This is a genomic window from Stenotrophomonas sp. FSL W7-1447, assembly GCF_037966425.1.
In the GTDB taxonomy this organism is placed as follows: Bacteria; Pseudomonadota; Gammaproteobacteria; order Xanthomonadales; family Xanthomonadaceae; genus Stenotrophomonas; species Stenotrophomonas pavanii.
The window spans coordinates 1,091,227-1,145,227 of sequence record NZ_CP150199.1; the positions used below are offsets into that span (position 1 = coordinate 1,091,227).

Consider the following 54,001-nt stretch of genomic DNA (forward strand, 5'->3'; position numbering starts at 1 on the left):
CCGTGCTGGCCTTCGGCTACTACCTGATGGCGTCCACGCCGGCGCTGCGCGAGCAGATGGCGGGCAGCAAGTACTACCCGCGCAACTTCGCCGGCTGGCAACCGCTGGCCGTGGCGGTGCGCGACGAGCTGCGCCAGATGCCGCCCGGCACGCGTGTCCTGGCGGGCAACTTCAAGGTCGGTGCCGAACTGGGCTTCCAGCTGGGCGACGGTGATATCCAGGTGTTGCCGCATCCGCTCAATGACAAGCATGGGCGAACCGCGCAGCTGGCGCAGTGGAACCTGCTGCACGAAGGCCCGCGCAATACGCCGATGTTGCTGGTGCTGTCACCCAGCGACCAGCGCTACCGCGATCTGCTGGCGCGCTATCACACCATCTGCGAGCAGGTCGGGCCGTTGCCCGCGCCGCGCGTGGTCAGCAGCGACCATGGTTTCCAGCGGTTCCTGTTGTTCCGGTTGCCGGCGCAGCGTGCACCGGGGCCGTGCGTGACGCCGGCGATGGCGTGGCTGGATGCGCCGTCCAATGGTCAGACGGTTTCCGGAACGCTGGCGATCAAGGGCTGGGCCTTCAAGGATGGCGTCGGCCTGGCACGCGTCGAAGTGCTGGTTGACGGCCGCCCGATCGGTGATGCGCGCTACGGGCGCGTGTTCGACGTCCGCCCCGCCTGGCCGGGCAGTACCGACCCGCAGCATCCGTCGGTGGGCTTTGATGCCTCGCTGGATACCGCCACGCTGGCACCGGGGCGGCATTGGCTCGGCCTGCGCCTGTACGGGCGCGATGGCAGCGTGGAGGCGTGGCAGGAGCAGCCGTTCGAGGTGCGCTGAGGTCCTCTGGTCCTGTCGAGCCGAGCCGATGCTCGGCGGCTTCTGCTTCAGATGGCAGGTAGCCTCGAAAAAACAGCCGAGCCTGGGCTCGGCTCTACCGTTCACGGCACCGCGAATCCGGCCCTGCGCAGCAGCCTGCACAGCGCGATCAGCGGCAGGCCGACCAGCGCGGTCGGGTCGCGGTTGTCGATCGCCTCGAACAGGCTGATGCCCAGGCCCTCGCACTTGAAGCTGCCGGCGCAGTCCAGTGGTTGCTCGGCGGCGACATAGCGGGCGATCTCCAGCGGGTCCAGCGCGCGGAAGCGTACTTCGGTCAGATCCACCGCGGCGAAGGATTCTCCATCGCGCCTGAGACTGATTGCCGTGTGAAAGCGCACGGTTTGCCCGGACATCGCTGCCAGCTGCGCACAGGCGGCCTCGGCCGTGCCCGGCTTGCCCAGCGGCTGGCCGTTCAGGTCGGCCACCTGGTCCGAGCCGATCACCCAGGCGCCCGGATGGCGGGCGGCCACGTCGGCGGCCTTGGCGGCCGCCAGGCGCGTGGCCAGCGCCAGCGGAGCTTCGCCGTTCAACGGGGTTTCATCCACCTGCGGGCGTGCGCAGTCGAAGGGCAGGCCCAGCCGTTGCAGCAGTTCGCGGCGGTAGCGGGAGGTGGAGGCCAGGACCAGTGGCATGTGACAATACCGGGGCAGGGCGCGGCAGTCTGGCCCGCCTGCGCCGCCAGCGGCAAGTCCTGCAGGGCAGGCATTTGACAGCAGACACCGCGATCCTTAGTATTCAGCGGCTTATGTCCGCGAACGTGCCCGAAACGCTGGATGCCTGGCGGATGGTTGTAGCGCGAAGGCGCTTCGACGGTCAGGTGCCCCTGGCTGAATTGACCCGCCTGCAAGGGTTGGTCGCAGATGCCGACGGCGAGTGTGTCTACTCGCTTGAATTCGGTCGCGACGACGTCTTGCGGGTATCCTATGTGGAACTGACCATCGACACCGCGTTGCCGCTGACCTGTCAGCGCAGCATGCAGCGATTCCTGTTGCCGGTGAAGGTGACCCAGAGGCTTGGCCTGATCCGCGACGAGGACGAGGAATCGTCCCTGCCGGAGGAATACGAGGCGTTGCTGGTGCCGGAAGACGGCCAGCTGCGTCCGCTGGACCTGGTCGAGGACGAGCTGGTGCTGGCGGTGCCTGTGGTGCCGCTGTCGCCCGACGGTGAAGCAGTCGACAAGGACTGGGCACCGAGCGAAGACGAAACGAAGAAGGCCAACCCGTTTGCGGCGTTGGCGGCACTGAAGAAACAATAGCAGCCGGATTGTCGTCGGCGGCTGCGGCGAAAGCGAAAGTGTGCTGGGCGCTGGCGTCCTGCGCGACGATACGACGAAGCAAAACGAACCGAGTTTGGAGCAATCCCATGGCTGTGCAGAAATCCCGTGTTACCCCGTCCCGCCGCGGCCAGCGCCGTTCGCATGACGCCCTGAGCGCCAAGCAGCTGTCGACCGACCCGACCACCGGCGAAGTGCATCTGCGTCACCACATCACTGCCGATGGTTTCTACCGCGGCAAGAAGGTCATCCAGACCAAGACCTCGGCCGTCGAAGAAGATTGATGTGCCGGGAAGGCCGCTGCCTCCGGGCAGCGGCCTTTGCCTTCTTTCCCGGGCGTGCCGGTGATCGGCGGCCCGCGCAACAGGAAACATGATGAGCAAGCGGATCTACTCGAGGATCGCGGGCACCGGCAGCTATTTGCCGGAAAAAGTCCTGACCAACGCCGACCTGGAAAAAATGGTCGAAACCTCGGACGAGTGGATCCAGTCGCGCACCGGCATTCGTGAACGGCACATCGCGGCCGAAGGCGAAACCACCAGCGACCTCGGCTACAACGCCGCCCTGCGCGCGCTGGAAGCCGCAGGCATCGATGCCTCGCAGCTCGACATGATCGTGGTCGGTACGACCACGCCTGACCTCATTTTTCCGTCCACCGCGTGCCTGATCCAGGCCAAGCTCGGTGTGGCGGGGTGCCCTGCCTTCGACGTCAATGCGGCCTGTTCCGGCTTCGTGTTCGCGCTGGGCGTGGCCGACAAGTTCATCCGCTCCGGCGACTGCAAGCACGTGCTGGTGATCGGCACCGAAACGCTGACCCGCATGGTCGACTGGAACGATCGCACCACCTGCGTGCTGTTCGGTGATGGCGCCGGCGCTGTCGTGCTGAAGGCCGACGAAGAGACCGGCATCCTCAGCACCCACCTGCATGCCGATGGCAGCAAGAAGGAACTGCTGTGGAACCCGGTCGGTGTTTCGACCGGCTTCAAGGACGGCGCCAACGGCGGTGGCACCATCAACATGAAGGGCAACGACGTGTTCAAGTACGCCGTCAAGGCGCTGGACTCGGTCGTGGACGAGACCCTGGCTGCCAACGGCCTGGACAAGTCCGACCTGGACTGGCTGATCCCGCACCAGGCCAACCTGCGCATCATCGAAGCCACCGCCAAGCGCCTGGAGATGTCGATGGACCAGGTCGTGGTGACCGTCGACAAGCACGGCAACACCTCCTCCGGCTCGGTGCCGCTGGCGCTGGACGCCGCGGTGCGTTCGGGCAAGGTCGAGCGTGGCCAACTGCTGCTGCTGGAGGCCTTCGGTGGCGGCTTCACGTGGGGTTCGGCCCTGCTGCGCTATTGATAGTGCAAGTTACGACAATGTGAAGTCTTGTCGTTACGGCCCCTCCGGGGCCGTAACGCGTTTAAGGAGGACCTGTCATGGTTGAGCCCATCGTCATCGAAGGGCAACGTGCCTGGCTGAAGCAGTACGGCAAGGGAAGCCGGGCAATGGCCCTGGGCCTGCTCAATTTTGTTGCGCGCCGTTTCCATCTGGATGCGCTGCGCCCGCCGCCGCATCGCGGCGGCGATGCGGCACGCGAAACCGAAGCCCGGCGCCTGGGGGAACTGCAGGCACAGGGCGTGAACGTGCCCGACGTGCTGGGCACCGGCCACGCTGCACTGGTGATCGGCGACAACGGCAGCTCGTTCAATACCTGCCTGCGTGAAGCCGATGAGGCCGGCCGCGATCGGCTGGTGATGGCGGCGATGCAGTCCATCGCCCAGGCGCATGCGCGCGGGGCCTATTTCGGCCAGCCCTTGCCGCGCAACCTCACCTGGGATGGCGAGAAGGTCGGCTTCATCGACTTCGAGGAAGATCCGCTGGAAGTGATGGACCTGTCCGAAGCGCAGGCCCGCGACTGGCTGATGTTCGGCTATGGCGTGGCCAAGTACTACGCCGACCGCCCCGAGCACCTGCAGGCGATGATGGCCGAAGCGATGGGCGACGTTCAGGCGCCGGTGCGCGAGCACGTGCATGCGGTCAGTGGCCGCCTGCGCAGCCTGGCCCGGGTCTGCATGAAGCTGGGGCGTTCAGCGCGCGCGCTGGCCCATTCGATCTTCATCACCCACGGCGCCAGTACGGCCGGGGTGCTGATGCTGGTGGGGCTGTGCGTGGATTTCCTCGCCGACGGCGATCTGGACGTGCTGCAGCTGTTCTGCTGATGTCTGACAGGGGTCAGATCCCTTTTCCTGCGGAAAAGGGATCTGACCCCGTTGCGCTTGCCCGGCCGCGCTCCATACGCCTGCATACGCGCACGTACAGACGACACAGCGGATTCGCCCTTATCATGGCCCGCTTCGATTGCAACAAGCGGATGACCGCGTGACCGTATCCACCCTCGCTTTTGTCTTCCCCGGCCAGGGCTCGCAGTCTGTGGGCATGGTGGCCGAGCTGGCCGAACTGCACCCGCAGGTGCGTGAAGCCTTCACCGAGGCATCCGATGGTGCCGGCGTCGACCTGTGGGCGCTGTCCCAGGGTGGCCCGGAGGAAATGCTCAACCGTACCGAATACACCCAGCCGGCCCTGCTGGCGGCAAGCATCGGCGTGTGGCGCGCCTGGAACGCCGTGGGCGGTCCGCGCCCGTCGGTGCTGGCCGGCCACAGCCTGGGCGAGTACACCGCCCTGGTTGCCGCAGGCGCGCTGAGCCTGCATGACGGTGCGCACCTGGTGCGCCTGCGCGGCCAGCTGATGCAGGAAGCCGCCCCGGCCGGCGTCGGCGCCATGGCCGCCGTGCTCGGCGCCGAAGACCAGCTGGTGCTGGACGTCTGCGCCGAAGCGGCGGGCAGCCAGGTGGTGGTGCCGGCCAACTTCAATTCGCCGGGCCAGATCGTGATCGGTGGCGACGCCGACGCGGTCGACCGTGCGCTGGCGCTGCTGGCCGAGAAGGGCGTGCGCAAGGCAGTCAAGCTGGCCGTCAGCGTGCCCTCGCACACCCCGCTGATGCGCGAAGCCGCCAACCGCCTGGCCGAGGTGATGGCCGGCCTGTCCTGGCAGGCGCCGCAGCTGCCGGTGATCCAGAACGTCGATGCCCAGGTGCACGACGGCGTGGACGCCCTCCGCACCGCGCTGGTCCAGCAGCTGTACCAGCCGGTACAGTGGACCGGGTGCGTGCAGGCCCTGGCTGCCCGTGGCGTCACCCGGATCGCCGAGTGCGGCCCGGGCAAGGTGCTGACCGGCCTGGTCAAGCGCATCGACAAGGCCATCGACGGCCGTCCGCTGGCCACTCCGGGCGACTTCGAAGCCGCCCGCGAGGCGTGGTCGGCCTGATTCCCCTGTTCCTGCCGACCGTGCCGGTCGCCGCTGCAAGCGGCACGGGTGCGGCGGTCGCCCCAGCCTGAGGAAAACATCATGAGCAAGCCCCTGCAGGGTGAAATCGCACTGGTCACCGGCGCCAGCCGTGGCATCGGTGCCGCCATCGCCGATCTGCTGGCCGCCCAGGGCGCCACCGTCATCGGTACCGCTACCACCGAATCCGGCGCTGCCGCGATCGGCGAACGCCTGGCCGCCCACGGTGGTCACGGCCGCGCGCTGAACGTCACCGATGCCGCCGCGCTGGACAGCGTGCTCGATGGCATCGCCAAGGAATTCGGCCCGATCTCGATCCTGGTCAACAATGCCGGCATCACCCGCGACAACCTGCTGATGCGCATGAAGGACGAGGACTGGGCGTCGATCATCGACACCAACCTGACCAGCGTGTTCCGCACCAGCAAGGCGGTGATGCGCGGCATGATGAAGGCGCGCAAGGGCCGCATCATCAACATCGCATCGGTGGTGGGCGTGACCGGCAATGCCGGCCAGGCCAACTACGCCGCGGCCAAGGCCGGCATCATCGGCTTCAGCAAGTCGCTGGCCAAGGAAATCGGTTCGCGCGGTGTCACCGTCAATGTTGTCGCACCTGGCTTCATCGACACCGACATGACCAAGGCGTTGCCGGAAGAAGCGCGCACCGCGCTGATCAACGACATCGCCCTCGAACGCCTGGGATCGCCGGAAGACATCGCCCATGCGGTGGCCTTCCTGGCCAGCCCGGCTGCCGGTTACATCACCGGCGAAACCCTCCATGTGAACGGCGGCATGTACATGCCGTAAGCAAGGGGCGCAGGGATTGCGCCGCAAGTGGTTGATCTGCGGAGGTTTTTGCTGCAATGCAAGGCCGCGCCGGTTTCCACTACACTATCCCACGGCCATCGCCCTTGATGGCGACCACTTTTGAACCACAACTCCATCTGGAGCGAGATCCCATGAGCACCATCGAAGAACGCGTCAAGAAAATCGTCGTCGAACAGCTTGGCGTCAAGGAAGAAGAAGTCACCAACAGCGCATCGTTCGTCGATGACCTGGGCGCTGACTCGCTGGACACCGTCGAGCTGGTGATGGCCCTGGAAGAAGAATTCGAGTGCGAGATCCCGGACGAAGAAGCCGAGAAGATCAGCACCGTGCAGGCCGCCATCGACTACATCAAGGCCCACGTCAAGGCCTGATGTCAGACGGCAGTGCGCGCGCGGGCCACGCTCGCCGCGCACCGCACCCCATGGGGCCGCTGTTGCGGCCCCGTGTGTTTGGGCATCACACCGAAGCAAACCGCGTTGCCCGTTGAAATCAGCCGGGCCAGGAGAATCAGCAATGAAGCGTCGCGTCGTCGTAACCGGCCTGGGTATCGTCTCGCCGTTGGGCAATGATCTGGCCAGCAGCTGGGAAGGCATCACCCACGGTCGTTCGGGCATCGGTCCGCTGACCAACGTTTCTGATGCCTATCTGGATCGGTTCACCACCAAGATTGCCGGTGAGGTCAAGGGATTCGACATCACCGCCGACAATGAACTGTTCGGCAAGTTCCGGGTCAGCGGCAAGGATGCCAAGAAGATGGACCCGTTCATCCATTACGGCCTCGGTGCCTCGTTCATGGCCCTGCACGACTCGGGCCTGGAGATCACCGACGCCAATGCCGAGCGCATCGGCGCCATCGTCGGCGCCGGCATCGGCGGCCTGCTCGGCATCGAAGAGCAGACCATCGAGTTCCATGAGGGCAAGAAGATCTCGCCCTTCTACGTGCCCAAGACCATCATCAACATGCTGCCGGGCCAGCTGAGCATCATCACCGGCCTGAAGGGCCCGTCGTTCTCGGCGGTGTCGGCGTGCGCGACCTCGAACCACTCGATCGGCACCGCGATGCGCATGATCCAGTACGGCGACGCCGACGTGATGGTGGTCGGTGGTGCCGAACGTGGCTCGTCGCCGACCGCCGTGGGCGGCTTCTGCGCGATGAAGGCCATGAGTACCCGCAATGACGCCCCGGAACAGGCCTCGCGTCCGTGGGACAAGGACCGTGACGGCTTCGTGCTGGGCGACGGCGCCGGCATCCTGATCCTGGAAGAGTACGAGCACGCCAAGGCACGTGGCGCGAAGATCTACTGCGAACTGGCCGGCTTCGGCGCCAGCTCCGACGCGTACCACATGACCGCACCGAGCGAGAACGGCGAAGGCGCCGCGCGCTGCATGGCCATGGCCATGAAGGACGCGGGCGTGACCCCGGAACAGGTGGGTTACCTCAACGCGCACGGCACCTCCACGCCGCTGGGCGACCTGGGCGAGACGATGGCGATGAAGACCGCCTTCGGCGACCACGCCTACAAGATGATGGTCAGCTCCACCAAGTCGATGACCGGCCACCTGCTGGGTGCTGCCGGCGGCGTGGAAGCGATCTTCTCGGTGATGGCACTGCAGGACAACGTCATCCCGCCGACCATCAACCTGCAGCAGCCGGGCGAAGGCTGCGACCTGGACTATGTGCCCAACGAAGCACGCCAGGCCAAGGTCGACGTGGTGATGTCCAATGGTTTCGGCTTCGGCGGCACCAACGGCACGCTGGTCTTCAAGCGCGTCTGACCGAGGTGTAGCGTCGGGCCATGCTCGACGCCGCGTTCTACGGAGCCGCCGCAAGGCGGCTTCCGTGCATCTGAACCCCAGAACTGGCTGCCATGACCCACGCACCGCTGATCCACCCGCTGCCGCACCCGATCGATCTGCTGGCCCTGCAGCAGCATGACCCGGCGCGCTTCCCGCTGCTGATGGAATCCACTGCCTCGGGCACCGCGCAGGGCCGCTGGAGCCTGCTGCTGGCCGCGCAGGGCGATGGCCTGCGACTGGATGCGGATGGCCAGGTGCGCGACCAGCACGACGCGGTGCACGCCGGCAGCTTCCTGCAGGTGCTGGACCGTGCCTGGCAGCGCGACCGCCTGCCGCATGACGGCAGCCACAGCCTGCCGTTCCGCGGCGGCTGGGCGTTGATGCTCGATTACGAAGTGGCCAGCCAGATCGAACCGGTGCTGCCGGCGCGCGCACGCGAGGATGGCCGCCCGACCGCGCTGGCGCTGCGCTGCCCGGCCGCGGTGCTGCACGACCACCACAACGACGCCAGCTTCGTCATCGCAGAAGGCGGCGAGCAGACGTTGCTGGATGCGCTGGTGGCACTGGCCACGGCCGCGCTGCCCGAAGCCGGGCAGGGCTGGCAGCCGCCGCAGGCGGTAGGCGAGGATGCGCCGCAACGTTTCACCGACGGTGTGCGCCGGGTAATCGAGTACCTGCGTGCCGGCGATGTGTTCCAGGTGAACCTGTCGCGGCGCTGGAGCGCGCAGTTTGCCGCGCCGGTCAGCCCGCAGGCGCTGTACGCGCAGCTGCGCCGCGCCAATCCGGCACCGTTCGCCGGCCTGTTCAGCGCGCACGGCCGCCATGTGGTCAGTTCCTCGCCGGAGCGGCTGGTGTCGGTGCATGCCGGCCACGCGCAGACCCGTCCGATTGCCGGCACGCGTCCGCGCTTCGAGGGGGACGATGATGCCGCGCGCATCCAGGAGCTGGTCGGCCACCCGAAGGAGCGTGCCGAACACGTGATGCTGATCGACCTGGAGCGCAACGACCTGGGCCGCATCTGCATGCCCGGTACCGTGGTGGTCGACGAGCTGATGACCGTGGAGAGCTACGCGCACGTGCACCACATCGTCAGCAACGTCAGCGGCCACCTGCGCCCGGAGGTCACCCCCGGCGAGGTGATCGCCGCCACGTTCCCCGGTGGCACCATCACCGGCTGCCCCAAGGTGCGCTGCATGCAGATCATCAGCGAGCTGGAGCAGGTGCCGCGCGGTGCCTACACCGGCGCGTTCGGCTGGCTGAACCGCGACGGCGACCTGGACCTGAACATCCTGATCCGCACCGCCGAAGTGGATGGCCACCAGGTCAGCTTCCGCACCGGCGCCGGCATCGTGGTCGATTCGGACCCGGACAAGGAACTGGACGAGACCCGCGCCAAGGCCCGCGGCCTGCTGCGCGCGCTGGGCCAGCAGGGGTAGGCGTGTTCCGGTAGTGCCGGCCGCTGGCCGGCAACCTCATGCACCCATGATCCACGCGCTTGCCGGCCAGCGGCCGGCACTACCGTACCGGTGGGTGCCAGTGTTGTGGTGGGTGCCGACCGTTGGTCGGCACGGGTGTGTGGCCCCGGTCATGACCCCAATCCACCGGCACGGTATCCTGCACGACGGAATCGAGTTCAGAGGTAGTCCATGGCGGGAGCCAAGCGCGGGTGTCTGTTCGTGGTAACGCTGGTGGTGGTGCTGGGCGCCGTCGTGGCCGGCGTGGGCGCGCGGTTCTTCTACCAGCAGACCCGGTTCGCCGATGCCCCGATCACCCCGACCGCCGAGAGCGTGGTCATCGCCAGCGGCGATGGCATGAACAGCGTGCTGCGCAAGCTGCGCGAGGCCGGCGTGGACGAGGGCCAGAATACCCAGTGGCAGTTGCTGGCGCGGCAGCTCGATGCGGCCGGCAAACTGAAGGTGGGCGAGTATGCGCTCAGTGGCGATCTGACCCCGCGCGAGCTGCTGCTGCGCATGCGTGCCGGCAAGGTGCTGCAGCACCGGGTCACGATTGTCGAGGGCTGGAACATCCGCCAGTTGCGTGCTGCGCTCAAGCGCGCCGAGCCGCTGCTGCACACCACCGACAACCTGGATGACGCCGCGTTGATGCAGCGCCTCGGCTTCGGTGGCCAGCATCCGGAAGGCCGCTTCCTGCCGGAGACCTACGTTTACCAGCGCGGCGACAGTGATCTGGACGTGCTCAAGCGCGCCCACGCCGCAATGGAAAAGGCGCTGGACGAAGCCTGGGAAAGCCGCGCGCCGGACCTGCCGATCAACACGCCCTACGAACTGCTGACGCTGGCCTCGATCATCGAGAAGGAAACCGCGCTGTCCAGCGAACGACCGCAGATCGCCGGCGTGTTCATGCGCCGCCTGAAGATCGGCATGCGCCTGCAGACCGACCCGACCGTGATCTACGGCCTCGGTGCCGCGTATGACGGCAACATCCGCCGTCGCGACCTGACTACCGATACGCCGTACAACACCTATACCCGCGCTGGCCTGACCCCGACCCCGATCGCCATGCCCAGCCGCGACGCGCTGATGGCCGCCGCGCAGCCCGCTGCGGGCGACGCGCTGTACTTCGTCGCCGTGGGCGACGGCAGCGGCGCGCACGTGTTCTCGCCCAGCCTGGACCAGCACAACGCCGCCGTAGCCCGCTACCTGCAGCAGCTGCGCCAGCAACGTACCCAGGAGACCCCGGCGCAATGAGTCCCGCGCTGCTTCGCCACCCGCGTTTCGTCAGCCTGGAAGGCGGCGAAGGCGCAGGCAAGACCACCGCCATCAATGCCATCCGTGACTGCCTGCGCAGCCACGGCCACGAGGTGGTGCTGACCCGCGAGCCGGGTGGCACGCCGCTGGCCGAGCGCATCCGCGGCCTGGTGCTGAAGCCCGATGCCGAAATCGCCGCCGAGCCGCTCAGCGCCGAAGCCGAGCTGCTGCTGGTGTTCGCCGCACGCGCCCAGCATGTGCGCCAGGTGATCCGGCCGGCGCTGCAGCGCGGTGCCTATGTGCTGAGCGATCGCTTCACCGATTCCAGCTATGCCTACCAGGGCGGTGGCCGCGGGCTTGACCCGCAGTGGATTGCCGACCTGGAGCGCCGCGCGGTCGGCGTGCTGCCAGGGCTGACCCTGCTGCTGGACGTGGATGTGGCCGTCGGCCGCGCGCGCGCCAACGGTCGTGACCTGTGGCCGGACCGCATCGAGAGCGAGCAGGACGATTTCTTCCAGCGCGTGCGCGAAGTGTTCCGCAGCCGCGCACAGCAGGACCCGCAGCGCTTCGCGCTGATCGACGCCGGCCAGGTGCAGGAACGCGTGGCCGCCGATGTGGTTGCACGTATCGAGCGTTGGCTGCAGGACGGGGAGGGCGCATGAGCACGTTTTCGCCGTGGCAGCAGCGCGCGTTCGACCAGACCGTGGCCGCGCTCGATGCGGGTCGCCTCGGTCATGGCCTGCTGATCTGCGGCCCGGCCGGGCTGGGCAAGCGCGAGGTGGCGCTGGCGCTGGCCGACCACGTGCTGGCGCAGGGTGACGCAACGCACGCCACGCGCACGCGCCAGCTGATCGCTGCCGGCACCCATCCGGACCTGCAGCTGGTCAGCTTCATTCCGAACAAGAGCGGCGACAAGCTGCGTACCGAGATCGTCATCGAGCAGGTGCGCGAGATCACCGACAAATTGGCGCTGACCCCGCAGTACGGCGTGGCACAGGTGGTGATCGTCGATCCGGCCGATGCGATCAACCGTTCGGCCGCCAATGCGCTGCTGAAAACCCTGGAAGAGCCGCAGCCCGGCCGCTACCTGTGGCTGATCAGCAGCGACCCGGCACGCTTGCCGCAGACCATCCGCAGCCGTTGCCAGCGCCTGGAGTTCAAGCTGCCGCCGCAGCACGAAGCGCTGGCTTGGCTCCAGCAGCAGGGCCACAGCGAAGCATCGGCGCGCGAAGCGCTGGAGGCCGCCCGCGGCCATCCCGGCCAGGCCGACAACTGGCTGCGCGAAGACGGCCTGAGCCTGCGCCGCGAAGTCGGTCGAGATCTGGAACAGCTGGCCGCCGGCAAGACCGGCGCGGTGGAGCTGGCGCAGAAGTGGTGTGTTGATGACAACGCGGCGCTGCGCCTGCGCTTCGCTGCCGACCTGGCGCTGGCCCAGGCCAGCACCGATGCCTTGACCACGCCGGAGCGATTGCACAAGCTTGCAGCCTGGTTCGATGCGGCCAACCGCACCCGCGACCTGCTGCGCACCACGGTGCGTGCAGACCTTGCGGTGGTCGAGTTGCTGCTGGCCTGGAACAAGGTGAACGAGCGGCCTGCCGCAAGGGGAAATCGATGAGTGCCAGCAACGCCCGCCAGGGCATCCTGTCCCTGGCTGTGAAGGACAAAGCCGCGCTGTACAGCGCGTACATGCCGTTCGTGAAGAATGGCGGCATCTTCGTGCCCACGCCCAAGCGCTACTTCCTGGGCGACGAGGTGTTCCTGCTGCTGACCCTGCCCGATTCCAGCGAGCGCCTGCCGGTGGCCGGCAAGGTGATCTGGGTGACCCCGGCCGGCGCGCAGGGCAACCGTACCGCCGGCATCGGCGTGCAACTGGCCGATGGTGCCGAAGGCGAGGGCGTGCGCCACAAGATCGAGACCCTGCTGGCCGGGCTGACCGGTTCGGACAAGCCGACCCATACGATGTGATTCCGGTAGCGCCGGGCCATGCCGGCTGCGTGCCCCGAAACGCCGTGAACACGACTGTGAAAAACTGTTGACGGCCTCTGAAAAGCCCCTATAATGAGCGGCTCAGCAACACACCGGGCGGTTAGCTCAGCGGTAGAGCATTGCCTTCACACGGCAAGGGTCACAGGTTCGATCCCTGTACCGCCCACCATGTTGCAGAACGAAAGAAGCCTCCAGCAATGGGGGCTTTTTTGTTGCCTGCGATCCAGCAGGATCAGCCGGAAGCGCAGCCCCTTTCAGCGGTGCCCCTCCAGCAGCTCGCGCGCAATCATCGCCGTGGCATCCAGCAGGTCGTGGCCGCTGCCGGCCTGCATCACCACCGCCAGCAGGCTACGGCCCACCTCGGCATTGCCGCTGGTCAGCTCCATCTCGCCTTCAAAGCACAGATCGGCCAACCATTCGTGGGCCTGCTGCAGCCCGCGCTTGCGGACGCGGCGGAACTCCGCGAGCAGCTTCGCTTGGCCGGCCTCCGGCTCGCCCTCGGCCAGCAGGCCGAGGGCACCGCCGTGCGCCGCGCGCCAGATCGCCGGTAGCGGGCGACCGTTCGCGTCCACCACGTCCGGCGAGAACTGCGCGCAGTACATTTCGTAGCGCTTGCCCGCTGTGCTGCGGGGCACGATGCCGGCCTCGGCCAGCAGGCGTTCGGCTTCATCCAGTGTGCTGAACTTCAAGCGCAGCAGTGCAGGGCGGCTCAGCTGTTGTGCCAGCGCGTGCTGGTTGGCGGCGAACCAGACGTTCCAGCCCACGGTTGCGCGGCCTTCCAGTGCGGCCTTGAAGTACTCCAGGTGTTTGGCGTCCATTGCGGTCTCCTGCGCTCCCTGCGCGATTGTAGCGGGAGCGTATCCGGGCCGGTCAGGCGTCGCCGCTGGAGAGGCAATGATGTGCCTCGCGCACCAGTTGTCGTGCGGCCACGATCAGTCCGTCGATATGGAAGGCGCCCAACTGTTCGTCCGGGCCGCCTTCGTTGCGCGCATGGTCGGCGGCCTGCAGCAGATCGAGCAACGCGCCGAGCCCAGACAGCGAGCGGCGCAACGAAGCGTGATTGCTGGCGCCGAGGGTGAGGCTGATGCACGGCTGTCCGTCCTCACCGTCGGCATGGTTGATCGCATTGAGACGGGCGAAGAACGTGGCCGACTGCGTCGGAAGGTTCTGTTCGTTCAGGGCGCACTCGATCTCGCGTGCGAGGTCCCCGGGCACGTCGGCTGCGACGTCGCCGATAAGCGAATGCAGGCGGGGATGGATGGCGGTGCGGTTGGTCATGGCGAAACCCTCACTGGCGTGAAGCCACCTTCCGAAGCGAAGGTGGCGGACGGTGCGGGTTGGCGTACCAAGGCACGAAAGCTCACTGGGAGAAAAAGCCTGGCGGATCATGAGATCCCCACGCACCGCCCGCCATGGAAGGCAGTCGGTGCATTCTCTTTGCTGCGATCAAGATCGCAACTTCCAGTAGCTTGTTCGTTTATTCGAGACGCCAATCCCGGCCAAGACGTCTTGCCTCGGCGCGGCGATCATCAAGCCGGGTAATCACATCGGTCTGTAAGGAAAGTTCGCAACTGTCCCTAGGCAGGCCAGGCGTTTCCCGATGTGTGCCGTCGGACACCTGCGAGTAGTGCGGCTCATCACTGATGGCGCACATCGCCGCCCCTGCCGACCGTGCACGAGACGACTCCAGAGCGGCGCCGCCACGGCAATCGCGTCACCCCGCGCGGCGGAGGCGGGACCATGCCACGCATGGAGCCAAAGGGTTCCATCCCTGCGCTGTCCCCCCGCCCTGGGCAGGCGTAGTCTCAGCCCATTGCCGTGCCCATCCACTCTGGAGTGCCACCATGCCGCTCGCCCGCATCGATCTTCGCAAAGGTAAATCCGCCGACTACCTGCAACGCGTCGGCGAAACCATCTACCAGGCCCTGCGCGCAGTGGGCGTGCCGGAGAACGACCGCTTCCAGATCTTCCAGGAACACGCGCCCGGCACGCTGATCTACGACCCCGGCTACCTGGGTGTGGACCGTACCGACGACTTCATCTGCATCCAGATCACCTGGAACGAAGGGCGCACGCTGGAGCAGAAGAAGGCGTTGTACCTGGGCATCGCCGATGGACTGCATGCGGCGGTGGGCATCCGCCGCGAGGATGTGTTCATCAACCTGGTGGAGGTGAAGAAGGAGAACTGGTCGTTTGGCAATGGGCAGGCGCAGTACGTGAGTTGATGCGGGAACGGTGTCTGCGCCTGATGCGGCTGGGTCAGGCCATGCGCGGCGACGCCTGCTGTTGTGCCTGTTGCTCGTCCTGCGCCAGCCGGCTTGCGTCGCGGGATTGCTGCTGCACGTTGGCCTGCTGATACAGCGTATCCGCGTCGCCCTGCTGCGTATCGAGCAGGGACAGGCGCTGGCGATTGGCGGCAGGGTCCGGCGAGGCGGTGCCGCCGCTGCGATGCAGGAATACGTAGCCGGGTGCCTCGGCGGTGCTGTTTGAACTGAATGCCACCTGCAGCGTGTCCTTTTCGCTGAAGCCGGCCTGCACTGCCGCGTGGGTCAGATGGCCGGCCAGGCGTTCATGCTCCTGTCCGGGGGGCAGTCCCTGCTGTTCGCTGGCCTGGGCGAGTGCGGTACGCACTTTATGGTCCAAGGCATGAAGGTTGTGCCCCGGTGCGCGCGCGTCCGCAGCCAGACGCTCGCCCAAGGGGCCATCAACGCCATCGGTTTCGCTGAGCAGTCGCTGCTTCAAGCTGCGCTCGGGCAGGGGATGGGTGATGGTGCGGTTGAGTTCGCTGTTGGGGAAGGGCGGTTCAATGCTGTCCACGCCATGGATGTTGCGCAGGGGGCGGTAACCGTCCTTGCCCTGTGACTGGATGCCCAGCGGAATGCGGACATCGGGCAGCAACTGGCCGACGGGGCCGCCGATGCTGTTCACGTCCAGGCTGTGCTTGCGCTGGATGCCGGCATGATTCAATGCGTCCCAGGTGAAGTCCACGCAGTTGTGGCGCACGTCGGCGTAGTGCTTGCTGAAGCCGTGCGCCACTGGATCGTCGCCGAACGCCTTGAGCTTGTTGTACTGGGCTTCGGTGATTTCCAGAGAGCGCGTGTAATGCGGGTTCTTGTAGGTCTTTGCATCGCTGTCCACGATGTCACCCGGTCCGTTCACGCTGCCGTGCTCGATCGGTGCAAAGCCGTAGCTCGCCGGATCTTTTCCCGGTGCTCGCAGGACGTAGAACATGTGCCCCGGCCCGGATGTCTGCGGGGAACCATCCGGATTACGCAGCGGCTGCTGCGTTACCGGGTCGAGAAGCGGTGTTCCCGGCGCCGCAATGACGATATCGACGATGTAGCGTGGCTTGTCCATGTGCGTGTGATCCTCCTGGAAGGTGTACGAAGGCGCTGCGCTACTTGGCGAGCGGACGCGATTCGTGAATCAGTATCCTGGCGCTTGCGCCACGAAGCGGTGCGATGTCTTCAACCGTGCTGATCTGGACCCGATAGCGGCTATGCGCCTGCAACGGCAGCAGCGCGACATGCAATCGGTATGCGCCATCGCTGCCCCGTTGGGTCTGGGCATAGTTCAGTCCCGCATCGCGGTGCCAGTCTGGCAGTGGCTGGCCAGATTGCGACTGTGCGATCTGGTAGGCGTCGGGGCTTGCCAGCGACTGCCACGTGCCGCCGGACCATTGCTGAAGTCCAACGCGTAAAGGAATGTGCAGGTCGCGCGGAGAAGCAGCATCTGGCGATGGGGAAACGTGCTGTAGATCCAGCTCCACCGCATAGGTACGGTAGCTGGCAAAATTGCGCGCCGTGGTTTCGAACTCGAACTGCACCTGCTGGCCCGGCGTGTCCACGGCGATGGGCTGCGAGAGTTCCAGCGGCTCTGGCGGTGGGGGCGGCCCCTTGTCGGCGCAGGCGGCGAGCAGCGCGGCCAGGCCGAGCAGGCTGATGCGCAGCCGGTGTGTGATGCGGGTGGTCATGCGGATCCCTCTGGCTCCTTGCCGTGGCCATCTGAACCCTAACGTTGGCGAGGTGGGGCCTGCAAGCGTGGGGACCGCGGTGCGGTGCATTCACATGTCGCCGCTGGAGGCGAGCCCCTGCGTCACCGTGTCGCAGGGGGCAAACCCTGAACGCGGTCCAAGGTTGGCCGTGGCCCCGTAGAATGGTGGCGTGCGCCGTTCTGTCCTCCACCGCCGGTTCCAGGCCCTGGCATGGCTTGCCATGCTGCTGGTGCTGCTCGCCCCGCTGGTGAGCCGCTGGCTGGCGCACGGTCACGTGGCTGCCGCTGCGCCGGTGGCGGCCATGGACCATGCGATGCACGCAGAGCATGCACAGCACGCGATGGAAGGGGACCACGACCATCACGCGATGGCGATGCCGCACGGCGGGGCCACGAAGAAGCCGCCCGCCGACCCACACGCCGATCATGAGATGGGCGTGGACTGCGATTACTGCCTGATCGCTGCACGGCTGATCACCCTGCTGGTGGCGGCCGTGCTGCTGTTGGCGCCGATGGCACCGGTGTGCCGCGCACTGCGCGGCGCGGTGCGGGCGTTGCCGCAACGGATCAGCGGCACATTGGGCGCGCGTGGACCGCCGGCACTGATGGCTGCCTGAGCCGCACGCGCGCTGCATTGAACGTTCTTCCATGAGGTTGCCGGCTACGGCCGGTGCCCGCACGCGCGTGTCTGTCCCTTTCTGATTGCTGCCCTGCCATTGCGGGGTGGCCTTGCATGCCGTGAAAAAATGAAAACGAACCCCAACCCCGCGTGCCTGCGCCGGGCGACGCTGCCTGTCCTGTGCGCGCTGCTCCTGCATGCTGCGCCCCTGCTTGCCGCCGACGCGGCACCCCCGACCACGCTGGAGACCGTGCGGGTGGTCGACACCCGCAGCGGCGAGCTGTCCTCCACTGCCAGCGCAGGCTCTGCATTGGGCCTGAGCGTGCTGCAGACACCGGCCAGCCTGACGGTGATTTCGCGCGAGCAGCTGGAGCAGCGCGGCGACAGCAACCTCAACGATGCGATCAGCCGGGCGGGTGCGATCAGTGCGATGCCGCACCCGGGCAATGGCCTGAGCGCGCTCTCCAGCCGCGGCTTCACCGACGGTGCCTCGGTGATGCGGCTTTACGACGGGCTGCGCCAGTACGGCGGCGTCGGCATCACCTTCCCGTTCGATACCTGGTCGATCGAGCGCATCGAAGTGCTGCGCGGCCCGGCGTCGGTCATCCATGGCGACGGTGCAATCGGCGGCGTGATCAACATCGTGCCGAAGAAGCCCTCGCGCGGGGCCATCGAGAACGAGATCAGCGTGACCGTGGGCAGCGAGGACACCGCGCGGCTGGGCTTCGGCAGTGGTGGCGCGCTGACCCCCGAGCTGGCCTACCGGCTGGATGTGAGTGGCAACTACAGCGGTGGCTGGGTCGACCGTGGCCGCAACAACGATGCGACGTTCTCCGGTGCGTTGCTGTGGCAGCCGCGTGCGGACCTGCAGCTGACGCTCACCCATGCGCAGGGCTACCAGCAACCGATGCGCTACTTCGGCACGCCGCTGGTCGACGGCCGCCAGCTGGAGGCGCTGCGCCACCGCAACTACAACGTGGACGACAGCGAGATCCGCTTCCGCGACCGCTGGACCCAGCTCGATGCGCTGTGGACGCCGAACGCGAACGTAGAATGGCGCACGCGCGTCTACCAGATCGACAGCCAGCGCGATTGGCGCAATGCCGAAGCCTATGTCTACAACCGCGCCACCGGACTGATTGATCGCTCGGGCAATACCGAGATCACCCACAACCAGGACCAGACCGGACTGACCTCGACGCTGCGTGTGCAGGGAACGGCGGGTGGCCTGCAGAACAACTTCGCGGTGGGCCTGGACGCCAACCGCGCGCACTTCAAGCACACCAACAACACCTATGCCGGCAGCTCGGGCCCGGTCGATCCGTACGATCCGGTGCCGGGGCAGTTCGCCAGCGATGCGCCGAACCTGCCGCGCTACCGCAACCGTGCCGAGCAGTACGCGCTGTTCGTGGAAGACCGGCTGGCGCTGAGCGAGCGCTGGTCGGTGCTGGGTGGCCTGCGCCACGACCGCGCGCGCATTGATCGCACCGATTTGATCAGCGGCCAGAACGCGTTCTCGAAGACCTACAGCAGCACCGGCCGGCGTGCAGGCACGGTATTCGCGCTGCAGCCGACGTTGAGCCTGTATGCGCAGTATTCGCAGGCGGCAGACCCGGTCAGTGGCCTGCTGATGATCAGCCCGGCCAACGGTGCCTTCGACCTGGCCAAGGGGCGGCAGATCGAAGTTGGCCTGAAGCAGGCCTTCGACGGCGGCGAGTGGACGCTGGCGGCGTACCGCATCCGCAAGACCGGGCTGCTCAGCCGCGATCCGCTGGTGCCGGATCGCCGGGTGCAGGTGGGGGCGCAGACCTCGCGCGGTATTGAAGCGTCGTTGAACTGGAACTTCGCGCCGCGCTGGTCGCTCGATGCCAATGCGACGGTGCTGAAGGCCGAGTTCGAGGATTTTCTGGAAACCACGGGTTCGCCGGCGGTGCTGGTATCGCGCGACGGCAACGTGCCGCCGAACGTGGCCGAGCGCCTGGCCAGTGTGTGGCTGAGCTGGCAGTTCGCACCGGACTGGAGTGCGGCGGGTGGCGTGCGTTATGTCGGCAAGCGCTACGCCGACAACGCCAACACGTTGGAGCTGCCCGGCTACAGCACCACCGACCTGGCACTGACCTGGCAGGCGGCACCGCGCACGCGGCTGTCCGCGCGGTTGTTCAACGTGTTCGACAAGGCGTACTACGCTACCGCGTACTACACCAGCACGCAGTGGCTGCTGGGTGCGGACCGGCGCGTCGAATTCACCGTCGACCATCGCTTCTGAGGACGCTGGCGATGACGTTGCGATCCACCGCCAAGCGCTGGACCTACCTGGTGCATCGCTGGCTGGGCATCGGCGGATGCCTGCTGATGCTGCTGTGGTTCGTCAGCGGCATGGTCATGCTGTTCATCGGATATCCGAAGCTGACACCTGGCGAACGGATGGCGGCGTTGCCGGCGCTGGGTGATGCTCGCGGTTGGCAGGGGCTGTCGATACTGCCTGCCGCCGTGCAGGTCGAACCGGAAAGCGTGGCGCTGACCACGCTGCGTGGCGAGCCCGCCTATGTGGTGCGCAGTGGCAGCAACGTGGGCGCCTGGTCTGCCGTGACCGGCCAGGCGCTGCTGCCGGTGTCGGCACAGCGCGCCGAAGCATCCGCTGCACAGTTCGCGGGCGGCCAGGCCTTCGTGGGTGCGACGCGCGTGGAGGAGGACCGCTGGACGCATTCGCGCGCACTGGACGTGCATCGACCGCTGTATCGCGTCGAGGTGGGTGGCGCGCAGCCGGGCGACCTGTATGTGTCCTCGCGTACCGGTGAAGTCGTGCTGGACGCCCCGCATGTGCAGCAGCGCTGGAACTATGTGGGCGCCTGGCTGCACTGGTTGTACTTCCTGCGCATGCAGTCGGTGGATCCGGTGTGGACGTGGGTGGTGATCGCGCTGTCCGCGCTGTGCACGCTGGTGGCGGTCAGCGGCATCGTGGTGGGGGTGTGGCGCTGGCGCTTCCGTGGACACTATCGTTCCGGTGCGAAGACGCCGTACGTCGAGTCGTGGATGCGCTGGCACCACCTGCTTGGCCTGATGGCGTCCGCCTTCGTGCTCACCTGGATCTTCAGCGGGCTCATGTCGATGAACCCATTGGGTGTATTCAGCAGTACGGGTGAAGCGATCGATGTTGAGCACTACCGTGGCGGCGCGGTGGCGGTCGATGGTGCGCTGGGTGATCCTGCGAAGCTTCTGGCGGTGGCCGAAGCTGCCCGCTTCCAGCCGGTGGAGATCCAGTGGCGACGGATCGGTGGTGAGCTGTTCGCGGTGTTGCTGGACGGGCGGGGTGATACGCGCATCGTGTCCGGCGGCAATGGGCACCTGCATGTCGCACGGTGGCTGCCGACCGCGTGGTTGCAGCAGAGGGCACGTGCGCTGTCCGCTGCACCCATGCAGGGTTTCGTGGTGCAGCATGCAGCGGATGCGTACTTCTATCCGCGTGCGCCCGAGGCCATGAATGGTGCAGCGGTACGTCGCTTCCCGGTGGCAGTGGTGGATTTCGGTGATGCCGAGGCGACACGCGTCTATCTCGACCTGGCGACCGGCGATCCGTTGCTGACGATGGGGCATCGTGAGCGGCTCGGGCGCTGGCTGTTCTACTTCCTGCACAGCTGGGACCTGCCGGCGATGCTGCGCCAGGAAGGTTCCCGTTTGGCGGTGTTGCTGCTGCTGAGCGCTGTCGGCACCGCGTTGTGTGCCACGGCGACAGTGATCGGCTATCGGCGATTGCGGATGAAGCTGCGGCGCAGGCGGCGCTGATGCCCTGGGCTACACCCGCAGCCAACGCGTGGACATCGCCACCAGCAACAAGGCCGTGGCCACGCCGATGAACGCGGCGATCAGGCCGAAGTGATTGGCAGCGAAACCGATCAACGCCGGCCCAGCAAGGATGCCGGCAAAGCCCAGCGTGGAAACGGCAGTGATGGCCAGCGCGCCGGGCATGCGCGTCTGGTGGCCGGCCAGCGAGAACAGTGCGGGTGCGATGTTGGCGCAGCCGAGGCCGACCAGCACATAGCCGAGCAGTGATGCCTGCCACGGCGTGACCAGGGTCAGCACCAGCACGCCCGCGGCGGCGAGCAACGCGCCGAACACGATCGCGCGCTGGCGGCCCACGCGTGCCACCAGTGCATCGCCGAACAGGCGCGCGACGGTCATGGTCAGGGTGAAGGTCACATAGCCGATGCCGGCAAGACTTGCATCGACGCGGCGCACGTCGCTGAGAAACACCGCGCTCCAGTCGAGCATCGCACCTTCGCCGAGGAACGCGACGAACGCCAGCACGCCGATGAACAGCACGATGCCGTGTGGCAGGGCCAGCATCGGTGTGTCGTGCGGCATCCGTTCGCTGTGCCAGTACGACGCCGACAGCAGCATCACCAGCAGCATGGCGCCAACGCCGATCAGCACGGACGCCAAGGGAGGCAGTTGAGCAGACAGCAGCACGGTCATGGTGGCCGCGCCGAGGAAGCCGCCGATGCTGAAGAACGCATGGAAGCCGGACATCATCACGCGCCGTGCGTCGCGCTCGACGATGACGGCCTGTACGTTCATCGTGCAGTCCATTGCACCCACGGCGGCACCGAACACGAACAGCACCAGGCCCAGCGTCCAGGCCGAACCGGCCAGCGCCAGGCCGGGCACGGTCAGGCAGATCAGCAGGCTGCTGGCCACCATCACCCGTCGGCAACCGAGGCGCGCGGCCAGCACGCCGGACAACGGCATGGCCAGCAGCGAACCGGCACCGAGGCAGAGCAGCACCAGCCCCAGCGTGGCGTCGTTGATCCCGGTGCGTGCCTTGGCGAACGGCACCAGCGTGGCCCACAGCGCGGTGGCGAAGCCGGGAATGAAGAACGCAGCGCGGGTCGCGTGCTGTTCGGCACGCGCGCGGTTGGCAAGGGACATGAGCGGTACGGTCAGGGGGGAGTGGGGTGCACCGCGATGCCGGCGGCGCGGAAGCGTGCCGCCAATGCGGGCGGCGCGGTGGTGGTCAGCACGAGGTCGTCGATCTCGTCCAGGCTGGCGATCTGCCAGTGGCCGCGGGCACCGAGCTTTTCAGTGGTGGCGGCAACGATGACGCGGCTGCTGCACGCGACCATCGCGCGCTTCAGCGTGGCTTCTTCCGCATCCATTGCCCACACGCCGGTGTCGCCGTCCACCGCGCAGGGGCCGGGCAGGTACACATCGGCGCGCAGGCGCTGCACCTGGGCCAGTGCTTCGGCACCGACCGCGCCGCCACCGCTGGCCAGGCGGCCGCCGATCAACTGCACCGAGGTGCCATCAAGCAGGCTGGCGGCGGTGGCGATCTGTGGCGCATTGGTGATCACCGTCAGGCCGAGGGCGGCCGGCAACTGCTGGGCGATCACCAGATTGGTTGAACCGGCATCGAGCAGTACGACCTGGCCGGGTTGCAGCAATGCGCAGACGCGGGCGGCCAGCTCGGCCTTGTCGCCGCGGTCGCGGGTCAGGCGTTCGCGCAGCGGGCGTTCCTTGGGTGGTGGCAGCACGGCGCCGCCGTAGACACGCTGGCATAGGCCCTGTGCGGCCAGTTCGCGCAGGTCGCGGCGGATCGAATCTTCGGAGACGGCATAGCGGCGCGCCAGCTCGGCGGCGACCACGCGGCCCTGCTGGCGCAGTTCCTCCAGGATCTGCCGGGTGCGCTGGGCGGGGAGGGGGCTGGGATCGGAGTTCACGCTGCAAGTCTGCACGTTCGTGCATCAACGTGCAACAACGTGCATTTGACCCGTGTGGACACAGGTCAACTGGACTGCCGGTGAATCTGGCCGCGGCCGTGTCTGTGGATTGCCCCCGCGGCCCGGCATCATGGCGTGGCGTTTGGCAAGGAATCCACGATGTCCCCCACCGTTCACCGCAAGCTGCGCATTGGCGCGGACCAGTACACCGGCCAGAAGGTGGTCGACCAGCAGTTCCACGAGTGCGACTTTTCAGGCGTGGACCTGACCGCCACCGAGTTCATCAACTGCGGTTTCTACGATGCCGACAGCCGCGCCGGCTGCCGCTTCAATGGTGCCACGCTGAAGGAAGCCAGTTTCCGCAGCTGCGACATCAGCATGTGCCACTTCAATTTCATCAAGGCACTGGGCCTGGAGATCAGCGAGTGCCGTGCGCAGGGCGCGGATTTCAGCAACGCCAGCTTCATGAACCAGATCACCACGCGCAGCTGGTTCTGCAGCGCGTTCATCAAGAAGTCGAACCTGCGCTATGCCAATTTCTCGCGGGTCACGCTGGAGAAATGCGAACTGTGGGAGAACCGCTGGGACGGTGCGAACGTCAGCGGCGCCAGCTTCGCCGGCTCGGACCTGTCCGGCGGCCAGTTCGAGGGCATTGACTGGAACAGTGCCAACTTCACCGACTGCGACCTGACCAACTCCGAGCTGGGCGAGCTGGACCTGCGCAGCACCAACCTGCGCGGTGCCACGCTGGACGTGCAGCAGGTGGCGCTGTTGATGCAGCGCATCGGCATCACCGTGGTGCCGTAGGCATCACCCGGCGTACGCCACCCAGCCCTTGAAGCTGAAGCCTGCATAGAACAGCTCCACGCCGTCGAAGCCGGCCTCCTGCAGCAGCGCCACTTCCTGTTCCGGGGCCAGCAGCGGCAGCCGCTCGGCAATGGCCTCGATCGCGCGCTGTGCATCGGCGTGGGCGACGCCAGAGGCTTCGGCGAACGCTGCGTAGCGCTGCAACCAGCGCAGCTTGCCGGCCGGATCCTGCGGCACGCTGTGGTGGGCCACCACCAGCGGCGCGCCGGGCTGCAGGCGCCGGTGCAGCTCGCGCAGCGTGTGCAGGCGCTGCGCGGCGTCGAGGAAGTGCAGGGTCAGCAGGCAGCTGGCCCCATCGAAGCGCAGGTCCGGGGCATCGTCGATGTAGCCTTCCAGCAATTCGACGCGTGCGTTCAACGGGGCCAGTGTCTGCTTGGCCAGGGCCAGCATCGGTGCAGCCGGGTCCACGCCCAGCAGCTGCCAGCCCGGCTGCGCCTCGGCAAAAGCCTTCAGCTCCAGCCCGCCCCCGGCACCGAGTACCAGCACGCGGCCCTGTGCAGGAACGTGTTCGGCCAGCAACAGGCGGCTCATCTGCTGCAACGCGAGGAATCCGGGCACCTGGCGCAGCGGCGCTTCGGCATAGCGGGCCACCGCCTGCGGGTCGGAGAACGTGGACATGCGCGGATTCCTGCGGCGGAGGACATACCACTGTAGCGCGGTGCGCAAGGGGCATTGCGCGCCGCCGCCGCACAAGCAGGGCAGGACTCAGGCCGCCGCGGCCTCAAGCACGTCTTCCAGCCGCACCTCGCCGAGGAAGCCACCGCTGCTGGTAGCCGGCCGCTGTGCTTCGATGGCGTGGGCGAACTGCACGCCAGCGTCGTCCTGCAGGCGCTCGAACAGCTGCTGCACCCTGGGGAACTCGCGACGGTCGACCACCTGGTGGTAATCGTTCCAGCGCGCGATGCCGGCGAAGTAGGCGTCGGCGAAGCTGCGCTGCTCGCCCAGCAGCCACGGGCCTGTGCCGATCATCTGCTCCAGCGCCTGATGGGCGTGGCGCACCTTGGTGGTGCCATAGGCACGCAGCGCCTCGCCGTCATCGCCCTCGTCGTGTTCCAGCGCATGCCAGAGCGGGGCGTAGGCACCGAAGAAGCTGGTATTGAGATAGGCCAGCCGGTGGTTGAGGCGATCAAAGCCGGGCGTGCCCTGTGCGAAGCCCAGGCCCTGCGCGATGCCCTTCGCGGCCAGGTGGTTGAGGATGGCCAGGCTCTCGCTGAGCAGTTCGCCCTGCGCGGTGCGCAGGGTCGGGGTTTCACCCAGTGGATTGAGGCGACGGTAGTCTTCGCTCTGCACCTGGCCGGGCATGTCGATGCGGCACAGGTGATACGGCTGGCGTAGCCATTCCAGGGCGACGATGGAGCCGAACGAGCAGCCCGAGGGCACGCCGTAGAAGAGGATCGGGGTCATGGCAGGTTTCCGGTTCAAGCCGCGATGCGGCGGGTGAGGAAAGCGTGCCTGCGTGGACATTGCCCCGGAAGCCGTACGAATGGCATCCTGAAGTCCACATCTGTGGACGTTGCGCATGCTCAACCTCAACGATCTGGCCCTGTTCGTGACCGCAGTGGAGCAGGGCGGCTTCGCTGCAGGCGGGCGCCATCTGGGCCTGCCGCGCTCGACCCTGAGCAAGCGCGTGGCGCTGCTGGAAGAACAGCTCGAGGTGCGGCTGCTGCAGCGCAGTTCGCGTCGCTTCGCGCTGACCGAGGTCGGTCAGGCGTTCTTCGAACGCGCACGCGCGGCGTTGTCTGAGGTTGAGGCTGCCGAGGCCATCGTCCGTGACCGCCAGGCCGAACCCAGCGGCACCGTGCGCATCAGTGCTTCGATTCCGGTGGTGCAGGGCGAACTCGCCGCATGCCTGCCCGCGTTGGCTCGACGCTATCCGCGGCTGCGCATCGAAGTTGAAGTGAGTGATCGTTTCATCGACCTGGCACAGGAAGGCATCGACATCGCCTTGCGCAGCCATTTCGGTCCACTGCCCGATTCCGGGTTGGTGCAACGTTCGCTGGGGAGCGAGCGTATCGTGCTGGTGGCGTCCCCGGACTACCTGGCAGCCGCGCCGGCAGTGGAGACGCCCGAGCAGCTACGCGCGCATGCCGGCCTGCTGACCGCGCGCCACGCAACGCGCTGGACACTGCACAGTGCCGACGCCCGTACCGTGCAGGTGGAGCCGCAGGTGGCGCTGGTCGGCAATGAGTCGCAGCTGCTGATCGCGGCGGCAGAAGCGGGCCTTGGCATCACCGTGTTGCCGCACAGCCTGTGCGCTGCGGCGATTGCGACCGGACGCCTGCGGCAGGTTCTGCCGGCGTGGCATGCCGGCGAAGTCACCACCAGCGTGCTGCTGCCGCATCGTCGCGGCCAGCTGCCGGGCGTACGCGTGGTGGTGGATGCGCTGGTCGCGCATTACCAGCTCAACGCAACGCCCGCGCCAGCACCTGCCAGATCCGCGGGTCCTGGCACTGCGAAACATTGAAGCGTACATAGTCGGCCGCGCGCTGCGACTGGCTGAAGGCGTTGCCTGGTGCCAGCACCACGCCCTCGCGCAGGCACCGTCGCGCCAGCGTCGCGGCGTCGCGGCCATCGGGCAGCTGGCACCACAGGAACAGGCCGGCTTCCGGCTGCAGCCAGGGGGTGATGCCCAGCGCATGCAGCTTCCGCAACGTGTACCGGCGCGCGTCAGCCAGACGCGAACGTATCGACTGCATGTGGCGCCGGTAGCCGCTGTCGGTCAGCGCGATGTGCATCAGCTGCGAGGCCAGATGGCCACCGCCGAAGCTGGTCGCCAGCTTCAGGTCGGTCAGCGCTTCGATCCAGTCGTGGCGCGCGGCGATGTAGCCACAGCGCGAAGCCGCCGACAGTGTCTTGGAGAAGCTGCCGACGTGGATCACCCGCGACAGCCCATCGAGCGCGGCCAGCCGCGGTGCTGGCTGCAGTTCGAAGTCGGCGAAGATGTCGTCCTCGACGATGATCAGTTCGCTGCGATCGGCCAGGCCCAGCAGCCGGTGCGCGGTGTTGGCCGAAAGCACCGCGCCGGTCGGGTTGTGCAGGCCGGAGTTGGTGATGTACAGCCGCGGCGAAGGCGCCTGCAGGGCTTGCGCGAACGCCTCAAGGTCCGGGCCGCTGTGCGTGTACGGCACGCCGATGGCCTGCACCTGGTGCGCTTTGAGCAGCGCGTGGTAATTGAAGTAGCTCGGGTCATCGACCAGCACGCAGTCGCCGGGCTTGAGCAGGAAACGGCAGAGCAGGTCGACCGCATGCGTGCCCGATTCGGTCAGCAGGATCTGCTCCATCGGTGCATCGATGCCGAGCGTGGCGCTGCGCCTCTGCAGCAGTTGGCGCAGCGCGGGCAGCCCGAGCGGGCCGGCGTAGTCGACCAGATGCATGGCATCGGTACGCGCCAGCCGACGCAGGCCGCGGCGCACGCCGTCGTGATACAGCCAGTCGCTGGGCATCCAGCCGCATCCCGGCTTGAGGTGACCCGGCGGGGTTTCCAGCGACTGCCGCGACACCCACAACGGGTCCACCGCGCGCTCCAGCCGGGGTTCCATCTCGGCCAGTGCAAGCGGTGCGGCCGGCCCACTGACGTAGAAGCCGGATCCTGCGCGCGCGCTGATCAGGCCTTCGGCGGCCAGTCGCTCGTAGGCTTCGACCACGGTGGAGACCGACACCCCCATCGCGGCCGCCTGTGCACGTACCGAAGGCAGGCGCGTGCCGCGGCCATCGGCCCGCGCGTTGATGCGGGTGCGGACGGCCTGGATGACTGATTCGATGCGGGTGAGCGGGGGCGGCATGGCGGACTGTAGTGGAAGTGTGGGCAGTACAGTTACTTGCGACTGTACTGGATTGTAGCTGGGCGTGTTCCGCGCCGGATGCTTCCATACAGGCTCCGCCAGGCGTCGCCCGGCACTTCAGGATCACAGGCGTGGAACGGTCGGCGAGTGGCTGGATCAATGGCTTCATCGGTGTGGTGATCTTCGCCGGCTCCCTGCCGGCCACGCGCGTAGCAGTGCTGCAGCTGGATGCCGGATTCGTCACGGCTGCGCGCGCCACCATCGCCGCCATGCTCGGCCTTGGCCTGCTGCTGATGCTGCGCCAGCCGTGGCCCCGTCGCGGCGACCTGCCGGGACTGGTGGTGGTCAGCCTCGGGGTGGTGGTCGGCTTTCCGCTGCTGACCGCGCTCGCGCTGCGCCATGCGTCATCGGCGCACACCATCGTGTTCCTCGGCCTGCTGCCGTTGAGCACTGCGGTGTTCGGCGTGCTGCGTGGTGGCGAGCGGCCGCGCCCGGCGTTCTGGTTGTTCTCGCTGCTGGGCAGCGCCTGCGTGGTCGGCTATGCGGTGCGTAACGGCATCGAGGCGTCCTTGCAGGCCGACCTGCTGATGCTGGCGGCCATCGTGGTGTGCGGGCTGGGCTACGCCGAAGGCGGTCGGCTGGCCCGCCATCTGGGCGGCTGGCAGGTGATCAGCTGGGCACTGCTGCTGGCATTGCCGGTGATGCTGCCGTTGGCGGTGCTGATGCGCCCGGCCTCGTTCACCGCGGTGGCTGCCTCGGCATGGTGGGCGCTGGGCTACGTGGCAGTATTCAGCATGCTGATCGGCTTCCTGTTCTGGTATCGCGGGCTCGCACAGGGCGGCATCGCCGCCGTCGGCCAACTGCAGCTGCTGCAGCCGTTCTTCGGCCTGGCGCTGGCCGCGCTGCTGCTGCACGAGTCGGTCAGCCTCAGCATGGTGCTGGTGACCGTAGTCGCCGTGATCTGCGTGGCAGGCGCGCGCCGCTTCAGCCGCTAGGAAAAAGGGGACGGAGGGGATTAAGTCGTTTCAGGCACAGCAGGACCGATTACGACTTAATCCCCTCCGTCCCCTTTTCCGGGGGAGCCGCGGAAAAGATGCGCAACGGCATAGTCGATGAACACACGCAGGCGTGCGCTGGGATGGCGCCCACCGGGCCATAGCAGCGAGAACTGCCCCTGGTGCGTCGGAAGCGCGGGCAGTACCTGTTGCAGGCGGCCATCGGCCAGCGCGTCAGCGGCGAGGAAGTCGGGCATCCAGGCCAGGCCCATGCAGCCGATCGCAGCGGCCAGCACGGCTTCCATGTTGTTGCAGGTCATCGCCGTGGGAAGGCGCGCCCCGGCATCGCCTTCGATGCCCGGCAGCTGCCACGGATGCAGCTTTCCGGTGGTGGGGTAACGGAAGCGCAGCGCGGTATGCATGCGCAGGTCGCCCACATCGCCGGGGGTGCCGTGCGCCTGCAGGTAGCCCGGCGCCGCACAGAGGATGAAGCGAAAGCCCCCCAGTCGGCGTGCGGTCAGGCTGGAATCGGCCAGTTCGCCGCTGCGTATCACCGCGTCAAGGCCCTCGCTGACCACGTCGACGATGCGGTCGTTGAAGTCCAGTTCCAGCTGCACTTGCGGGTAGCGTTGCTGGAAGCCGGGCAGCACCGGCAGCAGGAAGCGGTAGCCGATGGTGGGCAGGCCGATGCGCAGCAGCCCGCTGGGGGCGTGCTGTCGCTGCGCCAGGTCAGCCTGCGCTTCGGAAAGCTCGTCCAGTGCACGCCGGCAGCGCTGCAGCAGCAGTTCGCCTTCGTCGGTGAGGTGCACGCGGCGGGTAGTGCGCTGGAAAAGACGCGTGCCCAGATCGAGTTCGAGGCGGGCAATGCGCTTGCCGACCGCCGAGGCGGACAGGCCGAGTACGCGGGCAGCGCCGACGATGCTGCCGGCCTCGGCGGTGCGGACAAAGGCGAGCAGGGCGGAGATGGAGTCCATAAGGGGCATGATTGCGGAACATCTGGCCGCAATCAACGTCCATCGAGCCCGTTTTTCTGGAATAACGGCCTGTCCATCATCAATGCCCCTGATGGATGGAGGTCCGCATGGCCCCGGTTTCGATGTTCCCTGTACCTGCCCGCGCGCAGCAGCGTGGGACGCTGCTGGTGGTCTGCCTGGCCGCGCTGGCGTTGCCGTTGTCCTTCTCTGCCGGTGCAGTTGCGGTGCCGGCGCTGGCGCGTTCCGCGGCAGCATCGCCCACCGCGCTGGCCTGGGTGACCAACGCCTTCATGCTCACCTTCGGCAGCCTGCTGCTCGCGGCAGGCGGATTGGCCGATCGTTATGGCCGGCGGCGGCTGTTCCTGCTGGGCACGGTGGGCTTCACCCTCGCCACGGCCGTGGTCTGCGTTGCTCCCGCGCTGCTGTGGTTGGATCTGGCGCGCGGATTGCAGGGCGTGGCGGCTGCAGCGGCGTTGGCATCTGGCACGGCGCTGCTGGCACAGGCCTGGCAGGGGCCGGCGCGTGCCCGTGTCTTCGCCCTGCTGGGCACCACGTTCGGCATGGGGCTGGCGTTGGGGCCCCTGCTCGCGGGCCTGCTGCTGCAGGCATTGGGATGGCGCAGCGTGTTCGCCGCGGGCGGTGTGCTCACGTTGGTGGCCTTCGGCCTGGGGGCACGCGCGGTGCCTGAAAGCCATGGCGAGCGCCGACCACTGGATATCGGCGGCATGCTGAGTTTCAGCCTGACGCTGGCGGCGTTGACCCTGGCCCTGCTGTGGCTGGGCGAGTTCGGCCTGCACGCCGTGCGTGTGCAACTGGCGCTGCTGGCGACGCTGTTGTTGGGCGGGGTGTTCGTCACTATCGAACGACGGCACCCATCACCATTGCTGGATCTCTCACTGTTCTCGCAACCGGCGTTCCTCGGCGTCCAGCTGCTGCCGGTGGCGACCTGCTTCGGCTACGTGGTGCTGCTGGTCGTGTTACCTCTGCAATTGCTGGGCGTGCATGGCCAGAGCGCGACGCTGGTGGGACTGCAGATGCTGGCGCTGTCCGCGCCGATGCTGATCCTGCCGATGCTGGCTGCGCGTTGGGCGGAGCGCGTGGGAAGTGCGCGGCTGTGCACGCTGGGTCTGCTGGTGTGTGCCACCGGCCTGTACCTGTTGTCGCGGCAGGCATCGAACCCGTCGCCCTCGCAATGGGTGCCGCTGCTGATGCTGGTCGGCGCAGGGACGGCGTTGCCGTGGGGCCTCATGGATGGGCTGTCGGTGAGCGTGGTACCGGTGCAACGTGCCGGCATGGCCGCCGGCATTTTCGGAACCGTTCGGGTGGCCGGCGAAGGCATCGCGTTGGCCGCGGTGACGGCGCTGCTGGCGCTGCTGATCGATCAACAGCTGCAAGGGGCTTCGCCGGCGTCGTTGGCGCGTGCCGGTGCTTACCTGGCGAGCGGGTCCCGGGCGCAGGCGGCGGCGCTGCTGCCTGCGATGGGGGACGAGCACTTGCGGCAGGTCAGTGGCGAGGCGCTGGCACACCTGCTTCGGGTACTGGCGCTGCTGACCGCCGCCTGTGCCGCCGTGTTGCACCTGTTGCTGCGGAAACGCACAGGCGCCTTGGTCGGGAACAGGGTGTAGCAGGCTCATCGCCGCCTCCGCCGTCATCCCGTTGTCGTGTCCCGCTCACGCCGCCTATGCCCACCCGGGCCTAGTCTTGATCGTCCCCGTCCCCCCACGGAGACCCGCCATGTGGCTGCTCGACCATCTCTGGCCCGGCCGTCGCCCCCTTCCTCCCCCGGTCGAGGACGCGCCACAGGCACCGTCACGCCGGCCCTGGCTGAAACGCCCGGCGCGGGCGGGGCGCAGCGGCATGGCGCCCTGGCAGAAGGTGGCCACGCCGCCGAGGCGCACGCGCCACTAGCCGGTGCGGTCTGATGGGTGGTTGACCCCATCGCTGACCGGGATCACCCCCAGCGCGAACGGGTCGATGCCCTCCAGGCAGGCCACGTTGTAGCCGTACTGGTCGGGGTTGGAGCGGCGCCGGTGATGGGTGTAGATGCCGCACACGCCGCAGAAGTAGTGCTCGGCCACATGGGTGTTGAACTGGTACTTCTGCAGGTGATGCTGCCCGCGTACCACCTGCAGGCCCTGGCGGGGGACGCTGGCGGCGATGGCACCCCGGCGCCGGCACATCGAGCAGTCGCAGCGGCGCGGATCGACGATGCCGTCCGGCAGGTCGAGCAGCAGCTCGACCGTGCCGCAGTGGCAGGTGGCGCGGTGCTGGGGTTGGACCGGAACGCCGGCCACGGAGGTGATGCCCATCGTTGCTCCTGTGTGATCCATCGGGCTGCAGAGGTCGCCGCAGACGGTGCGCCGCGGTCCCTGAACGGGCCGTAGATGCCACGGTGAACCCGCTTGTGGCTAACTATGCGGCTTCGGGACCGCGACAGGATGCCAGTGAGAGCCGCAGGACGTTGGATGACAGGAAGTGCCATGGCGCTGGCAGCGTTGTGGGTGACCGGGCTGCTGGCCTATCAGGTGCCGGGGCCGGGCTGGCTGGCGACCACCGTGGCCCTGCTGTGGCTGCTGCTGGCACTGTGGGCCTCGTGGCAGGTCGCGCGTGGCCGCAGCAGCCGTCGGCTCGGCCTGGCGTTCGCGGCATCGCTGGCATTGGCCGGCCTGTGGTGGCTGTTGCTCACCCCGCGCCAGGACCGGGTCTGGGCCGATGACGTGGCCCAGCGCCTGCATGTGGTGTCCTTCGACGGGCGCCACGTGGTGCTCGACAACGTGCGGGATTTCACCTGGCGCAGCGAAACCGACTACGACGCGCACTGGGTGCGCCGCGCGTACGATCTTGACCAGCTGCGCTCGGCCGACCTGGTGCTGTCGTACTGGATGGGCCCGGCGATCGCCCACACCCTGATCTCGTTCGGTTTCGAGGACGGGCGCCACGTGGTGTTCTCGCTGGAGATCCGCAAGGAACGCGGCGAATCCTTCTCTGCGCTGGGCGGCTTCTTCCGCAAGTTCGAGATGACCCTGGTGGCCTCGGAGGAGACCGATATCATCCGCACCCGCACCAACGCGCGTGGCGAGGATGTCTATCTGTACCGCCTGCACGGCATGGACCAGGCGCAGCTGAAGCAACTGTTCGCCGCGTACATCGCGCAGGCGCGCGAACTGGACGCGAAGCCGGGCTTCTACAACACGCTCACCAGCAACTGCACCACTATCGTCTTCGACCTGGCCCGCCACATCGCGCCGCGCCTGCCGCTGGACTACCGTCTGCTGCTGTCCGGCTACCTGGCCGAGTACGCACAGGAGGTCGGCGCGCTCACGCCGGGCGTGCCTTATGCCGAACTGCATGACAAGGGCCGCATCACCCAGCGTGCGCTGGACCTGGGCAGCGGCGACCACTTCTCCACCGTGATCCGCCAGGGCGTGCCCGGCACCGAGCAGGACCCGCAGTAATGACCCGACTCCCCCTGATCCGCTGGCAGCGTGCGCTGCCGGTGTTGTTCGCCGCCTTCCTGCTGCTGGGCAGCAGTGGCTGCGCGATGGTCACCGTCAAGCAGGTCAAGTCCAGCGATTCGCTGGTCAACAAGCGTGCCGACGTGCTCAATACCGGCAAGCTCAGCCCGGCCGCCCGCGAGACCCTCAGCGCGGCGGGCCTGGACGAATCGCAATGCGAGAAGGACTTCCTGGTCTGCCGCAGTACGCTGCTGATGACCGATGACCTCAACGTCGAGCAGCGGCTGTCGGCGCTGTCCGAACTGTGGGTGAAGGCCGCACTGGCGCTGACGCCGAAGAAGACTGCCGCCGGTGATCCACCGATGAGCGACGAGGCGCTGGACGCTTGGCTGGAGGCCGCGCGCTACGCGTATGCGTACCTGTTCTACAGCGGCCGCTCGCCGTCCGACCGCGCCTTCGAGGACCGGCAGACGCAGGTGCGCGACTACTACAACTACGCGGCCGAGAAGGCGGCGGTGGTGCTGTTCGTGCGCGCGCGTGCAGCGGCACTGGCGGGCGAGGACTACACGAAGCCGATCTCGGTCGGCAGCTGGTCGCTGGCCTCCAACTACCAGCAGTTGAACCTGAAGAGCATTCCCGCGCAGCTGGTGCCGGCCGGTACGGTCAGTTTTGTCGGCCTGCGCAGCACCTATCGCCGCGATGGCTTCGGTGCCGAGCTGGTGATGGTGATGGACCCGCCCAAGCTGGTCGCGCCGGTGATCGCGGGCGATGGGCCGAAGGCGGAAACGGTGGCGGATGCTGACGACAACGAGCGTCGCGGGCGCCGCCATCGCCATGACGATTCGGTGCCGGAATTCAGCGAGATGTCCTCGATCAACGTCACCGCGCTGCTGCGTTTCGAGGGCAGCAGCCTGGACGACGTGATGCGCACGCGCCGGGTCGAGCTGGATGCGTATTCGCCGGAAGCCACCGAGCGCATCAGCCTGCATGGCGAACAGGTGCCGCTGGCGGGCAACTTCACCGCCGCCTACGGCCTGTGGCTGGCACAGAGCGGCTTCGCCCGGCAGTCGCTGCGCACCCTGTTCGGCATGAGTGAAGGCATCGGCGAGCCGCACATCTACCTGATGCAGCCGTGGGATCCGAACCGTCGCATCATCTTCATGCTGCACGGCCTGGCCAGCAGCCCGGAAGCCTGGGTGAACCTGGCCAACGAGATCATGGGTGACCCCGAGCTGCGCCAGCAGTTCCAGGTGTGGCAGGTCTATTACCCGACCAACGCGCCGATTGCCCTGAACCGCTACGAGATCGCCAACGCGTTCAACGATACCCTCAAGCACTTTGACCCCAACGGCAGCACGCGTGCATCGAAGGACATGGTCTACATCGGCCACAGCATGGGTGGCGTGCTGGCGCGCCTGCTGGTCAGCGATTCGGGCGACGTGCTGTGGAACGACCTGCTGGCCAACTATGACCTGAAGGGCGAGCGCCTCAAGCGCGTCCAGAACAAGCTGGGGCCGCTGCTGCACTTCAAGGCGCAGCCGAACGTGGAGCGTGCGATCTTCATCGCCGCCCCGCACCAGGGTACGGACATCGCCGGCAACAAGGTCGGGCGCCTGCTGGGCCGGCTGGTGCGCCTGCCGCTGACCATCCTTGGCAAATTCGAAGATGTGTTCCTGGCATTGGCGCAGGCCGAGCAGCAGGAGGACGGCACCGCCAAGCCGAAGATTCCCAACAGCATCGACAACCTCAAGGCCAGCGATCCGTTCGTGAAGGCCGCCGCACAGCTGCCGATCGAAACGGGCCTGAAGTACCACTCGATCATCGCCCAGCGCAAGCCGGAGCTGCCGGTGGAGAAGTCCGATGACGGGCTGGTGCCGTACTGGAGCGCGCACCTGCCGGGCGCGCTGTCCGAGAAGGTGATCATTTCCGGCCACAGCGTGCAGGAGACCCCGCAGGCCGTGCTGGAAGTGCGCCGCATCCTGCACCGGGACATCGATGACGTGGGGAGCGGCACCCGGTAATGGCGGCCGTTGGCCGTCAATCCCGGGGAACTCCTCTGCACATGGAGGTTGCCGGCCAGCGGCCGGCACTGCCGTAAAGCGGGTGCCTACACCCGCCGCGCGATCACTGCGGCCATCACCGCCAGGCCGAAGGTGATGGCCAGGCACAGCAGGTAACCGGTGTGCGGCGCACTGTCCACGAACAGGGCGAACAGTGCACCGGAGGCCGCCAGCGCGGTGGCCACCGACAGGGCCTCGCTCAGCTGCAGCGCAGAGGTGTTGGCGCCCTGCTCATGCGGCGCCGACAGCGACAGGGTCAGCACTGACAGGCTGGCGTAGATCATGCCCATGCCGAAGCCCGTCATCGCCCAGCCGACCAGCGACACCGGCAGCGGCACCGCGCTGAACAGTACCGCCAGTGTTGCGGCAATGCCCACGGTCATCATCGTCGTGCCAGCGCGCAGCAGCTGTTGGCGTGACCAGCCGCGCTGCTGGTGACCCTGCAGCCATGAGCCAGCGAACCAGCCCAGGGCGCCCAGGCTGAGCACCGCACCGGCCCAACTCGGAGAGAGCCCGCGCTCGCGCTGCAGCAGCAGGGGCAGATAGGCCTCGCAGGCGAAGAACGCCGCTGCCGCAATGCCACGCAGCGCGATCACGCTGGGCAGCCCGCGGCGCAGGATCAACGTTCCGGCCGGCAGCAACCGATGCACGCAGAACAGCAGCGCCAGCATCGCTACGCAGATGCAGAGCAGGGCGGCCAGGCCCTGCTGCTGTCCTCCGACGTAGAGCAGCAACGCCGCCAGCGACGCGCCACTGGCCCAGCGCACCACGTTTCCGCGCCCGGCGTCGTTGCTTGCGGCACCGGTGGCCTGGATGCGGGCCAGTGCCGGGCGCAGCAGCAGTGCCGCGGGAATCGCCAGCAGCGGTACCGCCAGGAAGACCCAGCGCCAGCCCAGATGCTGGACGATCAGCCCGCTCAGCGCCGGGCCGATCAGCGACGGCAGCACCCAGCCTGCTGAGAATGCCGCGAACACCTTCGGTTGCAGGTGCTCCGGGTAGCTGCGGCCGACCATCACGTACAGCGAGACCGAGATCGCGCCCGCGCCCAGGCCCTGCATCAGGCGCCCGGCCACCAGCAGGCCCATGCGCGTGGCCAGGCCGGCCAGCAGCAGGCCGGCCACAAAGCAGGCCAGCCCGTACCAGAGTGGCCGGGCCGGGCCGTGGCGATCGGCCCAGCGACCGGCCAGGGTCATGCCGATCACGCTGGTGGCCAGGGTGCCGCCGAAAGCGAGCGCATACAGGCGCAGGCCGTCGAGTGCCTCGGCTACGGTCGGCATCGCGGCTGCGACGGCCAATGCCTCGAAGGCATGCAGCGCGACCAGCGCGACCATGCCGAGGGTGGTCGCGCGGTAGCGCGCGGACAGGATCGAAGTATCCGGCGGCAGGCCGGCATTGGCGGGTGAAAGCGTTGGCGTCATAGGGGGTAGATGCGGGCCGCGCTTGTCAACGGGCGGCGAAGACAGCAGCATGACATCTCAACCATAGTTGAGGTCAAGCAATGGCATTCCCGGAGCTCAGCGTAGGCGAAGTCTCCCAGCGCAGTGGCGTGGCCGTGTCCGCGCTGCATTTCTACGAGCGCAAGGGGCTGATCAGCAGCCTGCGTACCTCGGGCAACCAGCGCCGTTACAGCCGCGATGTGCTGCGGCGCCTGGCGGTGATCCGCGTGGCGCAGCGTGTCGGCATGCCACTGGAAGCGGTCGGTCGGGCCTTCGAGAGCCTGCCCGAAGGGCGCGCGCCGACCAAGGCCGACTGGGCCAGGCTGTCCGCGCGCTGGCGCACCGAGCTGGAGGAGCGCATCCACATGCTGCAGCGGCTGCGCGATGAACTGACAGGCTGCATCGGCTGTGGCTGCCTGTCGCTGCAGCGCTGCCGACTGGCCAACCCCGGTGACGTCCTCGGCGAACGCGGCGACGGCCCGATGCGCTGGGAATGAAAAAAGGGGACGGAGGGGATTAAGTCGCAAGTGCACAAACGACTTAATCCCCTCCGTCCCCTTTTTTCTTACCAGACCGTGAGGGTCTCTCCGCTCTGGATGCCTTCCACCGCGCGCTGGAAGGCCAGCGCCGCGCGCTGCGCGCTGACCGCTTCGAAACCGGGGAAGTAGGGACCGTAGGCCGCCATCGATTCGATCAGCACGTTCGGGCTGACCACGTTGATGCGCAGGCCGCGCGGCAGCAGTTCCAAAGCGGCGGCGCGCACGAAGCCCTCCAGCGCGGCATTGACCGACGTGGCGTTGACGCCATCGCGGATGGGCTGGGCGCTGACGATGCCGCTGGTCAGCGTGATCGAGCCGCCGGCGTTGAGGTGATGCTGGGCGGCCAGTGCCAGCCGCACCTGGCCCAGCAGCTTGTCCTGCAGGCCGACGTTGAACTGGGCCGGGGTCATTTCCTGCAGCGGCCCGAAATGCAGCGTGCCTGCGGTCGAGATCACCGCATCGACCGCGCCGGTACGCGCGAACAGTTCGGCGACGCTCGCATCATCGGTCAGGTCCACGCGCAGCTCACCACTGTGGCGGCCGGCAGCGAGGATCTGGTGTTGCTGGCCGAGCTGGCGGGCGACCGCCTGGCCGAGGGTGCCGCTGGCACCGACGAGGAGGATCTTCATGGTCGTTCCTTGCGTGAGGGAGTGAGCGCAGTCTGCGCCGTCACAAGGGGGTTAGGTAAGCGGCGTATGCTTTGCAGATTCCTAATCCTGGATTAGCAATGGACACCTTTCGCTGCATGCAGGCCTTCGTGGCGGTTGCCGAGCGCGGCAGCTTTGCCGCTGCCGCCGAACAGCTGCAGGTGTCGGCGGTGATGGTCGGCAAGTACATCCAGCAGCTGGAGGCGCACCTGGGCACCGCCTTGCTGCAACGGAACACCCGGCGCCAGCGCCTGACCGAAGCCGGCAGCGCTTACCTGGCCGGATGCCGGCAGGTGCTGGAGCAGGTGCAGCAGGCCGAGGCGGACGTGGCCGGGCTGCAGGTGCAGCCGCGCGGCCTGCTGCGGGTCAGCGCGCCGACCACGTGGGGCAGCTGCGTGCTGGCGCCGGTACTGTCCGGACTGCTGCGTGCGCAGCCGTTGCTGAACGTCGAGCTGGACCTGAGCAACCGCCGCGTGGACCTGATCGAGGACGGCTTCGACGTTGCGATCCGGGTCGGGCCGCTGCCGTCGCAGGAGGTGGTGGCGCGTCCACTGCCGCCGTATGCGATGAGCCTGTGCGCCGCGCCGTCCTATCTGCGCAGGCGTGGTACACCGCGCACGCCGGCGGACCTGGCCGGGCATGACTGCCTGAGCCACCTGGCCTGGCGCGGCGGCCATGGCTGGCAGCTGGCCAATGGCGAACAGGTGGATTGGGAGGCGCGGCTGACCTGCAATGACGGCTTCGCGCTGCGCGAAGCCGCGGTGGCCGGGGCGGGTCTGGTGCTGCAACCGACGGCGTTGCTGGCTGGCGAGATCGCAGCGGGGCGACTGAAGCCGCTGCTGCGTGATTACTTGCCCGAACCGCGGCCGATGCACCTGATCTACCTGCCTGATCGACGCCCGCGCCCGCGTCTGCAGTGCTTCGTCGATTTCGTCATGGCCACGTTGGGGCCGTGATCATCGGGGCAGGTGGGGTGGCAGCTGGAGTCAGATCCCTTTCCCTCGGCAAAGGGATCTGGCCCCAGGGCAATCAATCATTCGCTGCAGACAATTCCTGCCCGCGTACCTGCGCGGCGCGCAGTGCCTTGTCCACCAGCGCTTCGAACCCCCCCGCCTGGAAGCGCTCGATCGCGGCCTGGGTGGTGCCGTTCGGCGAGGTCACGCGGCGACGAAGCTCGGCCGGGCTTTCGCCGGCTTCAGCCAGCATCCGCGAGGCGCCCAACAGGGTCTGCACCACCAGCGTGCGTGCGGCGTCGGCGGGCAAGCCCTGGGCGATACCCGCCGCTTCCATCGCTTCGGCCAGCAGGAACACATAGGCCGGTCCGCTGCCGGACACGGCGGTCACCGAATCCATCAGCGCCTCACGATCGATCCACACCGTGCGGCCGGCACTGGCCAGCACCTGTTCGGCCTGCGCGTGCTGCTGCGCGTCCACCGACGGCGTGGCGTACAGGCCGGTCACACCGGCGCCGAGCAGGGCCGGCGTATTGGGCATTGCCCGCACCACCGGCAGGTTGCCACCCAGCCACCGCTCCAGCTGCGCACTGGTGATGCCGGCGGCGATCGACACCACCAGCGGCCGGTTCGCCTGGGCCAGCGCCTGCAGCGACTGGCAGACCTCGCGCAGTACCTGCGGCTTCACTGCCAGCAGCCAGGTGCCGCCCTGCGCGGCCGCATCGATTGCGTTGTCGTGCACCTGCACGCCGAAGTCGGCAGCCAGCGACTCGCGCAGGGCGGCCACCGGTTCGGCCACATGGATATGCGCGGCCGGCACGCCCTGGCGGATCAGGCCGGCGATCAGGCTGCGCGCCATGTTGCCGCCGCCGATGAAGGTGATGGAATCAGCTGCCATGGAACTCTCCTTGCAAGATCAGGCCGGGCGCGGGCGCGCGCCGAACAGGGCGGTGCCGATGCGCACCAGGGTGGCGCCCTCGGCGATGGCGTCGGCGTAGTCGCTGCTCATGCCCATCGACAGCGTGTCGACCTGCGCGTGCTGGGCGGCCAGTGAGTGGAAAAGTGTGCGCATGCGCACGAATGCATCGCGGCGACGCTCGGCCTCGGGCCATGGCGCGGGAATCGCCATCAGGCCACGCAGGCGCAGGCGGGGCTCAGCGGCAATCGCGGCGGCCAATGCCTCGACGTCCTCCGGCGCACAGCCGTGCTTGCTGGATTCGTCGTCGATGTTGACCTGGATCAGCACGTTCAGCGGGCCGCGTGCGGCCGGGCGATGGCGCGCCAGCGCAGCCACCAGCTTGGGCCGGTCCACGCTCTGCACCCAGTCGAAATGGGTGGCCACGGCCTCGGCCTTGTTCGACTGCAGGTGCCCGATCAGGTGCCACTCCAGCGCCAGGTGCTGCAGCGCCTGCATCTTCGCCAGCGCTTCCTGCACATAGTTCTCGCCGAAGGCCTGCTGGCCCTGCGCGGCCAGCGCGGCCACGGCCTCGGCCGGTTGGGTCTTGGAAACCGCCAGCAGGCGCGGATCAGGCCGGCCGGCCGCCTCGGCGGCGGCATGCAGGTTGCTCAGGATCTGGGGCAGGGGAGTGGCCACGTAACGCGTTCCGTTGAATCAGGAGGCTATACTGCCGCCCGGGGAAAGATCCTTCCAGTCGAAGCCGTTATTGGGGAGTAGCCGCTCATGGATATCGCCGAACTGCTGGCGTTTTCCGTAAAGAACAAAGCGTCCGACCTGCACCTGTCCGCAGGCCTGCCGCCGATGATCCGCGTGGACGGCGACGTTCGCCGGATCAACATCCCGGCCCTGGACCACAAGCAGGTCCATGCGCTGGTGTACGACATCATGTCCGACAAGCAGCGCCGCGATTACGAGGAATTCCTCGAAGTGGACTTCTCCTTCGAGATCCCGTCGCTGGCGCGCTTCCGTGTGAACGCGTTCAACCAGAACCGTGGCGCCGGTGCGGTGTTCCGTACCATTCCGTCCGAGGTGCTCACCCTCGAGGACCTGGCCTGCCCGCCGCTGTTCCGTGAAGTGATCCAGCAGCCGCAGGGCCTGATCCTGGTGACCGGCCCGACCGGTTCGGGCAAGTCGACCACGCTGGCGGCGATGATCGACTACATCAACAAGAACGAATACGGCCACATCCTCACCGTCGAGGATCCGATCGAATTCGTGCACACCTCGCAGAAGTGCCTGATCAACCAGCGCGAAGTGCACCGCGATACGCATGGCTTCAACGAAGCGCTGCGCTCGGCACTGCGCGAGGACCCGGACATCATCCTGGTCGGCGAACTTCGCGACCTGGAAACCATCCGCCTGGCGCTGACCGCCGCGGAAACCGGCCACCTGGTGTTCGGCACCCTGCACACCAGCTCGGCGGCCAAGACCATCGACCGCATCATCGACGTGTTCCCGGCCGGCGAAAAGCCGATGGTGCGCTCGATGCTGTCCGAGTCGCTGCGTGCGGTGATCTCGCAGGCGCTGCTGAAGAAGGTTGGCGGCGGTCGTACCGCAGCGTGGGAAATCATGGTCGGCACCCCGGCCATCCGCAACCTGATCCGCGAGGACAAGGTGGCACAGATGTACTCGGCCATCCAGACCGGCCAGCAGTACGGCATGATGACCCTGGACCAGCATCTGCAGGACCTGGTCAAGCGCAGCCTGATCACCCGCAACCAGGCCCGCGAGTACGCCAAGGACAAGCGCCTGTTCGAGTAAGGCGGGACAACCACGGGCGGCGTGCGCCTGTGCGGCGCCGTCCCCGTGCCGTTTCCTCCACCGACCGTTTCCTGGTACATGCCCTCTTGGGAGCCCGCCGTGAACAGCACCGCGACCACCATCGATTTCACTTCGTTCCTCAAGCTGATGGCGCACCAGCGCGCCTCGGACCTGTTCATCACGGCCGGCATGCCGCCGGCGATGAAGGTCAACGGCAAGATCTCGCCGATCACCCAGACCCCACTGACGCCGCAGCAGAGCCGCGACCTGGTCCTCAACGTGATGACCCCGGCGCAGCGCGAGGAATTCGAGAAGACCCACGAATGCAACTTCGCCATCGGCCTGTCCGGTGTCGGCCGCTTCCGTGTCAGCTGCTTCTACCAGCGCAACCAGGTCGGCATGGTGCTGCGTCGCATCGAGACGCGCATTCCGACCGTGGAAGAGCTGAGCCTGCCGCCGATCATCAAGACGCTGGCGATGACCAAGCGCGGCATCATCCTGTTCGTCGGCGCCACCGGTACCGGTAAATCGACCTCGCTGGCGGCGATGATCGGCTACCGCAACCAGAACTCGACCGGCCACATCATCACCATCGAAGACCCGATCGAATTCGTGCACAAGCACGAGGGCTGCATCATCACCCAGCGCGAGGTCGGCATCGATACCGACAGCTGGGAAGCCGCGCTGAAGAACACCCTGCGCCAGGCGCCGGACGTGATCATGATCGGCGAGGTGCGTACCCGCGAAGGCATGGACCACGCCATCGCGTTCGCTGAAACCGGCCACCTGGTGCTGTGCACCCTGCATGCCAACAACGCCAACCAGGCGATGGACCGCATCGTCAACTTCTTCCCGGAAGACCGCCGCAACCAGCTGCTGATGGACCTGTCGCTGAACCTCAAGGGCGTGGTCGCGCAGCAGCTGGTGCCGTCCCCCGATGGTCGCTCGCGCAAGGTGGCGATGGAGATCCTGCTCGGCACGCCGCTGGTGCAGGACTATATCCGCGACGGCGAGATCCACAAGCTGAAGGAAGTGATGAAGGACTCGGTCCAGCTGGGCATGAAGACCTTCGACCAGAGCCTGTTCGAGCTGTACCAGGCCGGCGAGATCAGCTACGAGGACGCGCTGCGCTACGCCGACTCGCAGAACGAGGTGCGCCTGCGCATCAAGCTCAGCCAGGGCGGCGACGCGCGCACCCTGTCGCAGGGACTGGATGGCGTGGAGATCTCGGAGATCCGTTGACCGGACGGGCGCCTGCGGGCGCCCGCTGCTCCGGGATGACCGCGGCGCCGGATGCACGCCCGCGTGAACCTGCCAGGGAGGCCTGTATGCGTGTGACTACGAGCGTGATACTGGCCATCGCCGTGCTGCTGCAGGCCGGTTGTGCCCGTACCCCCGAACCGGCTGCCGCGGCCGAGGGCTGCGACGACCCGCAGGCGCATGCCTGGTATCTGCTGCCAGCGCCTGCGACGAAGCATGGCGGCGACCTGCCACCGTTCATCGATTTCACCGGGTCAGCGAGGACGATCTATGATGCCCGGTTGCGGGATCTCGATGGCTTTCCGGAGCCGTCGTTCCGCTGTGGCAGCGTACCGGCACAGGCATATCGCTTCGTCTGGGATCCTGCATTCTTCCCGGGCGTGCTCATTCGCGCGCAACGCAATGCAGCGGGCCACGCGTGGATCGTCGGGCGCAGTGCGCGCGACTTCGAGATTCCTGGATCGTTGCCCGGAAGCCCAGCCACCGTCATCAAGGGTGGCGCGTGCGCTCCACCGCGCGCGCTGAGTGCGCAGGAATGGAACGCCATCGCCGCCGCGTTTGCGCTGTTGCAGGGCGAAGATTCGAGCGCTGGGCTTGACGGCTCATCGTGGATGTTCGAGTCCGTGGTGGACGGCGAGCAGCGTTGGTTCGCACGATGGGTGCCGCGGGATCCGGCGTTCCGCAACACCGGCAGGATGATGGTGGAACTGGCGGGTTGCACTGACACCCTGCAGGGCATGGAGTGAGGGGCACCACAGGCGATTGATGAATTCCGGTCATGACCGACTGCGGCCGGGCTGGCTCAATCCAGCGCCACGACAGGCGTATCGTCAGCACTCCCCCTCTGGAGCACGACGATGCAGACACGCGAATTGGGCCGCAGCGGCCTGAAGGTTTCCGCCCTCGGCCTGGGCTGCATGGGCCTGACCCATGCCTACGGCCAGCCGGTCGAGCAGAGCCAGGGTGTGGCCCTGCTGGAGGCCGCCGTCGAGCGCGGCGTGACCTTCTTCGATACCGCCGAGGTGTACGGCCCGTACACCAACGAAGATCTGCTCGGCCGGGCGCTGGCGCCCCACCGCGACAGGCTGGTGATTGCCACCAAGTTCGGATTCAAGGGCGCGCGCACCGATGACGGCCTGGACAGCCGCCCCGAGAACATCCGCGCCGTCGCCGAAGCCAGCCTCAAGCGCCTGCGCACCGACCATATCGACCTGTTCTACCAGCACCGCGTCGACCCGAACGTGCCGATCGAGGATGTGGCCGGCACCGTGCGCGACCTGATCGCCGAAGGCAAGGTCGGCCACTTCGGGCTGTCCGAGGCGAGCGCTGCCACCGTGCGTCGCGCGCATGCGGTGCAGCCGGTCGCCGCCGTGCAGAGTGAGTATTCGCTGTGGTGGCGCGAGCCGGAGCGTGAACTGCTGCCGACGCTGCAGGAGCTGGGCATCGGCTTCGTGCCATTCAGCCCGCTTGGCCGCGGCTTCCTCACTGGCACGATCAACGCCGACACCACCTTCGACGCCAACGATTTCCGCAACAGCGTGCCGCGTTTCGAAGTGGAGGCGCGCCGCGCCAACCAGGCGCTGGTGGATCGCATCAGTACGATCGCGGCAGCACGCGGTGCGACGCCGGCGCAGGTGGCGCTGGCCTGGCTGCTGGCACAGGCGCCGTGGATCGTGCCGATCCCGGGCACCACCAAGGTTCATCGCCTGGAAGAAAACCTGGGCGCGGTCGACCTGCAGCTGGCGCCGGAAGAACTGCAACGCATCGCGCAGGCGCTGGACGAGGTGTCGATCGTTGGCGAGCGCTACAACGCGCAGCGTGCGGCGCAGGCCAAGGGTTGATCGCCAGGTGGGTGCGGACCGTTGGTCCGCACTCCCTGATCCTCACCCCTGCATAGGCCCGCGCAGCGCATCCAGCACCGTGCGCATCGCCACGGTCACGTGGCGGCGCGACGGGTAGTAGGCGTAGTAGCCATCGAAGTGCGGGCACCAGTCATCCAGCACCGACTGCAGTCGCCCATCGTCCAGCATCGGCTGCACCTGGTCCTCCGGCAACCACGCCAGTCCACTGCCGGCCAGGGCTGCGGCGCGGGTCATGCCCATGGTGTTGAAGGTCCACTGGCCGCTCACGCGCACGCTCAGTTCGTTGCCGTCCTGGCCGAAATCCCACGGCATCAACCCGCCGTGCGTGGGCAGGCGCAGGGTCACGCAGTTGTGGTCGGCCAGCTCGTGCGGATGCCGTGGCGCCACGTGCTGGCGGAAGTAGCTGGGCGCGCCGACCACGCGCATGCGCAGCGGCGGGCTGATCGGCACCGCGATCATGTCGCGCGCCAGCCGCTCGCCGAGGCGGATGCCGATGTCATAACGTTCGGCCACGATATCGGCCAGCCCGTAATCGGCGGCCAGTTCCACTTTCAGCTCCGGATACTGCTGCAGGAGGGGCGCGAGCCGTGGCCAGGCAATGTACTCGGCCGCATGGCCGGTGGCATTGATGCGGATGGTGCCGGCCGGGCGCTCGCGGTACTCGGCCAGCGCGGCCAGGCCGTCCTCGATCTCGGCCAGGCGTGGGCCAAGGGTGTCGAGCAGGCGCGCGCCGGCTTCGGTGGTCGATACGCTGCGGGTGGTGCGGGTCAGCAGGCGCACGCCAAGGCGCTGTTCCAGGCCGCGCATGGCATGGCTGAGCGCGGACTGGGACACGCCCAGCTGGGCGGCGGCCTTGGTGAAGCTGCCCTCGCGGGCGACGTGGACGAAGGCCTGCAGGTCGTTGAGGTTTTCACGGGGCATGCAGGGATGATACGGCTCCCGGATTGAACGGATCTGTCGATTTCCGGCTCCCCGGCTCGTCGTAACGGTACATCCAACGCAAGGAGCTTCCGCATGAGCGCTGACACCAAGCCCAAGGGCCCGGCCTCCTACTTCCCCTCCATCGAGAGGACCTACGGGCAGCCGGTGGCGCACTGGCTGGGGCTGCTGGCGGGACAGACGGGCCTGAGACACATGGAACTGGTCAGCTTCCTGAAAAGTGAGCATGGGCTGGGCCATGGCCATGCCAACGCGCTGGTGGCGCACCATCTGGCCGGCAGGGGCTGAGCCGCGCCGGAGCGGGCACAGTGGGGCGCATTCAGCTGAACGATTTCATCTGCAACTGTCATGCAGATCGTGTCTAATACCGCTCCCCACCTGCTGTTCCCCCACCCGCATGTCCCTTCCTTCCCATGGCCCCGCGCCGTGCGACGACGCTGACGGCCACCTGGTCACCGCTGGTCCGCTGACCCCTCCGCCCGACAGTGCCGGCACCACCGCCGATGAGAAAGCGCTGCGTCACTCGATCGCCGAGGACGTGCAGGGCATGGTGCTGGCCACGATGGTGGCCTCGCTGGGCCTGGCCATCTTCGCCAAGGGGGGGCTGATGATCGGCGGCATGGCCGGCCTGGCGTTCCTGCTGCACTACGCGATGGGCTGGAACTTCGGCCTGGTGTTCGTGCTGGTCAACCTGCCGTTCTACTGGGTGGCGCTGCGGCGCATGGGCTGGGAATTCACCCTGAAGACCTTCGCTGCGGTCACCGCCTGTGGCGTGCTGACCGACCTGTTGCCGCGCTGGATCGACTTCTCGCACATCAACCCACTGTATTCGGCGATCGTCGGTGGCGCGCTGTCGGGCCTGGGCATCCTGTTCTTCATCCGCCATCGTGCCAGCCTCGGCGGCATCGGCATCCTGGCGGTGTACCTGCAGCGCACCCGTGGCTGGAGCGCGGGCAAGGTGCAGATGTCCTACGACGCCTGCCTGATGGTGGCCGCGTTCTTCGTGCTGTCGCCGTCGAAGGTGCTGTACTCGGCCATCGGCGCGGTGGTACTCAGCCTGGTGCTGATGTTCAACCATCGCCCCGGCCGCTACATGGGCGTGTGACGATCCGACGGTAGTGCCGGCCACTGGCCGGCAACCCCGGAACGCCGCGGGTGATGACGCCGGGCCGTGCCCGGCGGATATCCATCAGCGCGCGGTGGCCTGCAACCAGGGCGGTGACAGTGTCAGCAGCCGCGCATGCACCGGGCAGTCTGCGGCGTGCGCGCCGGGCAGGTAGCCCAGGCTCATCAGGAACTCGCCGGTGATCTCGCCGCCGGTGAAGCGGAATGTCTTCTTGAACAGCTTCACCCAGTCGGCCTTGCTGCGCGGATGATGTGCGTCCAGCCACCCCGCGAAGCTGCCATGGCTGGCCCGCAGCTGCTGGATCACCTGCGCGTTGTGGATCGCCGCCAGCACCTTCAGGCGGTTGCGGATGATGCCCGGGTCCGACAGCAGGCGTTCGATGTCCTGCTCGGCATACGCCGCCACGCGGTCCACCTCGAAGCCGTCGTAGGCCGCGCGGAAGCCCTCGCGCTTCTTCAGGATCGTTTCCCAGCTGAGCCCGGCCTGGTTGATTTCCAGCACCAGCCGCTCGAACAGCTCGCGCTCGTCGCGCTGCGGAAAGCCGTATTCGTTGGCGTGGTAGTCGTCGTGCACCGGATGGCCCGGGGCGATGAGGCAGTAACCGGACACGTCGAACTCCTGCGCGGGGGGAGGTCATTATGCGCGCCGTGACCGCCGGGTGGAGGCGCCCGGTGCGCCCAGCCGCTAGAATGTCAGCCATGCCTGTAACGCCGACCTCCCTTGCCGATCACCTGCTCGTCGCGCTGCCGTCGCTGCTCGACGCGACCTTTGCCCGCAGTGTCGCGCTGATCTGCCAGCACGACGAGAACGGGGCGATGGGCGTGCTGGTCAACCAGCCGTCCGAGTACACGCTGGGCGAAGTGCTCGCGCAGATGGACATCGCCACCGGCGATGGTGAGCTGCAGGCGCGCATGGTGCTCAACGGCGGCCCGGTGCATCCCGAACGTGGCTTCGTCATCCATGACGATGCAAGGGCGTGGGACTCCAGCCTGATCGTCGGCGAAGGGCTGTACCTGACCACCTCGCGCGACATCCTCGAAGCGATGGCGCGCGGCGAAGGCCCGGCCAACGCCGTGGTTACCCTCGGCTGTGCCGGTTGGGGGGCAGGCCAGCTGGAAACCGAGCTGGCCGAGAACAGCTGGCTGACCGTACCGGCCGATGCCGAGCTGGTGTTCCAGCTGCCGCTGGAACAGCGCTGGCAGGGAGCGGCCTCGCGCATCGGCGTCGACCTGTTCCGGCTGACCGACTACAGCGGCCATGTCTGAGCCGACCACGCCCGCGGCGGCGCCTCCGGCTCCGGCCATCCGCCGCGACGGCACGGTCCTGGGATTTGATGTCGGCTCGCGCCGGATCGGCGTGGCCATCGGCAGTGCCTTCGCCGCGCATGCGCGCGCAGTGGCCGTGGTCGATGTGCACGGCAACGGCCCGGACTGGACCGCGATCGAGCGCCTGCTCAAGGAATGGAAGCCCGACGGCCTGGTGGTCGGCGATCCGCTGACGCTGGATGGCCAGGACCAGCCCAACCGCAAGCGCGCGCAGGGCTTTGCCCGCCAGCTGCGGGAACGCTTCAAGCTGCCGGTGGTGATGATCGACGAGCGTTCCAGCTCGGTCGAGGCCGCGCGCCGCTTCGCCGTCGAGCGCGCCGAAGGGCGCAAGCGCCGCCGCGATGCGGCCGCCCTCGATGCCGTGGCCGCGGCGGTGATCATCGACCGCTGGCTGTCGTCGCCGGACGACGCCACCCCCATTCCCTGACTGCACGACTCCCGCCATGACCGCCCAGCAAATCGATGCCTCCGGACGCCTGCGCCACCTGCTGACCCTGGAGGGCCTGCCGCGCGAAACCCTGCTGCAACTGCTTGATCGGGCCGGACAGATCCGCGATGCCGCGGTCGGCCGCGTTGGCAACAAGCGCCACGTGCTGGCCGGCTCGGCTGTGTGCACGCTGTTCTTCGAGCCGTCCACGCGCACCCGCAGCTCGTTCCAGCTGGCCGCGCAGCGCCTGGGCGCCGACGTGCTGAACTTCGATGCGTCGACGTCGTCCACCCGCAAGGGCGAAACCGCCTGCGACACGCTGCGCAACCTGGAAGCAATGGGCGTACGCGGCTTCGTGGTACGCCATCCCGATGATGGCGCCGTGGCCGCACTGGCCGAGGCGGCGGGCGAGGGCACCGCACTGATCAACGCCGGTGACGGCCGCAGTTCGCATCCGACCCAGGGCCTGCTGGACATGCTGACCCTGCGCCAGGCCAAGGGCGCGGATTTCTCGAAGTTGAAGGTCGTGATCGTCGGCGACGTGAAGCACTCGCGCGTGGCCCGCACCGACCTGCATGCGCTGCGTACGCTGGGCGTGGGCGAGATCCGCGTCTGCGGCCCGCAGTCGCTGCTGCCGGATGACGAGACCCTGAAGGGCTGCGTGGTCGGCGATGACTTCGACGCGATGCTCGAAGGCGTCGACGCGCTGATGATGCTGCGCCTGCAGCGCGAGCGCATGGAGGAAGGCCTGGTGCCGTCGCTGGAGCAGTACCACGCCCAGTACGGCCTGACCCGCGAGCGCCTGGCCCGCGCCGGCAAGGACGCTGCAGTGATGCACCCGGGCCCGATCAACCGCGGCGTGGAAGTCACCGACGACGTGGCCGACGGCCCGCAGTCGTGGGTGCTGCGCCAGGTCGCCAACGGCGTCGCCGTGCGCATGGCCGTGCTGGAAACCCTGCTGGGCTGACCCGCCTTGGCAGGTGTCAATCTTGGTTGGCACTGGCGGTGGGGTGGGTGCCAACCTTGGTTGGCACTGGCCTACCCGGGCGAAGGTGATTTCCCGATGTTCAGGGAACATGCGCCCGCCCATGCTCTTCTGCATGAGCAGCACCCGTCTCCCGCCAGGGCGTCATTCCAGTATCGGCCAGAGCTACATCCTCACCACGAACGTGCATGGCCGGGCGGCTCTGTTCGCCAATGATGCCATTGCGGTTACCGCCATGCAGGACCAGCGTCTGGATCTGGAAGGTCTGACCCATGAATCGCTGTTCCGGCACGCAATGCATGTGATGGCGAATCCGATCAGGGCGGGCAGATAGTGCCCAACCAAGGTTGGCACCCACCGAAAGCAGGTTCCAACCTTGGTGGGCAACCACCGGACGTCGTGGTTCAGCGCTTCTGCGCGAACAGCCAGTCCCACATCGCCGGGTCGGCGTAGGTGGCATCCCAGGCGTTGTGGTTGCCGTCCGGATATTCGGTGTAGCGCACGTCGCGTGCGTTGGCGCTCTGGAATGCGGCGTGCAGCCGGCGGTCGTCATCCGGTGGCACCACGTCATCCAGCGCGCCATGGAAGATCCAGATCGGCGTGCCTCTCAGGCGCTGGGCGATGGCCGCATACGGATCGGCTTCATGGGCCACCCGTTCGACGAACAGGGTCGGGCGCACCGCGCGCGGCGCCAGCACCGCGCCGCACACGGGCACGATCGCGGCGAAGCGCCCGGGGTCATCCAGCGCGATGTTCCAGCTGCCATAGCCGCCCATCGACATTCCGGTCAGGTACTGCCGTGAGGGATCGGCACCGAACTCGGCGATGGTGGCGTCCAAGGCGGCCAGCGCGACGCGGTTGTTGCGCCCGCTCCATTCCTCGTGGCCCGGCACCTGCGGGAATACGGCCAATGCGGGGAAGTCGGCCGCGTGCCTGCGCAGGTGCGGCCCGAGCCCCGCATGGGTCTGCTTGACACCGTCGCCGCCACGCTCGCCGGATCCATGCAGGAACAGCACCACCGGCAGTGCGCCAGGCGTGCGCGCCGCGGTTGCCGGAATGAACACTTGGTAATAGGCGGTACGCCCATCCACTTTCACTGCACGCGATTCGAAGCGGCCGCGCGCGCTGTCCGGCTGCGAGGCGCAGCCGGCCATCATCAGGACCGCCAGCATCGGCAGCCAGCGCATCATCCTACGGACCATCGGCGTTCCAGAAGCGGTGGGTTCAGCCGCATCGTAGTCCGCGCAGGTCAACGTGGCATCGTGCGCTGCGTCACTGCGTCACTGCGTCACTGCGGCCGCGGCACGCTGGCGATGATGGCCAGCTGCTCCTGTGCCTCGGCGTTGCCCTCGGCGGCGGCGGCCTGCACCTGCGCCAGGTCCGGGTGCAGCACCACCAGCAACGGGTTTTCGCAGACCGGGCAGGCGTACTCGGTCGCGTCCTCGTCCAGTTCCATCTCCATGGCGCGCGAACTGCCCTTCCATTCGCAGGCCGGGCAGGTGTGCTGCTGGTCGCGCCAGCCGGGCTGGAAATAGTTTTCGATCGTGGTGGCCATGGGGGGTCCAGTTGGAATCGGGTCAGAGCCCCGCGCAGCGGGGATCCGACCCTGGGTTTTGGCGTGGGTCGGAGCTCCGCGTTGCGGGGATCCGGCCCGGCAGGGATCAGTGCAGCAGCACCAGCGTGGCCAGGCCGAGAAAGGTGAAGAAGCCCATCGAGTCGGTCACGGCGGTCAGGAAGATGCCACTGGCCAGTGCCGGGTCGAAGCCAAAGCGTTTCAGGGTCAGCGGCACCAGCACGCCGGCCAGTGCGGCGAACAGCAGGTTGCAGGTCAGCGCGATGGCGATCACCGCCGACAGCCCGGGCGAGTGGAACCAGACCAGCACGATCATGCCCAGGATCGAGCCCAGCAGCAGGCCATTGAGCGCGGCCACCCGCACTTCCTTCCACAGCAGCGTGCGCGCGTTGGAGGCGCCCACCTGGCCCAGCGCCAGGCCGCGCACCATCAGCGCCAGCACCTGGGTGCCGGCATTGCCACCCAGGCCGGCCACGATCGGCATCAGCACGGCCAGCGCCACCAGCTTGTCGATCGTGCCTTCGAAGTGGCCGACCACGCTGGAGGCCAGGAAGGCCGTGCACAGGTTCACCGACAGCCACATCAGGCGGCGGCGCATCGCGCGCCAGACCGGACTGAACAGGTCCTCGTCCTCGTCCAGGCCGGCGGCGCCCAGCGCCTGATGCTCGGCCTGGCCACGGATGATGTCGACCACGTCATCGATGGTGATGCGACCGACCAGGATGTTGTTCTCATCCACCACCGGGGCGGAAATCCAGTCGTGGTCGGAAAACTGGCGGGCGACCTCCTGGTCGCTCTCGCCGACGTCGATGGCCGGCTGCTCGTCATCGATCAGGCGGTTGATCGGGGTGGTGTCCTCGTGGGTCACCAGGGCCGCCAGCGACACCCGGCCGAGGTACTGATGGCGCCGGCTGACCACGAACAGGTGGTCGGTGTGGTCGGGCAGTTCACCGCGCAGGCGCAGGTAGCGCAGCACCACGTCGACGTTGACGTCGGCGCGCACGGTCACCACGTCCGGGTTCATCAGGCGGCCGGCGCTGTCCTCGGGATAGGACAGCACCTGTTCCAGGCGCTCGCGGTTCTCGCGGTCCATCGACTTGAGGACTTCGTCGATGACCGTATCCGGCAGGTCTTCGACCAGGTCGGCCAGATCGTCGATGTCCAGGTCTTCGACCGCGGCGATGATTTCGTCCGGGTCCATGTCCGCGAGCAGGCTTTCGCGCACGTCGTCGCCGACGTGGACCAGCACCTCGCCGTCATCGTCCGGATCCACCAGGCCCCACACCACTTCGCGCTTACCCGGCGGCAGCGATTCAAGCAGGTTGCCGATCTCGGCCGGGGCCAGGGTATTGACCAGCCGACGCACCGGGCCCAGCCGGCCGCTGTCCAGTGCATCGGACAACATCCGCAGTTGGCGCGCAGTCTTGTCGTGGCGTACGGCTTCAGCCATCGCAGCTCCCGCGGGATAAGAAAAGCCGCGATCCCGGCAAGGATGCGGCAACAGGGGTGTTCAGCGCGTCATTATCGCAAGGGGATGTTTCAGCGCATAGCCGCCGGGTGGCGGTAGTGCCGGCCGCTGGCCAGCAACCTCCTGGCGTTCAACGGGACGTGATCAGATCCTTCTCCCGCGGAAAAGCGATCTGACCCCAGGCATGCATGCCCGGCGAGCGGGTGGTATCAGGGCGTATCGTCCACCAGCGCCAGCCAGCGTTCGATGGCACGGCGGTCACGCGCGGCCAGCAGTTTCGGTGCGCGGGCGCGCAGTGCGCCCAGGTCAGCGTCGCGGATCGCGCGGCGCACTTCCAGCAGGGTGCCGGGGTGCAGGCTGAACTCGCTCAGGCCCAGTGCCAGCAGCAGCGGCGTCATCCGCGCATCACCGGCCATTTCGCCGCAGACCGCGACCGGAATACGGTGGCGTGCGCCGGTCTCGATCACCATCTGCAGCAGCCGCAGCACGGCGGGATGCAGCGGTGAGTACAACTCGCCCAGCGCCTCGTTGTTGCGGTCGGCGGCCAGCAGGTACTGCACCAGGTCGTTGGTGCCGATCGACAGGAAGTCGACCAGATCGATGAAGCTCTCCAGCGCCAGTGCAGCCGCCGGCACTTCGATCATCGCGCCCAGCGGGACGTGTTCGGCCACCATGTGGCCTTCGGCGCGCAGCTGTTCGCTCAGCTTGAGCATGCGCCGGCGCACCGCCAGCAGTTCCTCGCGGGTGCTGATCATCGGTACCAGCACGCGCAGCTTGCCGTAGGCGGAGGCGCGCAGGATCGCGCGCAGCTGGGTGTCGGCCACTTTGGGTCGTGCCAGCGACAGGCGCACGCCGCGCAGGCCCAGCGCCGGATTCTCTTCGTTGCTCAGGGTCAGGCCGGTGCGATCGGCCTTGTCCGCACCCAGGTCGAGCGTGCGGATGGTGACGGGCCGGCCGCTCATGGCCAGCGCGGCATCCCGGTAGGTCTGGAACTGTTCTTCTTCGTCCGGCAGCTCGTTGCGCTGCAGGAACAGGAACTCGGTGCGGTACAGGCCCAGCCCCTGCGCACCCAGCGCATGCGCCTGGGTGACGTCTTCCAGCGACTCGGCATTGGCCAGCAGGGCGATGTCGACCTGATCGCGGGTGCGGCTGGGCTTGCTGCGCAGGCGGCCGAGCTCGCGCTGCTCGCGTGCGTGCTCCTTCAGGCGCGTGCGGTAGTCACGCAGGTTGTCCGCCAACGGGTTGGCGGTGATGCTGCCGTCGGCGCCGTCGATGATCAGCACGTCGCCGTCGGCGATGCGGCTCAGCAGCTGCGGCACGTTGACGATCAGCGGCAGGTGCAGGCTGCGTGCCAGGATCGCGCTGTGCGACAGCGCGCTGCCGGCGGCGGTGACGATGCCGACCACGCCCTGCGCCTGCAGCTGCGCCAGCTCGGACGGAGCGATGTTGTCGCAGACCAGGATCTCGCCGGCCAGGCCCTTCATCGCCGGCG

At 67.6% G+C, this 54,001-nt stretch carries 57 protein-coding genes, 1 tRNA gene and 1 pseudogene (2 of these 59 running past the window's edge); 37 read left to right on the forward strand and 22 right to left on the reverse strand.

From position 1 onward, the window contains the following. Positions 1 to 824: the final stretch of a glycosyltransferase family 39 protein gene (locus tag NSQ78_RS05050; protein ID WP_064237752.1), read on the forward strand. Its footprint begins 1,012 nt before the window's first position; only the last 824 of its 1,836 coding nucleotides appear in the window; the start codon falls outside the window, past its left edge; its stop codon occupies positions 822 to 824. A 101-nt stretch (positions 825 to 925) separates the two neighbouring features. On the opposite strand, the gene NSQ78_RS05055 is transcribed toward NSQ78_RS05050, so the two are convergent. After that, positions 926 to 1,495: a Maf family nucleotide pyrophosphatase gene (locus tag NSQ78_RS05055; protein ID WP_064237753.1), complete on the reverse strand. Its 570-nt coding sequence runs from the start codon at positions 1,493 to 1,495 to the stop codon at positions 926 to 928. Positions 1,496 to 1,608: 113 nt separating this feature from the next. Here NSQ78_RS05055 and NSQ78_RS05060 point away from each other — a divergent pair, with 113 nt between their 5' ends. The 14 genes from NSQ78_RS05060 (at position 1,609) to NSQ78_RS05125 (ending at position 12,960) form a co-directional block, all read left to right on the forward strand. Then, a complete protein-coding gene (locus tag NSQ78_RS05060; RefSeq protein WP_064237754.1) occupies positions 1,609 to 2,118 on the forward strand; it encodes a YceD family protein in 510 nt (169 codons plus the stop codon). 107 nt (positions 2,119 to 2,225) lie between these two features. Continuing rightward, the gene (gene rpmF, locus NSQ78_RS05065; protein WP_005408308.1) at positions 2,226 to 2,420 is read left to right on the forward strand and encodes a 50S ribosomal protein L32; all 195 of its coding nucleotides are present in this window, start codon (positions 2,226 to 2,228) and stop codon (positions 2,418 to 2,420) included. Between the two features lie 91 nt (positions 2,421 to 2,511). Continuing rightward, on the forward strand, positions 2,512 to 3,489 hold the full coding sequence (locus NSQ78_RS05070; RefSeq protein WP_053462315.1) for a beta-ketoacyl-ACP synthase III: 978 nt from the start codon (positions 2,512 to 2,514) through the stop codon (positions 3,487 to 3,489). Positions 3,490 to 3,566: 77 nt separating this feature from the next. Beyond that, on the forward strand, positions 3,567 to 4,349 hold the full coding sequence (locus NSQ78_RS05075) for a serine/threonine protein phosphatase (RefSeq protein WP_049471060.1): 783 nt from the start codon (positions 3,567 to 3,569) through the stop codon (positions 4,347 to 4,349). A 160-nt stretch (positions 4,350 to 4,509) separates the two neighbouring features. Then, a complete protein-coding gene (gene fabD / locus NSQ78_RS05080) occupies positions 4,510 to 5,454 on the forward strand; it encodes an ACP S-malonyltransferase (RefSeq protein WP_049471061.1) in 945 nt (314 codons plus the stop codon). 81 nt (positions 5,455 to 5,535) lie between these two features. Beyond that, the gene (gene fabG, locus NSQ78_RS05085; RefSeq protein ID WP_005408312.1) at positions 5,536 to 6,279 is read left to right on the forward strand and encodes a 3-oxoacyl-ACP reductase FabG; all 744 of its coding nucleotides are present in this window, start codon (positions 5,536 to 5,538) and stop codon (positions 6,277 to 6,279) included. Between the two features lie 152 nt (positions 6,280 to 6,431). Next, on the forward strand, positions 6,432 to 6,671 hold the full coding sequence (gene acpP / locus NSQ78_RS05090) for an acyl carrier protein (RefSeq protein WP_005415509.1): 240 nt from the start codon (positions 6,432 to 6,434) through the stop codon (positions 6,669 to 6,671). A gap of 142 nt (positions 6,672 to 6,813) precedes the next feature. After that, complete coding sequence (fabF, locus tag NSQ78_RS05095) at positions 6,814 to 8,076, forward strand: beta-ketoacyl-ACP synthase II (RefSeq protein WP_049471064.1); 1,263 nt, start codon at positions 6,814 to 6,816, stop codon at positions 8,074 to 8,076. A gap of 92 nt (positions 8,077 to 8,168) precedes the next feature. Beyond that, the gene (locus tag NSQ78_RS05100) at positions 8,169 to 9,533 is read left to right on the forward strand and encodes an aminodeoxychorismate synthase component I (protein ID WP_149901908.1); all 1,365 of its coding nucleotides are present in this window, start codon (positions 8,169 to 8,171) and stop codon (positions 9,531 to 9,533) included. A gap of 210 nt (positions 9,534 to 9,743) precedes the next feature. Beyond that, on the forward strand, positions 9,744 to 10,805 hold the full coding sequence (gene mltG, locus NSQ78_RS05105; protein WP_064237756.1) for an endolytic transglycosylase MltG: 1,062 nt from the start codon (positions 9,744 to 9,746) through the stop codon (positions 10,803 to 10,805). Then, complete coding sequence (gene tmk / locus NSQ78_RS05110; protein ID WP_064237757.1) at positions 10,802 to 11,467, forward strand: dTMP kinase; 666 nt, start codon at positions 10,802 to 10,804, stop codon at positions 11,465 to 11,467. Before mltG ends, tmk begins: the two co-directional genes overlap by 4 nt. Beyond that, positions 11,464 to 12,420: a DNA polymerase III subunit delta' gene (locus NSQ78_RS05115; protein ID WP_064237758.1), complete on the forward strand. Its 957-nt coding sequence runs from the start codon at positions 11,464 to 11,466 to the stop codon at positions 12,418 to 12,420. The genes tmk and NSQ78_RS05115 overlap by 4 nt, the downstream gene beginning before the upstream one ends. Beyond that, positions 12,417 to 12,770 (forward strand): PilZ domain-containing protein, encoded by a 354-nt coding sequence (locus NSQ78_RS05120; protein WP_005412452.1) that lies wholly within the window; start codon positions 12,417 to 12,419, stop codon positions 12,768 to 12,770. The genes NSQ78_RS05115 and NSQ78_RS05120 overlap by 4 nt, the downstream gene beginning before the upstream one ends. Positions 12,771 to 12,885: 115 nt before the next feature. Continuing rightward, positions 12,886 to 12,960, forward strand: a tRNA-Val gene (locus tag NSQ78_RS05125). Positions 12,961 to 13,045: 85 nt separating this feature from the next. Here NSQ78_RS05125 and NSQ78_RS05130 read toward each other — a convergent pair. Together NSQ78_RS05130 and NSQ78_RS05135 are read right to left on the reverse strand one after the other, a co-directional pair. Continuing rightward, positions 13,046 to 13,609 carry a hypothetical protein gene (locus NSQ78_RS05130; protein WP_064237759.1) on the reverse strand — a complete coding sequence of 188 codons (564 nt, stop codon included), beginning with the start codon at positions 13,607 to 13,609 and terminating at the stop codon, positions 13,046 to 13,048. A gap of 52 nt (positions 13,610 to 13,661) precedes the next feature. Beyond that, positions 13,662 to 14,069, reverse strand: a complete 408-nt coding sequence (locus NSQ78_RS05135) for a hypothetical protein (RefSeq protein WP_064237760.1) — start codon at positions 14,067 to 14,069, stop codon at positions 13,662 to 13,664. Positions 14,070 to 14,635: 566 nt separating this feature from the next. Between NSQ78_RS05135 and NSQ78_RS05140 the strand changes: the two genes are divergently transcribed. Beyond that, positions 14,636 to 15,016: a tautomerase family protein gene (locus NSQ78_RS05140; RefSeq protein ID WP_064237761.1), complete on the forward strand. Its 381-nt coding sequence runs from the start codon at positions 14,636 to 14,638 to the stop codon at positions 15,014 to 15,016. A 34-nt stretch (positions 15,017 to 15,050) separates the two neighbouring features. Here NSQ78_RS05140 and NSQ78_RS05145 read toward each other — a convergent pair whose 3' ends face one another. Further along, positions 15,051 to 16,148 carry a hypothetical protein gene (locus tag NSQ78_RS05145; protein WP_064237762.1) on the reverse strand — a complete coding sequence of 366 codons (1,098 nt, stop codon included), beginning with the start codon at positions 16,146 to 16,148 and terminating at the stop codon, positions 15,051 to 15,053. 40 nt (positions 16,149 to 16,188) lie between these two features. Further along, the gene (locus NSQ78_RS05150) at positions 16,189 to 16,764 is read right to left on the reverse strand and encodes a hypothetical protein (RefSeq protein WP_064237763.1); all 576 of its coding nucleotides are present in this window, start codon (positions 16,762 to 16,764) and stop codon (positions 16,189 to 16,191) included. Positions 16,765 to 17,005: 241 nt separating this feature from the next. On the opposite strand from NSQ78_RS05150, the gene NSQ78_RS05155 reads away from it, so the two are divergent. The 3 genes from NSQ78_RS05155 to NSQ78_RS05165 all read left to right on the forward strand — a co-directional run bounded on the left by NSQ78_RS05155 (position 17,006) and on the right by NSQ78_RS05165 (position 21,186). Beyond that, positions 17,006 to 17,401, forward strand: coding sequence for a DUF2946 family protein (locus tag NSQ78_RS05155; RefSeq protein ID WP_064237764.1), 396 nt, complete (start codon positions 17,006 to 17,008; stop codon positions 17,399 to 17,401). Positions 17,402 to 17,530: 129 nt separating this feature from the next. Next, on the forward strand, positions 17,531 to 19,669 hold the full coding sequence (locus NSQ78_RS05160) for a TonB-dependent receptor (protein ID WP_064237765.1): 2,139 nt from the start codon (positions 17,531 to 17,533) through the stop codon (positions 19,667 to 19,669). Positions 19,670 to 19,680: 11 nt separating this feature from the next. Further along, positions 19,681 to 21,186: a PepSY-associated TM helix domain-containing protein gene (locus tag NSQ78_RS05165; protein ID WP_064237766.1), complete on the forward strand. Its 1,506-nt coding sequence runs from the start codon at positions 19,681 to 19,683 to the stop codon at positions 21,184 to 21,186. 9 nt (positions 21,187 to 21,195) lie between these two features. On the opposite strand, the gene NSQ78_RS05170 is transcribed toward NSQ78_RS05165, so the two are convergent. Together NSQ78_RS05170 and NSQ78_RS05175 are read right to left on the reverse strand one after the other, a co-directional pair. After that, positions 21,196 to 22,329: an MFS transporter gene (locus NSQ78_RS05170; RefSeq protein WP_064237767.1), complete on the reverse strand. Its 1,134-nt coding sequence runs from the start codon at positions 22,327 to 22,329 to the stop codon at positions 21,196 to 21,198. 11 nt (positions 22,330 to 22,340) lie between these two features. Then, entirely contained in the window at positions 22,341 to 23,117 is a 777-nt protein-coding gene (locus NSQ78_RS05175; protein ID WP_064237768.1) for a DeoR/GlpR family DNA-binding transcription regulator, read from the reverse strand. Positions 23,118 to 23,276: 159 nt separating this feature from the next. On the opposite strand from NSQ78_RS05175, the gene smqnr reads away from it, so the two are divergent. Further along, complete coding sequence (gene smqnr / locus NSQ78_RS05180) at positions 23,277 to 23,924, forward strand: SmQnr family pentapeptide repeat protein (protein WP_064237769.1); 648 nt, start codon at positions 23,277 to 23,279, stop codon at positions 23,922 to 23,924. A gap of 3 nt (positions 23,925 to 23,927) precedes the next feature. Here the strand turns inward: smqnr and NSQ78_RS05185 are convergent, their stop codons facing one another. Further along, positions 23,928 to 24,602, reverse strand: coding sequence for a class I SAM-dependent methyltransferase (locus tag NSQ78_RS05185; protein WP_064237770.1), 675 nt, complete (start codon positions 24,600 to 24,602; stop codon positions 23,928 to 23,930). An 87-nt stretch (positions 24,603 to 24,689) separates the two neighbouring features. After that, entirely contained in the window at positions 24,690 to 25,388 is a 699-nt protein-coding gene (locus NSQ78_RS05190) for a glutathione S-transferase family protein (RefSeq protein ID WP_057495166.1), read from the reverse strand. 115 nt (positions 25,389 to 25,503) lie between these two features. Between NSQ78_RS05190 and NSQ78_RS05195 the strand changes: the two genes are divergently transcribed. Continuing rightward, positions 25,504 to 26,448, forward strand: a complete 945-nt coding sequence (locus NSQ78_RS05195; protein ID WP_057495167.1) for a LysR substrate-binding domain-containing protein — start codon at positions 25,504 to 25,506, stop codon at positions 26,446 to 26,448. Here the strand turns inward: NSQ78_RS05195 and NSQ78_RS05200 are convergent. After that, entirely contained in the window at positions 26,387 to 27,766 is a 1,380-nt protein-coding gene (locus tag NSQ78_RS05200) for a PLP-dependent aminotransferase family protein (protein WP_064237771.1), read from the reverse strand. The two genes, NSQ78_RS05195 and NSQ78_RS05200, sit on opposite strands and share 62 nt — an antisense overlap. A 131-nt stretch (positions 27,767 to 27,897) precedes the next feature. On the opposite strand from NSQ78_RS05200, the gene NSQ78_RS05205 reads away from it, so the two are divergent. Continuing rightward, positions 27,898 to 28,761, forward strand: a complete 864-nt coding sequence (locus NSQ78_RS05205) for a DMT family transporter (protein ID WP_049469252.1) — start codon at positions 27,898 to 27,900, stop codon at positions 28,759 to 28,761. Between the two features lie 49 nt (positions 28,762 to 28,810). Here the strand turns inward: NSQ78_RS05205 and NSQ78_RS05210 are convergent. Next, positions 28,811 to 29,735 (reverse strand): annotated as a pseudogene (locus NSQ78_RS05210) (LysR family transcriptional regulator). A gap of 107 nt (positions 29,736 to 29,842) precedes the next feature. Between NSQ78_RS05210 and NSQ78_RS05215 the strand changes: the two are divergent. Continuing rightward, entirely contained in the window at positions 29,843 to 31,360 is a 1,518-nt protein-coding gene (locus NSQ78_RS05215) for an MFS transporter (RefSeq protein ID WP_149901905.1), read from the forward strand. Between the two features lie 279 nt (positions 31,361 to 31,639). Here the strand turns inward: NSQ78_RS05215 and NSQ78_RS05220 are convergent, their stop codons facing one another. Next, positions 31,640 to 32,044 carry a GFA family protein gene (locus NSQ78_RS05220; RefSeq protein ID WP_014646209.1) on the reverse strand — a complete coding sequence of 135 codons (405 nt, stop codon included), beginning with the start codon at positions 32,042 to 32,044 and terminating at the stop codon, positions 31,640 to 31,642. A gap of 171 nt (positions 32,045 to 32,215) precedes the next feature. Here NSQ78_RS05220 and NSQ78_RS05225 point away from each other — a divergent pair, with 171 nt between their 5' ends. Together NSQ78_RS05225 and NSQ78_RS05230 are read left to right on the forward strand one after the other, a co-directional pair. Beyond that, positions 32,216 to 33,190: a DUF4105 domain-containing protein gene (locus NSQ78_RS05225; protein ID WP_049469258.1), complete on the forward strand. Its 975-nt coding sequence runs from the start codon at positions 32,216 to 32,218 to the stop codon at positions 33,188 to 33,190. Next, positions 33,190 to 35,211, forward strand: coding sequence for an alpha/beta hydrolase (locus NSQ78_RS05230; RefSeq protein ID WP_064237773.1), 2,022 nt, complete (start codon positions 33,190 to 33,192; stop codon positions 35,209 to 35,211). The genes NSQ78_RS05225 and NSQ78_RS05230 overlap by 1 nt, the downstream gene beginning before the upstream one ends. Positions 35,212 to 35,297: 86 nt before the next feature. Here the strand turns inward: NSQ78_RS05230 and NSQ78_RS05235 are convergent, their stop codons facing one another. Then, the gene (locus tag NSQ78_RS05235) at positions 35,298 to 36,719 is read right to left on the reverse strand and encodes an MFS transporter (RefSeq protein WP_064237774.1); all 1,422 of its coding nucleotides are present in this window, start codon (positions 36,717 to 36,719) and stop codon (positions 35,298 to 35,300) included. Between the two features lie 29 nt (positions 36,720 to 36,748). On the opposite strand from NSQ78_RS05235, the gene soxR reads away from it, so the two are divergent. Further along, entirely contained in the window at positions 36,749 to 37,183 is a 435-nt protein-coding gene (gene soxR / locus NSQ78_RS05240) for a redox-sensitive transcriptional activator SoxR (protein WP_053462342.1), read from the forward strand. A 68-nt stretch (positions 37,184 to 37,251) separates the two neighbouring features. On the opposite strand, the gene NSQ78_RS05245 is transcribed toward soxR, so the two are convergent. Further along, on the reverse strand, positions 37,252 to 37,854 hold the full coding sequence (locus tag NSQ78_RS05245) for a short chain dehydrogenase (RefSeq protein ID WP_053462343.1): 603 nt from the start codon (positions 37,852 to 37,854) through the stop codon (positions 37,252 to 37,254). Positions 37,855 to 37,952: 98 nt separating this feature from the next. On the opposite strand from NSQ78_RS05245, the gene NSQ78_RS05250 reads away from it, so the two are divergent. Beyond that, entirely contained in the window at positions 37,953 to 38,828 is an 876-nt protein-coding gene (locus tag NSQ78_RS05250; RefSeq protein ID WP_064237775.1) for a LysR family transcriptional regulator, read from the forward strand. 73 nt (positions 38,829 to 38,901) lie between these two features. Here the strand turns inward: NSQ78_RS05250 and proC are convergent, their stop codons facing one another. Both proC and NSQ78_RS05260 read right to left on the reverse strand, forming a co-directional pair. Beyond that, positions 38,902 to 39,723, reverse strand: coding sequence for a pyrroline-5-carboxylate reductase (gene proC, locus NSQ78_RS05255; RefSeq protein ID WP_064237776.1), 822 nt, complete (start codon positions 39,721 to 39,723; stop codon positions 38,902 to 38,904). Positions 39,724 to 39,741: 18 nt separating this feature from the next. Further along, positions 39,742 to 40,419, reverse strand: a complete 678-nt coding sequence (locus tag NSQ78_RS05260) for a YggS family pyridoxal phosphate-dependent enzyme (protein ID WP_064237777.1) — start codon at positions 40,417 to 40,419, stop codon at positions 39,742 to 39,744. A gap of 87 nt (positions 40,420 to 40,506) precedes the next feature. Between NSQ78_RS05260 and NSQ78_RS05265 the strand changes: the two genes are divergently transcribed. The 4 genes from NSQ78_RS05265 to NSQ78_RS05280 all read left to right on the forward strand — a co-directional run bounded on the left by NSQ78_RS05265 (position 40,507) and on the right by NSQ78_RS05280 (position 44,645). Next, on the forward strand, positions 40,507 to 41,544 hold the full coding sequence (locus NSQ78_RS05265) for a type IV pilus twitching motility protein PilT (protein WP_004147099.1): 1,038 nt from the start codon (positions 40,507 to 40,509) through the stop codon (positions 41,542 to 41,544). 78 nt (positions 41,545 to 41,622) lie between these two features. Then, complete coding sequence (locus tag NSQ78_RS05270; protein WP_042358565.1) at positions 41,623 to 42,786, forward strand: PilT/PilU family type 4a pilus ATPase; 1,164 nt, start codon at positions 41,623 to 41,625, stop codon at positions 42,784 to 42,786. A gap of 35 nt (positions 42,787 to 42,821) precedes the next feature. Further along, positions 42,822 to 43,550, forward strand: coding sequence for a hypothetical protein (locus NSQ78_RS05275; RefSeq protein WP_149901904.1), 729 nt, complete (start codon positions 42,822 to 42,824; stop codon positions 43,548 to 43,550). Positions 43,551 to 43,661: 111 nt separating this feature from the next. Beyond that, entirely contained in the window at positions 43,662 to 44,645 is a 984-nt protein-coding gene (locus NSQ78_RS05280) for an aldo/keto reductase (RefSeq protein ID WP_049469693.1), read from the forward strand. 42 nt (positions 44,646 to 44,687) lie between these two features. Here NSQ78_RS05280 and NSQ78_RS05285 read toward each other — a convergent pair whose 3' ends face one another. Then, positions 44,688 to 45,587 carry a LysR family transcriptional regulator gene (locus NSQ78_RS05285; protein WP_064237779.1) on the reverse strand — a complete coding sequence of 300 codons (900 nt, stop codon included), beginning with the start codon at positions 45,585 to 45,587 and terminating at the stop codon, positions 44,688 to 44,690. A gap of 93 nt (positions 45,588 to 45,680) precedes the next feature. Between NSQ78_RS05285 and NSQ78_RS05290 the strand changes: the two genes are divergently transcribed. Then, positions 45,681 to 45,893 carry a DUF4287 domain-containing protein gene (locus NSQ78_RS05290; RefSeq protein WP_064237780.1) on the forward strand — a complete coding sequence of 71 codons (213 nt, stop codon included), beginning with the start codon at positions 45,681 to 45,683 and terminating at the stop codon, positions 45,891 to 45,893. Between the two features lie 109 nt (positions 45,894 to 46,002). Continuing rightward, positions 46,003 to 46,710, forward strand: coding sequence for a YitT family protein (locus tag NSQ78_RS05295; protein ID WP_049469684.1), 708 nt, complete (start codon positions 46,003 to 46,005; stop codon positions 46,708 to 46,710). Between the two features lie 84 nt (positions 46,711 to 46,794). On the opposite strand, the gene NSQ78_RS05300 is transcribed toward NSQ78_RS05295, so the two are convergent. Then, positions 46,795 to 47,340, reverse strand: a complete 546-nt coding sequence (locus NSQ78_RS05300; protein WP_049469681.1) for a DNA-3-methyladenine glycosylase I — start codon at positions 47,338 to 47,340, stop codon at positions 46,795 to 46,797. An 89-nt stretch (positions 47,341 to 47,429) separates the two neighbouring features. On the opposite strand from NSQ78_RS05300, the gene NSQ78_RS05305 reads away from it, so the two are divergent. The 4 genes from NSQ78_RS05305 to NSQ78_RS05320 all read left to right on the forward strand — a co-directional run bounded on the left by NSQ78_RS05305 (position 47,430) and on the right by NSQ78_RS05320 (position 49,802). Further along, on the forward strand, positions 47,430 to 47,996 hold the full coding sequence (locus NSQ78_RS05305) for a YqgE/AlgH family protein (protein WP_049469678.1): 567 nt from the start codon (positions 47,430 to 47,432) through the stop codon (positions 47,994 to 47,996). Next, entirely contained in the window at positions 47,989 to 48,483 is a 495-nt protein-coding gene (gene ruvX / locus NSQ78_RS05310; RefSeq protein WP_049469673.1) for a Holliday junction resolvase RuvX, read from the forward strand. The genes NSQ78_RS05305 and ruvX overlap by 8 nt, the downstream gene beginning before the upstream one ends. 16 nt (positions 48,484 to 48,499) lie before the next feature. Next, the gene (locus NSQ78_RS05315; protein ID WP_064237781.1) at positions 48,500 to 49,450 is read left to right on the forward strand and encodes an aspartate carbamoyltransferase catalytic subunit; all 951 of its coding nucleotides are present in this window, start codon (positions 48,500 to 48,502) and stop codon (positions 49,448 to 49,450) included. A gap of 133 nt (positions 49,451 to 49,583) precedes the next feature. Then, a complete protein-coding gene (locus NSQ78_RS05320; RefSeq protein WP_223224814.1) occupies positions 49,584 to 49,802 on the forward strand; it encodes a hypothetical protein in 219 nt (72 codons plus the stop codon). 70 nt (positions 49,803 to 49,872) lie between these two features. On the opposite strand, the gene NSQ78_RS05325 is transcribed toward NSQ78_RS05320, so the two are convergent. The 4 genes from NSQ78_RS05325 to ptsP all read right to left on the reverse strand — a co-directional run. Beyond that, a complete protein-coding gene (locus tag NSQ78_RS05325; protein ID WP_064237783.1) occupies positions 49,873 to 50,670 on the reverse strand; it encodes a prolyl oligopeptidase family serine peptidase in 798 nt (265 codons plus the stop codon). 86 nt (positions 50,671 to 50,756) lie between these two features. Beyond that, a complete protein-coding gene (locus tag NSQ78_RS05330) occupies positions 50,757 to 51,023 on the reverse strand; it encodes a hypothetical protein (RefSeq protein WP_049469661.1) in 267 nt (88 codons plus the stop codon). A gap of 106 nt (positions 51,024 to 51,129) precedes the next feature. Then, the gene (gene mgtE, locus NSQ78_RS05335) at positions 51,130 to 52,491 is read right to left on the reverse strand and encodes a magnesium transporter (RefSeq protein WP_053462353.1); all 1,362 of its coding nucleotides are present in this window, start codon (positions 52,489 to 52,491) and stop codon (positions 51,130 to 51,132) included. A 227-nt stretch (positions 52,492 to 52,718) separates the two neighbouring features. Next, a protein-coding gene (gene ptsP / locus NSQ78_RS05340; protein WP_339208055.1) for a phosphoenolpyruvate--protein phosphotransferase crosses the window boundary here: on the reverse strand, positions 52,719 to 54,001 show its 3' portion. 487 nt of this gene lie beyond the right edge of the window; 1,283 of the gene's 1,770 nt are visible here — the last part of the coding sequence; the start codon falls outside the window, past its right edge; its stop codon occupies positions 52,719 to 52,721.

Coding starts and splice junctions, on each gene's coding strand:
- tmk (WP_064237757.1), top strand. CDS start 10,802: ATGAGTCCCGCGCTGCTTCGCCACCCGCGTTTCGTCAGCCTGGAAGGC.
- NSQ78_RS05130 (WP_064237759.1), bottom strand. CDS start 13,609: ATGGACGCCAAACACCTGGAGTACTTCAAGGCCGCACTGGAAGGCCGC.
- NSQ78_RS05315 (WP_064237781.1), top strand. CDS start 48,500: ATGACCGCCCAGCAAATCGATGCCTCCGGACGCCTGCGCCACCTGCTG.
- NSQ78_RS05320 (WP_223224814.1), top strand. CDS start 49,584: ATGAGCAGCACCCGTCTCCCGCCAGGGCGTCATTCCAGTATCGGCCAG.
- smqnr (WP_064237769.1), top strand. CDS start 23,277: ATGTCCCCCACCGTTCACCGCAAGCTGCGCATTGGCGCGGACCAGTAC.
- NSQ78_RS05325 (WP_064237783.1), bottom strand. CDS start 50,670: ATGGTCCGTAGGATGATGCGCTGGCTGCCGATGCTGGCGGTCCTGATG.
- NSQ78_RS05220 (WP_014646209.1), bottom strand. CDS start 32,044: ATGGGCATCACCTCCGTGGCCGGCGTTCCGGTCCAACCCCAGCACCGC.
- NSQ78_RS05155 (WP_064237764.1), top strand. CDS start 17,006: ATGCTGCTGGTGCTGCTCGCCCCGCTGGTGAGCCGCTGGCTGGCGCAC.
- proC (WP_064237776.1), bottom strand. CDS start 39,723: ATGGCAGCTGATTCCATCACCTTCATCGGCGGCGGCAACATGGCGCGC.
- rpmF (WP_005408308.1), top strand. CDS start 2,226: ATGGCTGTGCAGAAATCCCGTGTTACCCCGTCCCGCCGCGGCCAGCGC.
- NSQ78_RS05270 (WP_042358565.1), top strand. CDS start 41,623: ATGCCCTCTTGGGAGCCCGCCGTGAACAGCACCGCGACCACCATCGAT.
- NSQ78_RS05230 (WP_064237773.1), top strand. CDS start 33,190: ATGACCCGACTCCCCCTGATCCGCTGGCAGCGTGCGCTGCCGGTGTTG.
- NSQ78_RS05215 (WP_149901905.1), top strand. CDS start 29,843: ATGGCCCCGGTTTCGATGTTCCCTGTACCTGCCCGCGCGCAGCAGCGT.
- NSQ78_RS05305 (WP_049469678.1), top strand. CDS start 47,430: ATGCCTGTAACGCCGACCTCCCTTGCCGATCACCTGCTCGTCGCGCTG.
- NSQ78_RS05295 (WP_049469684.1), top strand. CDS start 46,003: ATGTCCCTTCCTTCCCATGGCCCCGCGCCGTGCGACGACGCTGACGGC.
- NSQ78_RS05285 (WP_064237779.1), bottom strand. CDS start 45,587: ATGCCCCGTGAAAACCTCAACGACCTGCAGGCCTTCGTCCACGTCGCC.
- NSQ78_RS05190 (WP_057495166.1), bottom strand. CDS start 25,388: ATGACCCCGATCCTCTTCTACGGCGTGCCCTCGGGCTGCTCGTTCGGC.
- acpP (WP_005415509.1), top strand. CDS start 6,432: ATGAGCACCATCGAAGAACGCGTCAAGAAAATCGTCGTCGAACAGCTT.
- NSQ78_RS05120 (WP_005412452.1), top strand. CDS start 12,417: ATGAGTGCCAGCAACGCCCGCCAGGGCATCCTGTCCCTGGCTGTGAAG.
- NSQ78_RS05145 (WP_064237762.1), bottom strand. CDS start 16,148: ATGGACAAGCCACGCTACATCGTCGATATCGTCATTGCGGCGCCGGGA.
- mltG (WP_064237756.1), top strand. CDS start 9,744: ATGGCGGGAGCCAAGCGCGGGTGTCTGTTCGTGGTAACGCTGGTGGTG.
- NSQ78_RS05290 (WP_064237780.1), top strand. CDS start 45,681: ATGAGCGCTGACACCAAGCCCAAGGGCCCGGCCTCCTACTTCCCCTCC.
- NSQ78_RS05100 (WP_149901908.1), top strand. CDS start 8,169: ATGACCCACGCACCGCTGATCCACCCGCTGCCGCACCCGATCGATCTG.
- NSQ78_RS05280 (WP_049469693.1), top strand. CDS start 43,662: ATGCAGACACGCGAATTGGGCCGCAGCGGCCTGAAGGTTTCCGCCCTC.
- NSQ78_RS05330 (WP_049469661.1), bottom strand. CDS start 51,023: ATGGCCACCACGATCGAAAACTATTTCCAGCCCGGCTGGCGCGACCAG.
- NSQ78_RS05185 (WP_064237770.1), bottom strand. CDS start 24,602: ATGTCCACGTTCTCCGACCCGCAGGCGGTGGCCCGCTATGCCGAAGCG.
- NSQ78_RS05135 (WP_064237760.1), bottom strand. CDS start 14,069: ATGACCAACCGCACCGCCATCCATCCCCGCCTGCATTCGCTTATCGGC.
- NSQ78_RS05060 (WP_064237754.1), top strand. CDS start 1,609: ATGTCCGCGAACGTGCCCGAAACGCTGGATGCCTGGCGGATGGTTGTA.
- NSQ78_RS05055 (WP_064237753.1), bottom strand. CDS start 1,495: ATGCCACTGGTCCTGGCCTCCACCTCCCGCTACCGCCGCGAACTGCTG.
- NSQ78_RS05150 (WP_064237763.1), bottom strand. CDS start 16,764: ATGACCACCCGCATCACACACCGGCTGCGCATCAGCCTGCTCGGCCTG.
- NSQ78_RS05170 (WP_064237767.1), bottom strand. CDS start 22,329: ATGTCCCTTGCCAACCGCGCGCGTGCCGAACAGCACGCGACCCGCGCT.
- NSQ78_RS05140 (WP_064237761.1), top strand. CDS start 14,636: ATGCCGCTCGCCCGCATCGATCTTCGCAAAGGTAAATCCGCCGACTAC.
- NSQ78_RS05265 (WP_004147099.1), top strand. CDS start 40,507: ATGGATATCGCCGAACTGCTGGCGTTTTCCGTAAAGAACAAAGCGTCC.
- NSQ78_RS05200 (WP_064237771.1), bottom strand. CDS start 27,766: ATGCCGCCCCCGCTCACCCGCATCGAATCAGTCATCCAGGCCGTCCGC.
- fabF (WP_049471064.1), top strand. CDS start 6,814: ATGAAGCGTCGCGTCGTCGTAACCGGCCTGGGTATCGTCTCGCCGTTG.
- NSQ78_RS05070 (WP_053462315.1), top strand. CDS start 2,512: ATGAGCAAGCGGATCTACTCGAGGATCGCGGGCACCGGCAGCTATTTG.
- ruvX (WP_049469673.1), top strand. CDS start 47,989: ATGTCTGAGCCGACCACGCCCGCGGCGGCGCCTCCGGCTCCGGCCATC.
- NSQ78_RS05195 (WP_057495167.1), top strand. CDS start 25,504: ATGCTCAACCTCAACGATCTGGCCCTGTTCGTGACCGCAGTGGAGCAG.
- NSQ78_RS05225 (WP_049469258.1), top strand. CDS start 32,216: ATGGCGCTGGCAGCGTTGTGGGTGACCGGGCTGCTGGCCTATCAGGTG.
- NSQ78_RS05115 (WP_064237758.1), top strand. CDS start 11,464: ATGAGCACGTTTTCGCCGTGGCAGCAGCGCGCGTTCGACCAGACCGTG.
- mgtE (WP_053462353.1), bottom strand. CDS start 52,491: ATGGCTGAAGCCGTACGCCACGACAAGACTGCGCGCCAACTGCGGATG.
- NSQ78_RS05160 (WP_064237765.1), top strand. CDS start 17,531: ATGAAAACGAACCCCAACCCCGCGTGCCTGCGCCGGGCGACGCTGCCT.
- NSQ78_RS05275 (WP_149901904.1), top strand. CDS start 42,822: ATGACCGCGGCGCCGGATGCACGCCCGCGTGAACCTGCCAGGGAGGCC.
- NSQ78_RS05235 (WP_064237774.1), bottom strand. CDS start 36,719: ATGCTGCTGTCTTCGCCGCCCGTTGACAAGCGCGGCCCGCATCTACCC.
- NSQ78_RS05075 (WP_049471060.1), top strand. CDS start 3,567: ATGGTTGAGCCCATCGTCATCGAAGGGCAACGTGCCTGGCTGAAGCAG.
- NSQ78_RS05165 (WP_064237766.1), top strand. CDS start 19,681: ATGACGTTGCGATCCACCGCCAAGCGCTGGACCTACCTGGTGCATCGC.
- NSQ78_RS05250 (WP_064237775.1), top strand. CDS start 37,953: ATGGACACCTTTCGCTGCATGCAGGCCTTCGTGGCGGTTGCCGAGCGC.
- NSQ78_RS05245 (WP_053462343.1), bottom strand. CDS start 37,854: ATGAAGATCCTCCTCGTCGGTGCCAGCGGCACCCTCGGCCAGGCGGTC.
- fabG (WP_005408312.1), top strand. CDS start 5,536: ATGAGCAAGCCCCTGCAGGGTGAAATCGCACTGGTCACCGGCGCCAGC.
- soxR (WP_053462342.1), top strand. CDS start 36,749: ATGGCATTCCCGGAGCTCAGCGTAGGCGAAGTCTCCCAGCGCAGTGGC.